This is a genomic window from Pseudoalteromonas sp. SW0106-04 (assembly GCF_001293805.1).
Classification (GTDB): Bacteria; Pseudomonadota; Gammaproteobacteria; order Enterobacterales; family Alteromonadaceae; genus Pseudoalteromonas; species Pseudoalteromonas ruthenica.
In genome coordinates, this window is record NZ_BCAI01000022.1 from 1 (window position 1) to 44,514 (window position 44,514).

The following is a 44,514-nucleotide window of genomic DNA, read 5'->3' on the forward strand; positions in this document are numbered from 1 at the left end:
GATGCAAGCACCTCTTCGTTTCCGCTCGACTTGCATGTGTTAGGCCTGCCGCCAGCGTTCAATCTGAGCCATGATCAAACTCTTCAATTAAAAGTTTTTTGAAGCCGAAGCTTCAGCTCAATGAATACTGATTTTGATTTCCCATCTATAAGAGATGAGATATCGAATTGACTGTGCTGCAACAAGTAAACTTGTTGCTGTTGGTCACTCAGCTTCTCTTTTGAGAAAACACATTGAGACTCTAAATTTGTTTGCGTCATCTAGCGAACTAGAATCGGCTGTTAGAACTCAATCTGTACGAGTGCCCACACAGATGATTGCTTCATATTTTTAAAGAACGTTTTAGGCTTTCGCCTCGGAAGCTTTGCTCCCGTTCAGGGCTGCGCATTCTACGCTTTCCTGATTTTGTGTCAACACTTAATTTTAAGTTTTTTAATTCGCTTTAAACTAAGTTTTATTTGACTCACCTGACTCATTGAAGTGCTTGTTTGTAAGCAGTCCGCCGTATCGGTGGATGCGCATTATAGGGGGATCGAAAATGAGATCAACACTTTTTTTAAAGATCTTTTCTGATCGCTCAATTTAGCAACAAAAATGTGTTTTTTGCTCATTTTTAATACATCTATACTGAGCTTGAGCAATAAAACCCGAAGTTTCCCGCTTTACTTGTTGCTATGTGTTGTAATGTCGTTAAGATAACACACTGCATTTTGTTAATTTTATGTTTATTCTATGTATATTTGGTAGATCACAATGACGTCACCTAATTTAAAAGCAATTATAATCTCAGTTTCTATCGCTGTTCTGGGTTTTCTTATACTGCAATTTGCAGTTCCTCAGCTGCAGCTTTCACCAGCCGTTACATTTGCGCTAGGCGCTATATTGGCGGGTTTCGCTCCCTTAGCTTTCAGCCAGTCACCGCAGCATGATGCGGTAGATGCCGATGTAACCGATACGAAAACACTCTATGTTGGTAACTTACCCTACCGTGCAAACGAGCATATGGTTAAGGAGTTATTTGAGCAACATGGCACTGTTTTCAGTGTTCGATTACTCAAAGATAAACACACAGGCAAGCGCCGAGGTTTTGGTTTTGTCGAAGTCGCATTGAAAGATGCGGATAAGATAATTGATAAACTGAATGACAATGAGTACCAAGAACGGACTCTGAAAGTTAGAGAAGCGAAGCAGAAGCAAGAAGGCAACGCATAAAATAAGAGGGCTTAAGCCCTCTTTTTTTATATTCCATCACCATCTATATGCAAACCACATTCTCGATTAAGGCCAAAGAAGCGCGTCTCCTCTTCGCTCATACCCGGCTCGAGTTTACGAGTAGTATGCACATCCCCCATCGAAACATAGCCTTGCTCCCACAAAGGGTGATACGGCAGAGCATGTTTAGTTAGATACTGGTATACATCACGGTTCGTCCACTCCAATATAGGATAAACCTTGACCGTACCGCGACTAATTTCAACCACATTTTTGTCCTGGCGAGTGCTCGACTGCTGACGACGTAAGCCACTGAACCAAGTACCGACTTCCAGCTCGTTCAATGCTCTGGTCATGGGCTCAACTTTGTTGATTTGGTTATAAAGCTTAATGCCAGCCTCTCCCTGCTCCCACAACTTACCATACTTAGCTTCTTGCCATGCGGGACTGATAGCTGCTTTATAGACTTTTAGATTAAGCTGTAAGCGCTCAGTCATCTGCTCTATAAACTGGTAGGTTTCTGGAAATAAGTACCCTGTATCAGTCAGCACTACGGGAATGTCGCGCTTTTGCGCCGTTAGCATATGCAGCATCACCGCCGCTTGAATACCAAAGCTGGAGGACAGCATGGGTGTGCTTGGCAAGTTATCCAGCGCCCATACAACACGTTGCTCTGGGGTTTTGTCCGCAAGTATTCCGTTGATATCGGCTAGCAAGCTTCGTTGCTGTTCTTTTTTAAGCGTTAAAATGTGCTTAAAATAACTCATGACTTGTCCTCATTCCCGCACTTAGTTATGCGTGGAAGTCTGTCTTTGATACTTTGACTTCAGTAACGATGCCTTGGCGAATAACAAAATCCCCAAACCCTTCGTCTTGCTCGCGTTCATTGGCCCAACGACCGATTAGCTCGTCTAGTGCTCCTAAGTAAGTCTCTTCGCCGACATTTTCGAGATACAACTTAGGAATACGTGTTCCTTCTCGGTTGCCCCCGAGATAGAAGTTATACTTACCCGGCCCTTTACCCACTAAACCAGCCTCGGCGAGCATGGCTCGACCACAACCATTGGGGCAACCAACCACGCGCAAAATAATGTGCTCATCGGCAACATTGTGCTTGGCTAGTAAGGCTTCCGTTTTTTCGATTAAACTCGGTAAATAACGTTCAGCTTCTGCCATCGCCAACGGACATGTGGGCAATGACACACAGGCCATAGACGCTTTGCGCTGCTCGCTATCAGCGTCGTCTATAAGGCCATGCTCACGCGCCAACTGTTCTATTGTGGCCTTTTGCTGTGCAGGTACACCGGCGATGATAAGGTTCTGGTTTGCAGTCATGCGGAAATCACCTTGGTGGATTTCTGCAATTTTTCGGCATCCTGTTTTTAAAGGCTTACCTGGAAAATCTAGGATACGGCCATTTTGAATAAACAAAGTAAGATGGTGTTTACCATCGATGCCCTCAACCCAACCAAAACGGTCACCACGATGAGTAAACTCATAGTCACGACTTGGTTCAAACTTGACGCCAGCGCGCTTTTCAACTTCCGCTTTAAAGGCATCGCTACCAAAGGTGTCTAAGGTGTATTTCGTTTTCGCGTTTTTACGATTTACGCGGTTACCCCAGTCACGCTGCACTGATACCACATGCTCTGCAATCGCTAAGGTGTGTTCTAAAGGCACAAAACCAAAGTCGTCTGCTTTACGCGGATAGGTATTCACGTCACCATGAGTCATGGCTAAGCCACCGCCCACAAGTACGTTGAAACCAATAAGCTTGCCATTTTCAGCAATCGCCACAAAGTTCAAATCATTGGCATGTACATCCACTTCATTATTTGGCGGAATAGTGACCGTAGTCTTAAACTTACGCGGCAGATAAGTAGACCCCAAAATAGGCTCTTCATCTGTGCTCTCTGACTTTTCACCATTAAGCCAAATTTCCGCGTATGCTCGGGTCTTTGGCAACAAATGCTCAGAGATCTTCGCTGCCCACTGATAAGCCTCTTGATGTAGCTCAGACTCAACAGGGTTTGTGGTGCACAACACGTTACGATTCACATCACCCGCAGTAGCGATAGAATCGATACCGACACTGTTGAGCATCTGGTGCATATCTTTGATGTTAGGTTTGAGCACGCCATGAAACTGGAAAGTTTGTCGCGTCGTCAAACGGATACTGCCGTACATGGTTTTTTCATCAGCAAATTTGTCGATGGCCAACCACTGTTGTGGCTTGATAATACCGCCTGGCATCCGCGCCCGCAGCATTACATTGTGCAGAGGCTCTAGCTTTTGTTTTGCCCGCTCTGGGCGAATATCGCGATCATCCTGCTGATACATGCCGTGAAAACGGATCAGCTGGAAGTTGTCAGCGTTAAAACCACCGGTGATCTGATCCTTAAGATCAGTTTCAATGGTGCCACGCAAAAAGTTACTTTGCGTTTTAAGACGCTCGTTGTCAGCAAACTTCGCCTCGGGGTCATGCTTGCTATTTGGCTTGTAGTCGCTCATATCAATTCCTACATTATTTGCGCTGACGGAGTGCGCTTAATAAACATCTTTTTGGTAACGGTTGGCGCTGCGTAAATCTTTAATGTACTGCTCAGCACTTTCGTCGTCTCTGTTGCCATGAGTTTTCACGACATCAATTAAAGCTTGATGAACATCTTTGGCCATACGGTTCGCATCACCACACACATACAAGTGAGCTCCTTGCTCTAGCCATGCGAAGAGTTGTTCACCCTGCTCACGCAGACGATCTTGGACATACACTTTTTCAGCCTGATCGCGACTCCAGGCAACATCAATGTTAGTGAGTAAACCCGATTTTAAATAACCCTGAATTTCGGTTTGATACAGAAAGTCTTGCGTAAAGTGTGGGTTACCAAAGAACAACCAGTTTTTACCTTGTGCGTCACGGGCTTCACGCTCTTGTAAAAACGCTCTAAATGGCGCAATGCCGGTGCCTGGACCAATCATAATGACTGGCGTGTTATCATCGCTTGGCAAACGGAAATTATCGTTATGCTCAGTGAATACGCGAACTTCACTGCCTTCTTCTGCAACACGACATAAGTAACCCGAGCAGCCGCCTAGGTGGTTCTCACCAAAGGCATCAAACTCAACGACACCAACGGTAAGGTGTACTTCGTCCTCAACCTCGCTTTGACTCGAGGCAATGGAATACAAACGCGGCTGCACCTTGCGCAAGCAATCAACCAACTCTTGAGCACCAATTTGTGCCGGATGCTGGAAAATCACATCAAAAGTTTGTCGCGCTTCAATGTATTCACGCATCGCCGCTTTATCTTCGATAAGGGCTAATAGCTCTGGTGTGTTTGTAGCTAAGGCATACTTTTCCACAAACCCTGGGTAAGACTGAGTGAGTTCTAACTTCTCTATTAACGCATCACGTAGGCTGAGACTCTCATCACCGAGCGTTATTTGCGTAGCACCATCCAGCTGCAAGAGTGACAATACTTTGTCGACCTTACTTTGCTCATTTAAGAAGTACACACCTAATGAATCACCTGGTGTGTAAGTAATATCCGACCCCTCTAAGGAGATCTCGATATGACGAACATCTTTGCTCGAGTCACGGCCGGTAATTTTCTGCACCGTCAGTAGTTCAGCTGCAAAGGGGTTTTTCTTATTGTACTGACTTGCCGCTGGGCTCGCAGCGCCAAATGGCATGCTCACCACATTTGCCTCACCGCCTTGTTGCGCTTTCAGCTCAGGCTCAAATGCATCTAGGGCTCCAGTAATCCAGCTCTCGCTTTGATCTTCATAGTCAACATCCAGATCAGCGCGTTGGTAAATGCTTTGCGCACCGAGCTTAACTAAGCGCTCTTCAAAATCTTTCGCCGTTTGACAGAAGAACTCATAGCTCGAGTCGCCTAACCCAAGCACCGCAATTTTAACGTCATCGAGCTTTGGCGCTTTTTTGGTGGTTAAAAATTCATGTAAGGCCTCAGCATCTTCTGGCGGCTCGCCTTCACCATAAGTAGAAACCACAATGCTAATAAATTTTTCTTTCTTTAATGCTGTAGGCTTGTAGTCCGCCATACTAACTAGTTTCGCGGCTAACCCTCTGCTTTGGGCTTGCTCTTTAAGTTGTGTGGCCACCGCTTTCGCGTTACCCGTTTGCGACCCGTAAAGGATCGTTAAAGCAGCAGCCTCAGTGGTAGCGGGCGCACTCACAGCTCCACCAGCCATGGCTGCAGTATTTGCGTTGGCAGCGAGATAACCACTGACCCACGCCTGCTGAATTGGATTAAGTTCAGCCACCAAACCTTGGAGCTTCTGCACCTGTTCAGGTGTAAGCGGGCTTGCAGCCGCATGCAGCTGGTTTAACAACATTTTAATTCCTCTGACCCATGAAAAACGCCACCATGTAAGTTTGCGGTGGCTGATTAAATTCGTACTACGTTGGCAACCCAAGTCACTTTTTTGGGTTTTTGTTAGCGTGAAGCATACCTATGAGCGACGCTTGGAAAAAAGAATAGAATCTGCTTTGTTATTCCATTTGGTTATGAAATTAGAATTTATCCAACAAAAACAATTTAACGGATCAACGACTATAGTTACCCTGTGTCACTTTGGGGTAATACTCCTTCGGCACAATTTATAACCAAAAGAATCAACAGGTATAACAATGAGAAATTTTTCACACAACATCGTGGCGCTCACGCTACTGTCAACGGCTAGTTTCGCTGTTCAAGCTCAGGTATTGGACAATGGTGGGTTTGAGGCTTGGAACGCAAATGTTCCTTCAGGGTGGAGCACGATCGATACTGGTATTGAAGTGAGTCAAGAGTCTGCCAATATATATGCTGGCAGCTATGGCGCCAAGGTGCGCGTAACCACTGGCTCACAAAGCAGTACAGACCTACGACAAAGTATTGATGTAAGTGCCGGCCAGCAATATCAATTTGCCGTTTGGGTTAAACATACCGAAGGCAACGTGCGTGCACGGCTATACGTTGATGGCTATCAAAACTACTCTAACCCAGCACAAACAAATCAATGGCAACAATTAAGCTATACCTATACTGCCACTAGCAGTGGTCAAATAGAGGTTGGCTTACGCTTTTATGATGTCAGTGGCTTTGATGGTAGTGAAGTGGTCTATATCGACGAATTTATTCCGAGCAACGGCCACAGTGAGCCACCAACAGGCTCTTGCAGTGAGCACTCTGTCACCTTAACTCTGCACACCGATAACTATGGCAGTGAAACGAGCTGGGAGCTGAGCCAACAAGGGGGCAACGTCGCCAATGGCAGTGGCTACCAATCTAACCAAGAATACAGTGAAGACATGTGCTTGGCCGATGGCGAATATACCTTCACCATTTTTGATAGCTATGGCGATGGGATATGTTGTGGACAAGGTTCTGGCTCTTATGAATTAAGCAATGGCAGCACCGTGCTAGCCAGTGGCGGGCAATTCACCTATTCGCAAGCCACATCTTTTACCCTCGGCGACAGCGACCCGGTAGATCCCCCTCCAGTCGACGGTTACTATAGCTCAGCTTCAGGGTTAAGCGGATATGCCTTAAAAACCGAACTACATAACCTCATCAGTAACCATGCCAATCAGGGTTATGGTGCCATTTGGGGTTTCTATGATCAGTACGCTCGAGACAGCTACTATGAGAATGACAACAGTATTCTCGATCGCTACTCAGAGCGTCCTTTAAGCACTGACTCACATAGCTTCATTAGCATCAACGACCAATGTGGCAGCTACAGTCGAGAGGGTGATTGCTACAATCGCGAGCATAGCTTTCCAAAGAGCTGGTTCGGTGGCAAGGTTGAGCCCATGAACTCAGACGTACACCATATTTTCGCATCTGACGGCTATGTAAATGCCAAACGTGGAAGTTATCCTTTTGGCGAGGTCGGCAGTGCTAGCTACACTTCCAGCAATGGTTCAAAATTAGGCGTCGCACGCAGTGGCCTAGGTTACAGTGGCACGGTGTTTGAGCCAATTGATGAATTCAAGGGCGACTTTGCACGTGCCCATTTTTACATGGCAACACGCTATCAAGACCGTATTGCCGGCTGGAAGAACAATTCGACCTATGGCAGTGCCGTGCTTGATGGCAGCAGCAATCAAGTATTCAGCTCATGGGCACTGACGATGTTATTGCAGTGGCATCAACAAGACCCAGTCTCTCAAGCGGAAATAGACCGCAATAACGGCGCTTACAACCATCAAGGCAATCGGAACCCTTATATCGATCATCCCGAGTTTGCAGCCCTGATTTGGCAATAGTCGTTCACAACTAAAAAGGCGCCAATTGGCGCCTTTTTACACTTTAAATGACTTTAATCTTGTTCTAAGCCGTACAGCGTAATCTCAATACCTGCACCAATAGCAGAAATACGAAGTAAAGTATCGGCGCTAATGGCTTCATTAAAACATTTAGGCGAGTGACCAGAGCTAAAGCCCAAATCAAACGTACGACGCGAGCAGCTCAGCCATTGTTTAAGTCCGGCTTTAGAACATGACTCAATCAGCTCGCACAATTCATTGATGGCTTTATCTGGGCTCGGGCTATCGACGTTAGCCTCAATGCGCGCGAGCTGGCGTGTTTCGTCTTTGTCATAGTGCAAAACAATGGCGCTTTTGTCTAAATCAGCGACTAGCGCGCTAATATCATGTTGTGACTCCAGCTCAAGATCCACATTAAGAAATTGAATATCTGCCATGCACCGTTCCTATTATCCACGCACTAGTTATTAACTGCGTCATTGTGTCACATTGACCGCCAATAACAAGAGCGTAAACTGAGTTACACCTGCCACAAAGACAACAACAATATGAATAAACGTCTTTTCAAGCACAGCCGAACATTACACAAATGGGCTGGATACGCACTTGTGTTGCAATTATTTGCTTGGCTCATGGGTGGCCTTGTAATGAGCGCACTGCCGCTCGACAAGGTACATGGTAAGCATTTGGCAAAACGCACGCTAGGGAACCCCTTTTCCAGTAGCGACTATACCGCCTCCTTGGATAACATTCGCATGCAGATGCCCTCATTGAGGCAGCTACAATTTACTCACCGCCTCAACCAAGCGATCATTATCGCGGTAGATGACAAACAAAAGCGTGTCTTTAATGCCCAAACAGGCCAGCTATCTGAAGCTCTAAACCAGGCTCAGGCTAAACGCATCGCCCATGAACACTACCTTGGCGAGGGTGAGGTTAGCCACGCGAAGCACCTCGCCACTGGGCCACAGGAGATTGGCTACTGTCAAAATGTGTGGCGTATTGAGTTCGATGACTGGTGTGCAACAACGCTATATTTAGACGCGCACAGTGGCCAGTTTATTACTGTTCGCTCAACTATTTGGCGCATTTTCGATTTCTTCTGGATGCTGCACATTATGGATTACCAAGAGCGCAAAGATTTCAACAACCCGCTGCTGATAAGCTTTGCAGCTGCCTCTGTGTTATTTGCTATCACAGGAGGTGTGTTGTTGCTGCAAAACCCACCTTGGCGACGGCGGAAAAAGCGCAGCTAATGTCTAAAGGGCGATGCCTCAAAGGTGAGCACACCGCCAGTGCTATTTACGAAAGTGTTGCTTCAATAATTGCGCGAAGGCTTGGACCTTAGCACTGCGATGCACTTGATGGTGAGTCACCAACCAAATATCACTGTGCCAGCTTAACTCACTGCCAAGCACAGGCTTTAGCTGTGGGTATAAAACTGCCACTTCTCTTTGCATCCCGCCAATCCCTAGGCCGCTGGCAATCGCCCGATTGGCATCAGATGTTTCTGACACCCGCAAGGTGATCTGCTCACCCGGTATATGCTCATCCACCCAAGCAAAATAAGGGACTCGACTATTGAACCCGGCCACACCAGATATGAAATGATGCTGTTGCAACTGGGCCATGGACTGTGGTTCACCGGTGCGAGCCAAATAACGTTCGTGAGCGTACAACCCTGCCTCGATAGTACTGAGGTGTTGGGCAATATAATCGCCCTCATCCGGGCGCGGACCAGCACGCACAGCAATGTGGGCTTGGCCATGATCGAGGCGCAAGCGCTTTTGATCCAACAGCACTTCTAATTGCACCTGGGGGTGCAGTGTTTGAAACTGCTCACATACCGGTGCCAACACATCGATAAAGCCGCTTACTGTTGTTAGCAGTAACGAGCCAGACAAAGTCGTGTCTGCAGCCATAATATCGTTGTGTAATAACTCTAACTGCTCGTTGATTTGCTCTGCACTTGCAAACAGTTTGGCACCGGTTTCTGTCATGGAGTAACCTCGAGCATGGCGGTGAAACAATCGCGCATTCAAACTTTGCTCGAGATGATTAATGCGTCTTAGCACTGTGCTATGGTGCACACCTAAGGCTTCGGCCGCTGAGGTAAGAGTCCCTCTTCTGGCAACTTCAAATGCTACTTTGATATCCTGCCAGTCGTTAAATTCTATCGCCATGGTTGCATTCTCTGTGTATATACGCACATAAGCTTTGCGTTTTTTGCGCTTTTTTGCAAGTCTGATTTTGGCTAAAGTACGTACTAACACAGACCAACTTACAGCATTAGGATATTCACTATGGCAACAGCAAAAATTATCGCCCTCGCAGGCAGCCTTCGTAAAAATAGTTTCAATCAGGCAGTGATCAATCATGCCGCACAATTGGCGCAACAGCAGGGCAGCGAAGTCGAAGTAATTTCTTTGGCGGAGTTAAACTTGCCCATGTTTGATGAGGACATTGAAGCGCAAGGTGTACCAAGCAGTGCGCAACAACTAAAAGATAAATTGCGTTCAGCGGATGCTATTTTACTTGCTAGCCCGGAATACAATGGCTCAATCACAGCGGTATTAAAAAACGCCATAGACTGGGCATCACGTACTGAAGCCGGTGCGACGCCCGCATTTCGTAACAAGGTGGTAGCGTTATTCGCAGCGTCTCCTGGCGGACTCGGTGGCCTACGCGGCTTAAATCACGTGCGTGACATCCTCAGTGGCATTGGCGCATTAGTGCTTGGTGACCAGCTCGCTATTGCTGGTATCCACGGCTTTGTCAACGACCAAGGAGAGCTGACCGACAGCGCCACCAGCGAGAAAATAGCCGGGCTTACGTCACAACTTATCGACGTAACGTCTAAGTTGAAAAGCTAAAAAGCTGCCGGCGATAGCGATATAACGCAACGACGTTGCTGCTTACAAACAAGCCCTCAAGTAACGCAGCCATAGGGGAGCCTGCAGCAACGCCATACGCTAGCCAACAACCACTACCCAAGAGCATCAGTAAACGCATCGTCAATTGCCGGCGCTGAAATGCAGCGCAGGTTTGTATACAACTTCCCGCCAAAGCCCACAGCGAAATAGGCGACTGCCATACAAATAAAGTTGCCAGTATCGACAGAGCTATAAATATCACCATTAGCCGCCGCTGTTGATAATGAATACTGAGCGCAAAGCGCAAAGACGCCAGCAGCATCAGGATGGCGCCGCTGTACTGAGTTAATAAAACATAATGGCCACTGGTCAGAGCCGTAGATAGCACCAGGCATATTAGGACACTACGCCTTTGTGGTAATTGAAACGATACTAAATCGCAGACAATAGCGATAGCAACCAGTAGCTGAGATAACCAAAACCAATCCATACTCCCTCCACTGCCGGAGTATGCCGAGTATAGGCTGGGGCCGCCTTAACCTTTGTTAATTCAATCCTAAACGAGCGCGTATCCGCGACAGACTCACGGCACTAATCCCTAAATATTTGGCCACTTGCGTAAGCGATAATTGCGCCAACCAGTGTGGTCGGTGGGTTAATAAAAACTGGTAACGCTGCTGTGGACTTTGCAGCAACAGGAAGGCTTCTTTAGACTCTTTAAATAATACTTGTTGCTGTAGCAAAGCCATAGTTAATGAGTGCCACCGAGGCTGTGCCAGCTCTGCCAGGGGCACACGCAACAAGCGGCTGGGTTTGAGTACCTCTAAGCTGTAGTTTGCAGGCTGTTGAGTGATCCAGGCGCTGTACATAAAGGCCAATTCACCCTGAAAATAGAACTCTTTATAATGTTGTTGTCCTTGCTCATCGAGATACGCGGCAACTAACACCCCGGATTGTACAAAGTATGCGTAACGCTGCTGTTGTTGCTGTTCGAGCAATACATCATGAGTGTTCATCTCTAAACTTTTGATAGCATTACTGTGAGCGAGTAACTGTTGCAGTTGCTCACTCACAACTTGACTGGCCTGCCCTAATTGCTGATAAGCCAAGGCACAAGCCTCTGCAACTGGTTAACTTTGCACATTTGTCGCTGCCAACTTTGCTTGAATAAAATCATTGTGAGTTACATAGAGTAAATCAGCTACACGGCGAATAACATGCTCTTCATGCTTATCTAATTGACCATCTGCATAGGCCAATCGCCATAACAACTCGATAATCTCAATACGCTCTTGTGCATTGGTATTGTCATTTATCTGCTTAGAAAAACGGAAGTAATCAATGGCTTCATCAAGGTCTTGACTGGCCGCTGTGATTAAGTTGTTTACTTCTTCCTCGCCTAAATCAAAGTATTTCTGTAACAGCACGACCATGGCTTTGCGCTCATCTTCTTGTAGTTCGTTATCGGCACGCATAACCTCAACCAGTAGCGCTGCGACTGAGGTTTTAAAATCAGGCGAGTCATCTTGCTGTGGCTGTGACTGTAAAGAATTAAAGAACCGTTTTAAATTATTGAGCATGGCACGCCTCCCGCTTGGTGTTACACTCACTGTAAAGGATACTCCCAGTACACACAACAAGGGTTGTTTATGTCGTCATATCGCTATGCTTTTCTGCTTTTCATGGTCGCAATGAACTGGGGATGTAGCTACACTCCTGCGCCTATTGGTGAGCAAGAAAAGTTCTATGACTTTGATAATAAAGTGCATTACTACCAAACTAGGTTAAGTAAAAAGCGCTATCGTCTGGAAGTGGTTGAGGATGGCTACCAACAGTTCACCAACCAGAGTGTGTTTTTATTACGTCACAGCGCTCAGTTGTGTAATGATTCCACCTTCTCTTTGCGCATCACCCAAGGTGTGCAAGACTATGAACGCTTCCCTACTCACCCGCGAGGTTATGAGCCCAACTTGGTTGCTGAGCTCATTTGTGAGTAGCCCTGCGCAATTAGTCTTTATACCCCCAAGGGGCCTTTGGCGGGGTAATGGGCTGGGTCAAATCAAAATCAACGCGAAACTCTCGTCCCTGGCGCACTAGCCGATAAGTAAACTGCTCTGGGTAAATATACATTTGCCAAGTATTACCCACTGACTGTGGGATCCCTTGCTGTACAAATAACTCTTTGGAGTACTGATCGGCCGGGAATGACTGCATGGTGGCATAACCGGCATCCACGGTATGGCCGCCGTACATAGTCGAGACGTCATCGCTGCCATCCTTATGGCGATGGTCATGCTTTAAGCTTAAGCCACTGCCCGTTTTAGTAATAATCCAGGTGCGCGAGGCATCATCACCGACATGAAACGGCACTTGTAACTCGCGCTCTGTACAACGGCGTACGTGCATGACCAGCTTTGCCTCGCTGAAGCTACTTGGTCCAGCGTTATCAACCGTCACCTTTCCTTGATAGGCTTTACCACAATGGGCTTTGATATTATTAAAAAAGGCATCGTGGGAAGGGATTGAGACCAAAGGCGCAGGGCGCGCTTGCGCACCAGTGGCAACAGCGCCTATCACAGATAACGCCGCACACGTAATCGCTAATTTCATGCTGAGTTCCAAGTAAAGTAAAAGCGCCAATATAGCGCTTTCACTGTTGCTTTCCTACTTTTTACGTTGAAGTACTAGCGGCCATTCACTGCCAGGGGCGCTGCGCCTTTAGCTGCTGCTCAAAGGCTTCAATTTGGGCATTATATTGCTCAGTCACACCGATAAAATCCAGGCCACTTAACAACCGCTCTTTAACGTCTGCCCGCACCGAGAAAGTAATCGGCGCAAAGCGCGAGCTGCGCAGTTGCTGATTCGCCAAGTCCACCTCAATATGCAGTGCTTGCTCAGACTCACACAGTGCAAATAAGGCATCCAGCTGCGCGCTCGCCAAGGCGATGGTCAACATTTGGTTATTAGCACAGTTATTAAAGAAGATATCAGCAAAGCTCTCGGCAATGATCACCGAAAACCCATATTGCTTCAGTGCCCAGGGGGCGTGCTCCCGTGACGAACCACAACCAAAATTATCACGGCTAAGAAGAATACTGGCCCCTTGGTATTGCGGGTAATTAAGCACAAACTCTGGATCGGGTTGGCCATCGCCAAGGTAACGCCAATCGTAAAACAGCGCTTTATCGAACCCATCTCGACTGGTGGAGGTTAAAAATTGCTTGGGGATAATTTGGTCGGTGTCGACATTATTCTTATCCAACGGGGCCACTAGCCCCTGATGAAAACAGCTCATTGTGCCTCTCCTTGAATATCAGTAAAGCGCCCAGTTATTGCGGCAGCAGCGGCCATCGCCGGACTCACCAAGTGGGTGCGCCCGCCCCGCCCTTGGCGTCCTTCAAAATTACGGTTGGAGGTCGACGCACAACGCTTGCCCGGAGCAAGTCGGTCATCATTCATAGCTAAACACATGGAACATCCAGGCTCTCGCCATTCAAAGCCTGCGGCTTTGAAAATATCCGCTAAGCCTTCTTCCTCAGCCTGCTGTTTTACCAGTCCTGAACCGGGCACAATTAACGCTTCTATGTCTTTGGCTACCTGCTGACCGGCGACCACCGCAGCGGCCGCACGCAAGTCCTCGATGCGGCTGTTGGTACATGAGCCAATAAACACCGTATCGACACAGATATCACTGATCTTTTGCCCAGGTCGCAAATCCATATACTTTAAGGCACTGCGAATAGCATCAGCCTTTATCAAATCTGTTTCTTTATCCGGATCGGGAATAACCTCATCCACACCCAGCACTTGCTCTGGACTGGTACCCCAGGTGACTTGTGGCTGCACCTGCTGAGCATCAATGTCGATGATCTTATCGAAGTGCGCATCAGCATCCGAGTGCAATGTGCGCCAATAGGCAACGGCCTTGTCAAAGTCTTCACCTTGCGGGGCAAAAGGCCGCCCCTTAATATACTCATAGGTGGTTTCATCGGGGGCTATAAGTCCTGCTTTGGCCCCCATTTCAATGCTCATATTGCACAGCGTCATACGCGATTCCATCGACAAAGCGCTAATTGCCTCGCCACAGAACTCGGCAACGTAACCGGTGCCACCCGCCGTTCCTAAGCGGCCGATTATGGCCATAATTAAGTCTTTCGCTGTTGCCGTGCTTCGCAGTTTGCCATGAACATGAATTTTTAAAGACTTCGCCTTTTTTTGCTGCAATGTCTGGGTGGCAAGCACATGCTCAACCTCGGACGTGCCAATACCGTGAGCCAACGCCCCAAACGCACCATGCGTGGAGGTATGGCTATCACCACAAACAATGGTGGTCCCGGGCAGCGTGATCCCCTGCTCGGGACCCATCACATGTACAATGCCCTGGTTAATGGAGTTGAGGTCGTACAATCTAATGCCGAATTCATCACAATTTGCCTGCAATGCCAGTAACTGGTTACGCGAGACAGTACTTGCAGCATCCAAAGAGCGAGATTTGGTCGAGACGTTGTGATCCATGGTTGCGAAGGTTTTCTCTGGACAACGTACGGTGCGATTTTTCTCGCGCAATCCGGCAAAGGCTTGAGGTGAGGTGACCTCATGCACAAGATGACGGTCTATGTACAGTAAGTCGGTTTGTTCATTTAGGCTGGCGACGCAATGAGCCTGCCAAATTTTATCGTATAACGTGTATGCCACTTGCTACATCCTTTTACTTGTTAAATGCGCTCGACGATGGCTGCCGCTACATCGCGCGTGGTATAGCCCGCACCGGGAAAGATATCTGGCGTGCCAACCCCTGCAGCTACGGCTTCGGCTACGGCTTTCTCAATACGCCGTGCGGCCTCGTCTTGCGCCAATGAGTAGCGCAACATCAATGCCGCACTGAGTATTTGCGCAATGGGATTAGCGACCCCTTTACCGGCAATATCTGGCGCCGAGCCGCCGGCAGGTTCATATAAACCGAAGCCGGATTGATTAAGACTAGCCGAGGGCAACAGCCCCATAGAGCCGGTGATCATGGCGCACTCATCGGACAAAATATCGCCAAACAAATTGTCACACAGCAGCACGTCAAACTGGCTCGGCTGCTTCACGAGTTGCATCGCGGCATTATCAATATAGATGTGATCAAGCGTGACATCTGGGTAATCCTTACTTACGTCATTCACTACCTCTCGCCACAACACACTGGTAGCCAAGACATTGGCCTTATCCACCGAGGTAACATGATTATGGCGCAACCGCGCCGCTTCAAAAGCAAACCGAGCAATGCGCTCAATTTCACTACGAGCATAGGTTTGCGTATCAAACGCAGCTTCGTGCTGCCCTTCACCACTGCGTCCTTTCTCTCCGAAATAAATTCCGCCTGTTAACTCGCGTACACAGAGTATATCGAAACCATGAGCGCTAATATCTTGGCGTAGCGGAGAGGAGGTGCTCAGTGCAGGTAATAATTGCGCCGGGCGTAAATTACAAAATAACCCAAAGTGTTTGCGTAGCGGCAATAATGACGCCCGCTCCGGCTGTTGCTCCGGGGGGAGGTTTTCCCATTTTGGTCCCCCTACGGCGCCAAACAGTATCGCGTCAGCGGTTTCACATGCCGCCAGCGTTTGCTCCGGCAGCGCAACACCAAACTCATCAATGGCGCCGCCGCCAACGGCGTGATGATGCAGGTTAAGGCTAAAGCCAAATTCGCGACTGCATGCCGCTAGTACCATTTCTGCTGCGGCCATCACTTCTGGACCAATGCCATCGCCGGGTAATACGGCGATACTGTAACTGTTTTGACTCATCCTGCTTTCCTTTGTTGCTGCTTTAAGCTCGACACTTGCTGTGCTCGATGAATAATGTTGTAAACGCGGATCATGGCACGTACCGACGCTTCGACGATGTCGGCGGCAAGCCCCGCGCCGTGGTAAGTACGCCCCTGATATTGGGCAATAATGTCAACCTGACCCAAGGAGCTAGCTCCTTGCCCGGTGGCATCTAAGTTGTATTCAATCACCTCCACCGCCATGCCGGTTAGTCGGGCTATGGCAGCAAAAGACGCTTCTACCGGGCCGTTGCCCGTGGCCGCTTCTTGACGCTGTTCACCGGCAATGCTCAAGCCGATGGTCGAACTGGCGACTGATTGTGAGTTCGACGCGGAATTAACAAACTGCAACTGGTAATAATCGTCTTTATCGGTGATTTGATTGAAATAAATAATGGCTTCAAGGTCGTAGTCGTATACCGTGCCTTTTTGATCGGCTAGCTCCAAAAAGCTGGCGTATAAGCTATCCATATCGTAGTCACCGCCTTGATAACCTAGTTCACTCAAGCGATGTTCAATAACATGACGGCCCGAGCGCGAGGTCATATTCAGTTGATTATTGGGCACTCCAACACTCTCTGGCGACATGATTTCATAAGTATTCTGCGCCTTGAGTACACCGTCTTGGTGAATACCTGAGCTGTGGGCAAAGGCATTTTCGCCGACAATGGCCTTGTTCGGCTGCACTGGCATATTGCAGATCTTAGCGACCTGACGCGACGCCCGATATATCTCTTCACTGCGAATATCGCTGTGCACTTGCAAATGGTCTTGGCGCATTTTCATGATCATCGCCACTTCCTCTAACGAGCAATTTCCAGCGCGCTCACCAATGCCATTAATGGTGCATTCGATTTGTCGTGCTCCCGCTTGCACAGCGGCAATAGAGTTGGCTACCGCTAAGCCTAAATCATTATGGCAATGCACACTTAAGCGTGCTTGATCAATATTGCTGACATGCGTTTTGAGATAACGGATCATGGCAGCGTATTCATCTGGAGTAACATAGCCGACCGTGTCAGGCAGATTGATAGTGCTGGCGCCTGCGGCAATAGCGCGCTCGACGACATAACATAAATCATCATGGGGTGTGCGCCCGGCATCTTCGCAGGAAAACTCAACGTCATCAGTGTATTGACGGGCTTGGCTAATTGCCTGCACCGCCATGTCGGTGGCCTCGGCGAGCGTCATGCGTAACTTATGTTCTAGGTGCAGTGGACTGGTGGCGATGAAGGTATGTATGCGGGCTCGCTGCGCGCCCTTCAGCGCCTCCCCGCATGCTTCAATGTCTTTGCTCACTGCTCGTGCTAAGCCACAAATAATGGGCCCTTGCACCTCATTAGCAATACGCTGGACGGCACGGAAATCAGCGGGGCTGGACACCGGGAAACCAACTTCCATCACATCCACGTTAAGGCGACTGATTGCATGAGCCAGTTGCAGTTTGTCGTCTTCCGTCAAACTTGCTTTCAATGCTTGCTCACCATCGCGAAGGGTGGTGTCAAATATCCATACCTTGTCTTGCATACTCAGTCCTCTAAAAGATTACCGCCAGAAATAAAAAACCCCGCTCGGGAGGGCGGGGTTGTGTTCGCTTCGTATTACTAACAATCAATACATCACGCCCCGCTATAGCTCACAAGGAGTAGCAGGTTTAGGAGCAATGTAATGAATTGATTGGTGCGCATAATTGAGCATCGCTGTTAGTAAGATGGCTATTTTTTAACACTAAGAGAACAACGGGGCAAGCATAAAAATTCCAAAAATCGCTGCACAAACCCGCAGATAAAGGAATTAAAATTCAATAAATAGAGATAAAGCGAATTAAAGTAGCCAATTAGATACTAAGAGGACAAAGAAGGCGCTCAAAAAACAGAAATGGCGCCAAGGTTATTTTATTTTCCAAAAGCGTTTATTTGTTCGCTTTTTGTGCATAGTGGTTGCCGCCATGAGAAATATAACGCAGCTGCCAAATCAACCGCTCTATTAACTCCTCACGCGACTGCCCTTCTAGGTCAAGCGCTTCAGCGCCAGATGTGAACACTATGGTGACCATGGCTTCGGCTTGCATGTGGGCGTGCGAGGCATCACAGCGCGTCTCGCTTTCCAAATAATGCGCTAATTCGAGGATAAAATGCTTAATTTCTCGGGCCACGGCGGCACGAAACGCTTTTGAGGTGCCTGAGCGCTCGCGCAATAGCAGTCGAAACTGATTCGGTTGATTATCGATAAACTCCAAAAAGGTCAGTACCGATGTGGAAATGACGCTGCCACCACTGGCTATTCGTCGCCGAGCTTGGCGCATAAGCTGACGCAAAGTCAGGCCTGCCTCGTCGACCATAGTTAAGCCCAGCTCATTCATATCTTTAAAGTGGCGGTAGAAAGAAGTGGGAGCAATCCCCGCCTCGCGCGCGACTTCACGCAAGCTCAAGTTGGAAAAGCTATGTTCAGCACTGAGCTGATTGAATGCTGCTTCTATCAGAGCTTGACGAGTTTTTAGTTTTTGCTGGGCGCGAACTCCGGCCATCTTTGCCACCTAAGCAGTTAAAAACTTAAGTCTAATACTTGACGCTAAAGGATTGAACCTCTATTTTAGCGTACAGTTGTACGCTGAGATTATTTATAGAATAGTTATAGAATGAAAAAACCACCTATTTTGTGGGTCAATGTGCTGTTTTTTAGCCTGTCATTTTTGGCCGCCATTACGTTAGTTCCTTGGTATGGAATCACCTACGGATACACAAGCGCGCACTGGATTGCCTTTATTGCCTGTATGTTTTATGCCGGGCTGTCAATCACGGCTGGATATCATCGCTTATGGGCGCACAAAGCCTATGAGGCACACCCTGTTATCGAAGTGATTTTCGCACTCGGCGGGGCCTTCGCACTACAAAACAGTGCGTTGCATTGGAGTAGCGATCACCGCGTACACCACGGCCAAGTCGACGATCCTATAAAAGATCCCTACGCCGCCACGCGCGGATTCTGGTACAGCCATATCGGCTGGATGCTCAGAGACTATCAGGGTGAACAATACAGTAACTACAACAACGCCCGTGACTTACAGCGTAATAAAATAGTGATGTGGCAGCATCGCCATTATATGAAGTTGGTATGGGCGATGAACCTCGGCCTACCACTGCTATTAGGGCTGATCTTTGGTAACGTGCTAGGCATGATGTTACTTGCGGGCTTACTGCGCCTGGTACTATCACAACACTTTACGTTTTTTATTAATTCTTTGGCGCATATTTGGGGTTCACGCCCGTACACCGAAAAAAACACCGCCCGTGATAATGGTTTCTTGGCGCTGTTAACTTATGGTGAGGGCTATCATAATTTTCACCATATTTTCGCCAGCGACTATCGCAATGGCATTCGTTGGTGGCATTATGACCCGACCAAGTGGCTGATCCGCGCCTGCTCATGGGTCGGCTTAGCGAAAAAGCTAAAGCGCACACCGGTAGAGCGCATTGAGCGCGCAAAAGCACAAACCTTAATGAGCCGTACCCAAGGTAAACTGGCAGCCATTGAAAGTGCTCAGGAAAAACTGGTTTTGCTTCAAAGCGAGTATGATGTACTGTTGAAGAAACTTCAGCATTTTTGCCAAGTGCAAAAACAAGTACTTGAAGCAAAGCGCGATTCAGTGCTGCAACAATGCGAAAAATCCGCTTTAATGAAGCAATACCATGAATTAGAAGATGCCTGGCAAGCGCAAAAACAAGCTTGGTTAGCCCTCAACGCCCGCTTGCTTAAGGCTCATTGTTAATGCCCTAAGGAGTCACCGTGGCAAAGCAAACAGCAAGCAAAAAACAGCAACCTAAAGCAGAGGCATCGTATCAGTACGATGCCATTATCATTGGCACCGGTCCTGGCGGTGAAGGAACCGCCATGAATCTTGCGAAAAGCCATAAGAAGGTTGCTGTCATTGAACGTCAGCAAGCCGTAGGCGGTGGCTGTGTGCACTGGGGAACTATTCCTTCAAAGGCCTTGCGACACTCAGTGAGTCGCTATATTGAGTACAAAGCAAATCCGCTATTCAATATCACCGAGCGCCCTGGGCGTATTACCTTTGCCGACATCTTGAATCATACCAGTTCAGTGATCTCTAAACAGTCAAGTTTACGCAGCAGCTTTTACGAGCGTAACCGCATTGACTTGTTTCAAGGGGAAGCCAGTTTCGTTGATAAAACAACGGTGAACGTGCAGCATCAAGATGGTTCGTTTGAACGCTTGAGCGCGCCTATTATTGTAATCGCCACGGGCTCGCGCCCTTACCGCCCTAAAGAAATTGATTTTAACCATCCTCGGGTATTCGACAGCGATACCATTTTAAGCCTCAAAGATGATCCTCAGCGCATTCTTATTTATGGTGCCGGCGTGATTGGCTGTGAGTACGCATCTATTTTTAAAGGTTTGGGCATGAAGGTGGACTTGGTCAACACTCGCGACCGTTTGCTAGCCTTTATGGATGATGAAATATCCGACGCTCTAAGTTATCACTTTTGGAACAGTGGCATCTTCATTCGCCATAATGAGGAATTCGACCACGTCGAGACCAAAGACGATGGCATTATCATGCATATGAAATCAGGCAAACGCGTCAAAGCCGACTGCTTATTATTTGCCAACGGCCGTACCGGTAATACCGATACCCTAAACTTGCAAGCCATTGGCCTTAAAGCCGACGGTCGTGGTCAGCTGAAAGTCAACGAGAGCTACCAAACCGAAGTCGATAATGTTTACGCCGTTGGTGATGTGATTGGTTACCCAAGCCTAGCCAGTGCGGCTTTTGATCAAGGCCGTATTTGCGCCGATGCCATTGTTCAAGGTGAGTGCAAAGAAAAGCTAATTATTGATATTCCTGCCGGGATTTATACCATCCCAGAGATGAGTTCAGTGGGTAAAACAGAGCAACAACTTACCGCCGCAAAAATTCCTTACGAGGTAGGTCGCGCCCAATTTAAACACCTAGCTCGAGCGCAAATCGCTGGCACCGACGTCGGTAGTTTAAAAATTCTTTTCCATAGTGAGACTAAAGAGGTACTGGGTGTGCATTGCTTCGGCGAACGCGCCTCAGAAATTGTCCACATCGGCCAAGCCATTATGGAGCAAAAAGGTAGTGGCAATAATGTCGAATACTTTGTTAACACCACTTTCAACTATCCTACGATGGCCGAGGCCTACCGAGTTGCAGCCCTGAACGGGCTAAACCGTTTGGTTTGATACACATCATATATAACTGAAAAAATGGGCATTGTGCCCATTTTTTCTATAAGAGCTCTTGTTCGCCTGTAAAATTATTGTAAACTCTTAAACATATAAGAAAAAAAAGACAGGTAATGAGGGAATGGGTATACGTGCATTAGGGCTTTGTGCCGCGCTTGGTCTTGCTAGCTTCACCGCTTTCGCTGACTACTCCAGTGCAACAAAAGATCTCAAAAATGAAGATTACACTGCTGCGTTTAACGAATTTAAACAGCTAGCACAACAAGGCCACGCTAAGGCAATGTACGAGCTGGCACGTATGTATGAACTTGGGCTTGGTACCGAGGAAGATATTTACAGTGCATTCTCGTGGTACATGATTGCTTTGGACTTTGGCAACGATGATGCCAAAGATCGCTACCGTAAGATCCGTCGTTTGGTCCCTTCGCGCAAAGAAGGCAAAGATCACTACAAAGCGCTCGCCCGTGATTTTGGTTTTGATGTTCACCAGCGCGCCTTGGCTCCAGTAAAAGATAAATCTGGACATGATGCCCGCTATATCACCGTTAAAAGCAAAGTTGAGCCGGAGTATGGAAGTAGCTTATCTGAAGTACAAAGTGCTTGGGCTACCGTCGGCTTTGACGTTAATCAACAAGGCCAGGTTGTTAACCACCGTATTATTGCTTCATTCCCTAAAGATGTCATCGATGATGCCGCCCTAGAGGCCATTAGCCAATGGCAATATAAGGTGCCCAACGACTATAGTGGTGAACCGCAAGCCGTTTATGACCTAACCCATACCTTTAAATTAGAAGCTTCTAAAAAGAGCCATCGTCGCGAGTATGAATCCCAGTTAGCTGAGTATGCACAAAAGCTAAAAGCACTGGCCGAAGATGGCAATAACTATGCCCAGGCTCGCTATGCCATGATGCTAGAGAGCGATCTGATTGAACAGTCAAACGATCACTACCTAGATTGGTATTACCGTGCTGCCCGCAATGGTAACTATGACGCGCAATTGTGGATGGTACGCTGTTTTGAGTACGGCACCGCGTGTAAAGCCGATAAAGATAAAGCCTTTTCATGGTTAGAGCTTGCGAGTAACAGTGGTAATGAGCGGGCACAGTATCAACTAGCAACTAAGCTACTTGATTATGAAACCATTCATTATGACTTAGATAGAGCTGCAGATATCCTCAGAAAAGCGACTCATAACCAGTACTTACCGGCCATGATCGCATACGCAAAGTTGCTCGCTTTCGCAGACAAAGAGTCAATTCGTAATTACGAAGAAGCAGTAAAATATGCCGAGCTGGCGCGCTCAGATGCGCCTGACAACCCAGTGTTACTGTCAGTGCTGGGCGTGGCTTATAGCGAGCTGGGTCGCATGCAACAGGGCGAAAAGTACCTGCGTCAAGCCTATGACGAAGCTAAACGTCGTAATTGGCCAACACAAAACTACTTAGAGCTGATGGAAGGCCGCGCATCCATGATGGCCAATGGCACCAGCTTAATATATTAACGCCTGATATAACCCCTTCACTACAAATACAAAAAAGCCCGCGAAAGCGGGCTTTTTATTGCTTAGTAAATCGTTACTTGTGGTATTTACGGCTTAACTCACCTACGGCATTAATAAACGCACCAGCGTGCTCAGGGTCAACATCCGGAGTAATACCGTGGCCTAGGTTAAAGACATGTCCTGTGCCCTCGCCAAAGCCTGCAAGGATAGTTTCAACCTCTGAACGAATGCGCTCAGGCGAAGCATGAAGCATAGACGGGTCCATATTCCCTTGCAGAGCTACTTGGTCTCCCACTCGGCGCTTAGCATCGGCAATATCAATGGTCCAATCCAGACCGATTGCATCACAACCAGTAGCCGCGATTTTTTCAATCCATTGGCCGCCATTTTTAGTAAATAAGGTGACAGGCACTTTACGACCATCATGCTCCCTGATTAAACCATCAACGATCTTTTGCATGTAACGCAAAGAAAACTCTTCGTAATCACGCGGGCTTAACACTCCACCCCAAGAATCGAATACCATGAGTGATTGCGCACCGGCCTTTACTTGCGCATTCAAATAGCTAGTAACCGAGTCTGCGAGCTTATCCAATAACAAGTGTAAAGTTTTAGGCTCAGCAAATGCCATTTTCTTAATTTTGCCGAACGTCTTACTGCTACCGCCTTCAACCATATAAGTAGCAAGTGTCCAAGGCGAGCCAGAAAAGCCTATCAGTGGCACCTCACCTTTTAATTCACGGCGAATAGTACGCACTGCATTCATCACATAGCCAAGCTCGTCTTCAGGGTCAGGAATAGCAAGATTGGCAACTTCTTGATAGCTACTTAATGGGCGCTCAAACTTAGGCCCTTCTCCGGTTTCGAAGTAAAGCCCAAGACCCATCGCGTCAGGAATAGTAAGAATATCACTGAAGAGTATGGCGGCATCTAAAGGGTACCGGCGCAGTGGTTGCAGAGTCACTTCACAGGCCAGTTCCGCGTTCTTACATAAGCTCATAAAGTCACCCGCTTGAGCTCGTGTAGCGCGATACTCAGGAAGGTAACGTCCAGCTTGACGCATCATCCAGACCGGAGTTTGGTCCACTGGCTGTTTTGCTAGGGCGCGAAGATAACGATCATTTTTCAATTCGCTCATGGCGTGACTCTTTTTTACTGAAAATAAACTGCGATTATTCTAACACAACCGCACTGTGGCACTATGAATTAGATCATTGAATCAGACAAAATCTTGCGCTTTTAAAAAGATTCACTGTTCAGCTTTTAGTGATTTTTGATAAAAAAAAGTAAATTTTTCTGTTAAAGAACTTGCAACACACATACGACCTTGGTATAACTATATCCGTTGCTAGAGAACAATAATAAAAAGCTAGAAACACATTAAATAAAAAGAAGCTCGATTAACGAGACTGCTAAAGAAATTCGGCCACCCTTGCGGTGGCTTTTTCTTTTCTAACGCCTTCCCCCGCAATACGCCTTGTATAGCCAAGTTTTATGCTGATTCCATACACTTATAGATCGATTAATTCGCAAAAATAGGTTGACCTTTGACGCAGATTTCCTTTTTATAGGGGTATGACCAACGCAGGTTAGGAGAGCAACGATGTTATCGCGGTTGGAAAAAGCACAACAGAAATGGGGCGGCAGCCACACAGTTATTGATAAATGGTTAGCAGAGCGCCAGGAGCTGCTTGTGCAGTACTGCAATATGGCAGGCAATTCGCACAACGCGAAGCATGATAAAGCATTGCCCGAGCCGGCGACTATCCAACAATTTTGTCAGTTGTTAATGGATTACTTATCTGCCGGACACTTTGAAATCTATGATGACATCGTTAAGCAATGTGAAAGTCGTGGACCAGAGAGCTTAGAGCTGGCTCAGTCCCTTTACCCTCAAATTTCTGCAACTACAGATGTGGCTTTAGACTTTAACGACAGCTACGCCGAGGTTAAAGGTGATGACCTGATGGAAAACTTCGACAACGACTTGTCAGCATTAGGGGAAGCACTTAGCACCCGCTTTGAATTAGAGGATGAACTAATTCACAACCTCTACACCAATCATACATAGAAAAATAAAGCCTCTGCGAAAAGGAGGCTTTATTTTTAGTGCTTTACAGGCACAAAAAAAGAGAGCCTAAGCTCTCTTTTTTATCTAGCTACTTATTCTGCTGCAGCTTCTTCTTTAGGCTTAACAATCTCTAGCAACTCAACTTCAAATACTAGAGTAGAGTTAGCTGGGATCTTACCAAGATCACGCTCACCGTAAGCAAGTTCTGATGGGATGGTAAACTTATATTTTGCACCCACAGGCATTAGTTGCAGACCTTCGGTCCAACCAGGAATCACACGATTAAGTGGGAAAGTAGTCGGTTCGTTACGTGAGTATGAGCTGTCGAACTCAGTGCCATCAAGTAAAGTACCTTTATAGTGTACTTTTACCGTATCTGTTTCAGCTGGTTTTTCGCCATCGCCTTGCTCAAGTACTTCGTACTGCAGGCCTGACTCAGTAACTTCTACGCCTTCTTTTTTAGCATTCTCAGCAAGGTACTTCTCGCCTTCTGCTAGGTTTTCTTGTGCTGCCGCTTTCGCCTGCTCTTGTTGCTTAGCGCGAACAGACTCGTCTAGTGCAGTCAGTACTTCACGGATTTTTTCTTCTTCGATTTTTGCATCACCTGCAAGTGCATCTTTAAAACCACGTAACATAAGCTCTTGATCAAGCGCGATACCCAGTTCTTTTTTATCCGCTAAATCTTTGTTTAAGAAGTTACCAACAGACGCACCAATGCCATAAGATTGCTGCTGAGCTTCGGTTTCTAGTTTTACTTCTTTTACCTCTGGCTTAGCCGCTTCTTGATTACACGCCGTAAGTGCTAGTACAGACGCTGCAACGAGCGATAGCTTAATTGTTTTTTTCATACATAGTCTCCAGCAACTTGGTGTTGCCATTTTAAGGTTACAAAACTAAATTTTGATTAGAGTTAGCATAAAGCTAGCTCTGGCTTTCAACTCCAGCATGAGGCTGTTTTTCTAATTACTTTAATGAAATAATTAGGAAAACAACCTAGAGTTGTGACTTCTAGTCTAACTGCTTGCGACAGCAGAGTTAAGGGACGCTGGTAAATTTATGTTAATAATTCGCTCACTCTCCATTGTTATCTGCTTAGCGCTCTTAATTGCTTGCCAGCCACAACATTCGGATGCCATAAAACAGTATCAACACGCCAGCGCAGGGGCTTTTGATGCCGCCATTTCTGCCGATGGCCAATACAGCTTGGTCTCCACCATAGAACATGGTGTCGCAGTCTGGGACAATCAAGCCAATGCGTTAAAATTTCAATGGTACCTTAAAGAAGATGAACAGAATCTTGTTATCGCACTAGCTATTGCCGACGACAATAGCACCGCTGTCACGGCAACTAAAACAGAGTTTGCAGTGTGGGATATGCAAAGCGGTGAGAACCTCGGCTTTTACAGCATCAAAGCGTCTCACATTCGTGACATCGCCATAGCAAATCAAGGCCGTTATGTGCTTTATGGCCGTGCTGATGGGGTCGCTGTGCATGTAGATTTACAAACCGGGCGGCGCATTGAGTTTTTAGGCCACCAAGAGAAAATTAACGCCGTCGCCTTATCACCTAACGGCCGCTACGCGCTAAGCGGTGCCAATGACTACGCAGCTTATCTGTGGGATACGCGAAGTGGCCAAGTGGTCTATCGCTTTAACCATGCTAGTCGTGTCACCCAAGTTGCACTCGATCCTCAAGGGCGCTTCGCTTTTAGTGCTGGGAGCAAACGCCAAGCGAGTATTTGGGATTTGCGCACAGGTGCACAACACAGTCAATTGCAGTATATTGCGCGACAAAAGATTTTCAGCGCGGTGCGCTTTTCAAATGATGGTCAGTGGCTGGCTACAGGTTCGCCTAGCCGTGAGCTAGCGCTATGGGAGACTCACTCGGGTAAGCGAGTATTGGACTACCAAGTGGCAGCCAGAGCAAATAGTCAGCCAAAATCTGCGGTGGTGTTTGCCGTCGCCTTTACCAACAACAATCAATTACTCACGGAGAGCTCCAGCGGCTTGAGTGAATATTTCAATATAAAGGGCATGCCATGAACCAATTAGAAACACGTATAGAGAACCTTGAAGCCAAGGTAGCGTTTCAAGACGAAACGATTGATGTGCTCAATGATGAAATCAAGGCCCACCAGCAACAACTCGCTAAAATGCGCCGACAAATGGAATTGCTGGGTGAAAAGCTAAGAGAAGTGCAAAGTAACTCCGGTGGCACGCAAGAACTTGAGCCACCACCGCCGCATTATTAATTATTCCGGCTTGAAAACGCCAATCACTTGTTCAAACTGACGCGTGGACGCCTGCACGGCGTTTTCGGGCTGGGTCATAATATGGCCACATTGCACGCACTGCACTTTTTCTACGTCGTGCTCTTTATATAGCATCATGGTGTCCATTTGCTGACATTCAGGGCAGCTAGCCCCTGCGATAAAGCGCTTTTTCTGTTTCATTATCATTACCTCTTTGGCCATCGCCGCATGTGGCTCGGTGCAGCAACTGCCGCTAGTGTATCACAAAAACTTTCCCGCTTGAGTGTGCTGGCCGTGTTATCATTCGCACATTACTAATTAGCGTGCAGTAACTATGATTCAGATTACCGATATCGAGCTTTTACGCGGCCCTAAATGCTTGTTAAAAAATGCCAATGCCACCTTGTTCCCGCAGCATAAAGTGGGCCTAGTGGGCAGCAACGGGTGCGGTAAATCAAGCCTGTTTGCCCTACTCAAAGGTGAGCTACAACTCGATGCAGGCAACGCTAAGGTGCCAAAAGAGTGGTCTATAGCCTCGGTAAAGCAGGAAACGCCTGCATTGGCGATCACTGCCTTGGAATACGTGCTACAAGGTAATCCGGATTACTACGCGTTGCGTTGTCAGCTTAAACAAGCGGAGCAACAAGGCGATGGCGAGACACAAGCTCAAGTGCACCAACAGCTTGAGCTGATGAAGGGCTATAGTATTGAGGCCAAAGCTGGCGAATTGCTGCATGGCCTCGGCTTTTCCAATACCCAAATAGACTATGCGGTCAGTGACTTCTCTGGTGGGTGGCGTATGCGCTTGAATTTGGCGCAAGCGTTGATCCGTGATGCCGATTTATTGTTGCTGGATGAACCTACTAACCACCTAGACTTAGACGCTGTATATTGGCTCGAACGATTTTTACGCAGTTATGCCGGGACCTTGGTTCTGATTTCTCACGACCGGGAATTCTTAGATGCAGTAGTCGGTGAGATTTGGCATATCGATCAGCAACAAATTAATGTTTATAAAGGTAACTACTCTCAATTTGAGCGACAAAAAGCCGAGCGTTTAGCGCAACAACAAGCGCAATTCGACAAGCAACAAGAGCAAATTGCTCACCTAGAAAAGTTTATCACCCGCTTTAAAGCGAAAGCCAGCAAGGCCAAACAGGCGCAAAGTCGCGTGAAAGCACTGGAGCGCATGGAAAAACTGGCGCCTGCACACGTCGACTCACCGTTTGATTTTAGCTTCGCAGAACCGGATGCCTTGCCTAACCCATTGATTGCTCTTGATGGCGCTCAGGCAGGCTATGGTGACACCACCATTTTACACAGTATTAAGTTAAACCTAGTCCCGGGTAGTCGCATTGCCCTACTCGGGCGCAATGGCGCAGGTAAATCGACATTAATTAAGCTGCTAGCCCAAGAGTTGGCCCCGCAAGCGGGTGATGTATTTTTCCACCAAGGCCTCAAAGTCGGTTACTTTGCCCAGCACCAGCTTGAAGCGCTTGATTTACAAGCAAGTCCGGTAACCCATTTACAGCGCCTAAACCCGCAGGCCAGCGAGCAATCGCTACGCGACTTTTTGGGTGGCTTTGCCTTTATCGGCGATAAAGCTTTGGACCCTGTAGCACCGTTTTCAGGCGGTGAAAAAGCACGTTTGGTATTGGCCATGTTAGTGTATCAAAAGCCCAATTTACTGCTGCTGGATGAGCCCACTAACCACCTTGACTTAGAGATGCGCCATGCCCTCGTGATGGCGCTACAAAGCTTTGACGGCGCCATGGTCACCGTGTCCCACGATCGCCACCTACTGAAAAATACCGCCGATGAGTTTTACTTGGTTGATAGTGGCGAAGTTCGCCAGTTTGGCTATGACTTAGATGCTTACTACCAGTGGCTAACGAAGGCTAACCAAGAGCAAAAGCAGACTCAGGTTGAGCCCGATAAAGCCAACTCCAGCGCCAACAGAAAAGAGCAAAAGCGCAAAGAAGCAGAGTTCCGAAAACATGTGCAACCGCTAAAAAAGGCCATCGACAAGCTAGAAAAACAGCTCGATACACTCGCGCCCAAGCTGGCCGATATTGAAACTCAGCTCAGCGACAATAGTGTTTACGAGGAGCAGCATAAAGAGAGACTAAAACAATTATTGGCTCAGCAGAGCGATTATGCTCAGCAACAGGAGGTTGCCGAAGAACAATTGCTCGAGCATATGGATGAACTTGAGCAACAGGAGCAGGCCTTTTATGAAAGCAATTGATGCCGCCGATTTTTGGCAATTCAGCCTAAGTGTGTATGACAATGAGCAAGTACAAAAAACCTTGCTTAATTGGCAAAATGATTATGGTCTGAACGTCAATCTGTGTTTATTCTTGGCTTACCTAGATTATCAACATGTGGCACTTCAAGCAGAGCAATTAGACTCCTTGATAGCCAGTATTGGCGACTTTAATGAGCATGCACTGCAACCACTGCGTGATATTCGCGGTTACCTCAAGCGTAATCAGAGCAGTGTTGTGAACTACAATAATATTCGCACACAGATACTGGACTTAGAGCTGGCCATGGAAAAGCTGCAGCAACATCAACTTGTGAGCGCCTGCAACACCTTAACTCTGCGCCATAATACCCAGGCTTTTAACCTCGCGTTGTATTTACCTAATGCGTTATTGCCATTAAAAGCTGATCTGGATCAAGCTCTACACCAAAGCCCTACGTAGGGCCAACACGATATTGATCTAGGTCATATCTCATCCCCCTGGCGTCCCCTACACTTAACACATCAAAGGAACAGGAGACGCCACCATGCAAGTATTTTTTCGCGACTTTTTCTCAGACCCAGTATTGTTTTTGTCGTTCGGCTTCCTCGCTGTAGTGATCCTACTTTGCTTGTTTTATGTGGGCTTTTTTATCAAGAAAGTAATGGACGCTGAGGTTCCTGAAGGACAGTAACAACCAATTACCTCCTCGCTATGCGAGGTGATAACCAACCAAATTAAGCACGACGCACAAAGCCTCCTCTAATCTCGGTATTAGCGGGGGCTTTATTTTTGTGTCTATAGCCAGCAGTGAAAGTTTGATACTATTAGGCTCTGGATATTCTTGGTTAACATGTTGTGAGCACACATTTTACTCCTGCTTGGTGGATGCCAGGCCGTCACTTACAAACTATCTTACCGCGCTATTTTCGTCCCGGTTTTAAAGTGGCTTATCACCGCGAGGTGATCACCACCGAAGACGATGACTTCCTCGACCTTGCTTGGGCACAGCCCGCACAACCCGATAAGCCGTTGGTGATTATTTTGCATGGCTTGGAAGGCAATATAGATAGTTTTTATGCTAAAGGCATGATGAAGGCATTGCAGCAATCAGGACTTGATGCCGTATTAATGCATTTTCGTAATTGCTCTGGCGAAGTGAACCGCCAACCTCGCGCTTATCATAGTGGTGAAACCGAGGATCTGGGATTTTTAATTCGCACTTTGCAGCAACGCTTTGGCCAACGCCCCTTAGCGGCCGTGGGCTTTTCGTTAGGGGGAAATGTACTGGCCAAATACCTGGGTGAGCAAGGTGAAAAAAGTGGTCTCAGCGCTGCGGCAGTGGTCAGCGCTCCCCATGACTTATCCAGTTCATGTCAGGTGATCCGCAAGAGCCTAGGAAAGATTTATCAGCACTACCTACTCAGAAGAATGAAAAAGTCCATGGCGCGTAAACTTCCCCAACTGCAAGACACGCTGGCACTCAATGAACAACAGTTACGCAATATTAATGACCTATGGGATTTTGATAATCAAGTGACGGCGCCGCTGCATGGCTTTACCGATGCTGAGGACTATTACCTAAAGAGCAGTGCCAAGCCCTATTTAAAACGCATAGCCACCCCCACATTAATAATTCATGCCGAGGATGATCCGATGCTGGCACCCGAAGCCGTGCCACGCCCTGAGGATGTGTCACATGCCGTCGACTTACGCGTATCCAAGCGCGGAGGGCATGTTGGCTTTATTAGCAATAAAGGCCTATTTGGGGTGGAGTTTTGGCTCGAGAAAGCCGTCCCTGAGTTTTTTGCCAAACACCTAGGACAATCATGATTATTCCCTATCAAGAACTAAGTAAAGAAGCACTTACAAACCTTATAGAGCAGTTTATCCTGCGTGAAGGAACCGACTATGGTGAAACCGAAGTGGGCAACCACACTAAAATTGAGCAGGTTCTTACACAACTGAAAAAAGGCGAAGCACTGATTGTGTACTCTGAGCTTCATGAAGAAGTGAACATTATGAGCGCACAGCAGTTTAAGCAAATGCAGGCCGAAGAAGGTGATTACCAAATCGATCGCGATGAGTTTTAACTCATCGCCCCGGAGGATACAAACTCAATAAGGTACTAACGCCTGCGAATCCAGCAACGCTTTGCAAAACACCTCTCATACATGTCGCTTAAGCACTTTCCAAAGGCTCGCTGATCCGCATCGGCTAAATAAAAAGCGCTCAGTTATTCATAAACTCTTGGATAAAAGCCTCACTAGCGACGTTTAAACATTGTGTAGTGATACTGGCATCCATCAACTGCCTGCGACCAAACCGACTACCTGTACACCGCCCTATTTTGCCACCCCACTCAGTCGCTTGTGCACGCGATGTAATTGCATTTGGCACCTGCGGAGCAATAGACGCCATGCACTCTAAAAGGTGGGTTTGAGTATGCTGCACACATTGATTGAAATTATAAGTGAAACAAACACGGGCAAATTGCTCGGGCTGACAAAACATCTCCGGAAACTGTTGTTCAAACATATCGAGGAAATGATCCGATGCTAGCTCTTTTTGCGCCAAAGAACTCAGGGGAAGAAGCGAGATAAACGCAATTATCGCCTTTTTCATTATATGTTCTCAACAGGATAAGTTTGATTCGCGGTACCGGTTGAACTGTTGTATAAGATGGCATTTTCAGGTGGCATTGCGTACTCCTTGCTAAAACGAACTTCCTTGCTGTCTACATTATATGCACGGCTGTTCGCTTGACAACCACCGCGCTGCACTTGAGTTACCGGCTAATTCTAGCGACAATAGCTCACTCACTACGATAACAATAAAGAGCGGCAGATATGAAACTTTCCACCCTAGGCGCAGCGCTAGCAATCGCACTAGGCAGCACAAGTGTTGCAGCACAGGATGACTACCAGGCATCAGAAAAAGCAATTCAACTGGCAAAAGACAATATTCTTATCGATACCCATATCGATGTACCCTATCGCATTCACAATAAATGGGATGATGTCAGTAAAGCGACCGAACGCGGTGACTTTGATTACCCGCGTGCTATCGAAGGTGGCCTTAACGCGCCGTTTATGTCTATTTACATCCCCGCCCACTTAGAGTTCGAAGGTAAGGGGAAAAGCTACGAGTTAGCAAACCAACTTATTGATATGATGGAGGCGCTCGCGTACCGTGCCCCAGACAAATTTGCCATTGCTGATTCAGTGGCCGATGTTGAGCAGCAGTTTAAAAATGGCGTTATGTCGCTGGCAATGGGGATGGAAAATGGCTCACCCATTGAGGGCGAGCTGAAAAATCTGCACCACTTCTATGAGCGTGGTGTGCGCTATATCACTCTTGCGCACTCGCAAAGTAACCATATTTCTGACTCAAGCTATGATATTCGCCGCAAATGGAAAGGGTTGAGCCCATTTGGCAAAGAGTTAGTACAGGAAATGAATAACGTCGGCATGCTTATTGATGTTTCGCATATTTCCGACGATGCATTTTATCAAGTCATGGATATTTCCAACGTACCGGTTATTGCCTCGCACTCATCGCTGCGTAAATACACGCCCGGCTTTGAGCGCAATATGGACGATGACATGCTACTCGCGCTGAAGAAAAATGGCGGAGTGATCCAAATAAACTTTGGCTCTAGCTTTGTGACTAACCAAGCCAACACTTGGTACGACCGCCGTGATGAAGCGCAGCAGCAAGCCAAGCAGTCTGGTAAGGACACCACCGACTTTAAAGCCGCATTCCGTAAAAAGAACCCTTTCCCTTATGCCAGTTTAGAGCAAGTGCTGGATCACATTGATCACGTAGTGGAGCTTATTGGCATCGAACACGTCGGTATTGGCTCTGATTACGACGGTGTTGGCGATTCATTGCCAGTGGGCTTAAAAGACGTGTCGACTTACCCAAACCTAGTACAAGGGCTATTAGATCGTGGCTACAGCGACGCCGACATTAAAAAGATTTTAGGCGAGAATCTACTGCGAGTATGGCGCCAAGCCGAAAGCTACGCCAAAGCCCATTAACTCATAAAGCCCGGTTCATGCCGGGCTTTTTACCGAACGCAGGCGTTTTAAGTGCCGCAGAAAGTTTGATACTGCTCATCACTCGTAGCGGGCGGGTGCTGTAGATAGTGATGTTGTGCTTGCACTTGATAAGGGTCTTTTAAAGCCGCCAGCAAGGGCGCAAGCTTGTCACTGTGGCCTTGCTGTTCAAAGTCCGCAATCACCGCTTCGACTTGATGATTACGGGGGATCACCTGGGGATTTGCCTTACTCATCAAGGTCGCACTTTGGCGTAAGTGTTGGTTCACCACACTCTGCCATTGCTCTAACCACGGGCCCAAATCCGCTTCGAGTTGAGCCAAGCCCGTTTGTTTACCTTGGCAATAGTCAGTGAGTTGCGCAAAGGTATTGGTAAAATCCAATTGCTGTTGCTGCATGCTCATCAACAGCTCATTAATTAATGGCTCTTGCTCACCGTCCGTTGCCAGTAATCCCAGCTTGCTCATCCACATCTGTTTTAATGCCAAATTAAATTTGTCACCAAATTGGTTTAGCGCATTTGTCAGCGCTTCCACCGCCTGTTCTCGCGACGCCGCAAACAGGTCAATTAAGGTCTCAGCAAAGCGCGCTAAGTTCCAGTTGGCCATCTGTGGCTGATTACCATATGCATAGCGGCCTTGGCGATCTATCGAGCTAAAGGCACGATTAAAATCAAATTGATTGATCATCGCACACGGACCGTAGTCTATGGTTTCACCACTCACCAGGGTATTGTCGGTATTCATAACGCCATGAATAAAGCCAACCCGCATCCACTGTACCACCAGCTCAATTTGCTTCGCCATCACCGCATTAAACAAAGCCAGTAAACGCGCGTCCCCCGTTTCACCTGCCAACTCCGGGTAGTGACGAGCAATAGTTAGCTCCACCAGCTGTTGCAAGGCTTGCGTTTCTTGCTGCGCCGCCAAAAACTGAAAGCTGCCGACGCGGATGTGGCTACTAGCAAGACGGCTGACGATGGCACCGGCACTTGGCTGCTGGCGCATAAGGGTCTCGCCGGTTAAGGCCACGCCTAAACAACGGCTGGTAGGCACACCCAACCCTGCCAGCGCTTCACTCATAATAAACTCACGAATTGCGGGCCCTATGGCACAGAGGCCATCGCCGCCACGAGAAAATTGTGTAGCTCCCGAGCCTTTCAGTTGAATATCCCAGCTTAAACCTTGCTCATCCACTAACGCGCCAAGCAAATGTGCCCGCCCATCTCCCAATAACGGCACATAATTGCCAAACTGATGTCCAGCATAAGCCAAGGCCGTGGTTTTCTTCACTCCTTGACCCAGCAGCATGCGCTTTTGCTCATCGTCGCCTAGGCCAAATTGCTCAGCCAGTGGGGCGTTCCATAGCAACACTTGGGCTTGCTCGAAGTGCTTAACTTCGGCCTGATGACTCAGGGCTGGAATATGTTGATATGGGTTGTGAAGCTTCATAATTGTCCTTAGCTGGCGATGCCAACACGGTTGTCACCAACACTGTAGGCGATAAGTAAGCTGAGCTCTTGTAAAGAGCGGCCACTTTGTTGTTGCAAGTCGTTAAACATAGCTTGAATAGCCGTGAGTGAGCGTTTGCTATGCAAACCACCGTCGATCACTTCGTGGGCGCGGCAATAGGCTTCCACATCCCGCGATAACACAAAGGTGTCTTTGCCCATACTGCGCAGCGCGTAAGCCCCAGTGTTACCACCTAGACGCGCTCCCTGCTTTTTTAAATACTGCCACAGACCAATAATGTCGGTGCTTGGCCACTGCGCTACGAAGTTGCTAAAACTGCCGTGCTGCTGCGCTGTTTCATAGATCATATAGCAATTTTCGGGCACCGTTTGTACCTTTTTAAAATTGCGCACGATGCGCTCATCGGCGGCCTTTTGCTCGAGCATTTCTGGCGACATCATCAGCAGCTTATCGATATTGAAGTCCCAAAAAACCTCACGAAACCCTGACCATTTGGCATTAATAACCGACCAATAAAAGCCACTTTGAAATATCTTACGAGTAAATTCTTCTAACCAGGCATCATCGCTAAGGCGCTGCAGTTGTGCGGTGCTCAGGGGTTGACTCAATAAGGCTTCTAGCTGCGCTGACGAGCCTTTTCGCTCAAGCGCACGCTCGTATATAGCGCGATAGGTTTCCATAACGTACTTACCAATAGACTCTATAGCCGCTATTTAAACATGCGAGCAGCATCAGGAGAAGGCTCTATAAGCCCATAAAAGTGCCGTTGTTTTGTCGCGCCACTTCGCGCATTAACGTGGAGAACTTGATCATATCCCGCGAGGCCCCGCTATGGCGTTTAAAGGCGATACCATGAATCCGAGCAATGGGTTGATTGCCATGGTTTCGATTGAGGCGATTAATTTGTGCCAATGCTGCATCATAGCTAGTGCCGGTATAATCATCACCAAACACATACAGGGCTAAATCACCTTGGTAACGGGCATAAGCCTTTAAGCTGGCGGCAATCCCCTCAACCGGTGAACTGTTTGAGCTGCCACTCCAATGCTGCAATCCCCGTAATACCCCGGCTCGTTGCGCTTTACTGTCGCTACGCCATGAACCGAGTTGACTGCCACCTAACACATCACCGTTATCGGATAATACCTGAAAGCCGGTAACTTGAGGGTGGTTGTTAAGTACCTCATCCAGCGTTGTTAACACACGCGGCCAAATTGTCTTCATTGACCCTGAGGTGTCGATAATAAACACCACATAATTACTATCTACCGGAATGCCGCCTACTTCATCATCACGAGCTGGGGCCTGAGCGGCACTAATGGCTGCTCGTTGGCGTTCAATTAAGCTTTGTTCGAGGCCAGAGGCGGCATCGCTCAGTTGCTGCACGTTATTTTTGGCACGGGCCACTTGCGCTTCCAGTGCGCGTTGCTGGGTGGCATTACTGGCACCTTGTGCTTGCGCCTGCGCCAATGCTTGCTCACTTTGCTTAAGCGCTTGCTGTAATTGCTGTAGTTGCTGCTCGGCGCCATCAAGGGCAATCACTAGATTGGCAACTTGACCGGCGTCGTTATACTCGCCCTGATCGGCATTTTTTGCTAATAAAATAAGCATAACAACCGCCCCAAAGGCACAGGAGATAATATCCAAAAACGACAGGCTGAATATCTCTATGGGCTCGCGTCTTTTCATGGCCAACTCCCTGCCGGGCTTATCATTAAGCCACCGGTGGCATTCGCCCAGTTCCAATAAAGAGCCGGAGCTAAAGGGTCGCCCTCAAGCGGTAACAACACAATATGGGTGGGCACCTTTGGGGCCGCCTCGGCAACACTAAACTGGTGAATACGCGCACGGCAGTCACCATCGATTGTTTTCATATTACCGCTCAGGGGTTTGCAGTTTTTAGTTTCCCGAAACCCGGGGGCACCGGCCATCATGGTGGGTAAGCCATCGGTAATGATATACAGGGCATCAAGGTTTTCCAAGGTACTGCGCATCGTCTTTAAAGCGGTATATAAGTCTGTACCATGCTCTGGCACCAAGGCATCAATATCGGCAACGATGGCTTGCATGCTGGACTCGACCTTGGCCGAGTTGATAGCGCGTAGACCCAGTACTTGGGAGCTGGAGTTAAAGCTTATGACACTGACTTGAGCATTGTTAGGAAGGCGCGCTAACAGCCATTTTGCTACGCGCTTAGTGCGCAGCCATTTGGGCCCTTGCTGTTTTTGCTGCACCGAGCCGATTTTTCGCCGGATCACCTGAATCAACTGCTCATCGGTCATTGACGCACTGGTATCAATCAAGATACCAATGCGCTGGCCCTCGACCTTAAGGCCCAACAAGTACTGCTCTTCACCACTCCCACTCAAGGCGACAGGATCATCGGCCTTGGCCGGCCCCGCTGCGGCAATTGACTGCTGTAACTGAGCGACGACCGCTTGTTGCTGCGCTAAGGCCTGCTGCGCCGCTTGTTGAATCACTTGCAATGCCTCCACCCGCGCCTTACTGATCTGCCCATCCGCCTGCGCTTGCTTAACTTGCGCGCTCATATCGTCCAGCTGTGCTTGTGCTGTCTGAACACGCTGCTCTGCAGCCGCCAACTGCTGCTGTAAGCGCTCTATTTCGGTGCTGGGCACTGCTGTATAAGCTTGAAACTTAATGACAATTAAGATCAGCAATACCGCGCCAAGGCCACATGCCATGACGTCTAAAAAAGATAGGTTAACCCCCTGCTCAGCGCGGCGTTTAAACATCAGCAGTTACTTATGCAAATGCGTCAACAGATGGGTTTCACAGTTGTTTTTGGTCTTCAACACCATTTCATCTTGGCGGTTATTTAAGTGAAACAACACATACATCAAGACAATGGACAGCAGCAGTGACACTAAGGTTGAATTAAAGGCCACGCCAAGCTTATCGACCATGCCGGCAATATCCCCAGCGACGGCCTCTTCGGCCTTGGCCAGCGCCGAGCCGATACCACGCACTGTGCCGACAAAGCCGATACTGGGAATGGCCCAAATGAAAAAGCGGATCATGGCGTTACCTGCCTCTAACTGCGCGGCAAGAGACTCGACGCTATCACGAATCGCATCGGCAGCGTGCTGCACGTTTTGCGTGTATTTATAACGACGTAAGCAGTTGATCCACGTTGCAACTGAGCTGTTTTTCGCACTTTCGCCTTGTTCCAGATAAGCCAGAGCCTCATCCACAACTAAAGGTTTATCCTTGGCAAAGGTTTGCAAATAATCGAAGGTAAACACCGGCTCCTCTTTACTGACAATGCGGTAATATTTGTACGCCATCAGAATCAAGCAGAATATAGCCAAAGTGATACAAGCCTGTTGCTCGGCATCTTTGAGTATTACCCACACATTCGCTGTGGCTCCGGCCCCATGAGCGGCAATAGCAGCCTCAGCGGCGGGACGGATAAGGCCCTGATACAAGAGGTGCACAACAACGACGGTAAGCACAAACACACTCACCGACACCCAAAGTGGTAAATTCATGCGCGTATTATCACTACTCATAGTGCATCCTTAAATATCAACGGGGAAAGTGGCCGGCGAGTCGAGGCTAATTTTTGCAGCCACCGCCACTCCCCCTACCGTGCATGCCAGTATGACACTGACTAAGCCGACAATAAGTTTACGTTTCATTTTTACCTCTCATAACGCGCTATGCGAAAGCCAATAGTGGCGCTTGGCCCGTCGCTGATGATCTTTACGGCGCCGCGCAGCGATTGCATGCGCCCAGATAAATAATTACCCCCTTTAGCAATGGGGTTCCCAGTAGAGCGCGGCCCGGTGTAGTCGATATGCACCTTACTCAGATCTGGGGTAACATAAGAGCTGCTATCAAACACCCACTCACTGACATTGCCTGCCAAATCATACAGCCCCGCTTTATCAGCGCGAAAGCTACCGACTGGGGCTTTGTTAGCAAAGCCATCTTGATAGTTGGCAAAGTAGAAAGGCTGCTGACCTTTTAAACTGCTATCAGCAAAGTTTCCTGCATCACGAGGAATACGCTCACTATCACCCCATACATATTTAGTGGCGCGGGCGCGTTTTGCTTTTTTCGCCAACCATTCCCACTCCGCCTCCGTTAATAACCGATAACCTCGTGCTTGTGAGTTGATACCAAGCAATTGGTTATTGGCGATGCGATAGTAGGGTGTCAGCGCCTCTTGCTCACTCAACCAATTACAGTATTGCAGCGCGCGTAGCCAAGAGATATTGCTCACGGGTAAAGAGGATGGAGCGACATCGTTGGCGAAGGCACTGAATTGCGCTTCGCTGATCTCATGCGCCGACACCCACACTGTTCGTGAAAAATCGACCTTTACCGGAAACTCATTGCGTTTACGGCCTATTTCATTTTGCGGCGAGCCCATGGTAAAGGCATCCATAGAGAAACGCTTCATGTCTATACCTAAGGTTGATACAAACAAAGGCCGCCCCTCCCTACGCCGAGCGTCAAACTCGGTTAATAGCTCAACATGCATAGTGGTTGGGTGCTCAGCGCTCGGTGTAAGCTTTTTGTGTACCGCGCGATAGCCCGGTTTTGCCACCTTCACATCATGGGCCAACGCTGGCAACGTGGTGGTCAATGGGGTAGCAGCCACAGGTTGCTCATCAATATACACCTGAGCTTGGACATTACTGGTAATAGTCACCTTGCCTTGCTCAGGCTTAAGAGTAATAGGATACGCCTTATGGGCCTGCGGCGGTAAAATCACCTTGCTATTAAAGCTGTAAAATCCCGGTTTGACATAACGAACGCTGTGCATGGTATTGGCATCAACCGAGAGCTCTGTCTCGCTGATCAACTGACCGTTAACAAATAAGCTGCCGCCGCTGGGCTGCAAGGTAAAAGCGAGGGTTGCTTGTTGCGCCTTGAGTTGATAGTTACGCTCCACACTGGGAAACTGCTCGGTTACCTCGAGCTCTTCGGTACTGTCTCTGTAGCCCTGCTTTTGCACGGTGAGTTGATAAATACCCCCACTAACGGAGAGGGAGAATGGCGTTTGCCCTTGAAGCTGGTCATTGACATAGACATCCGCCCCGCTGGGGACGGAAGCAACGTTCAAGGCGCCCTTAATGGGCTTAAGTAAAGGCTCTAGGGTTAATGTTTGTGCACGCTCTAGTTCAATGCGCTTTTGCCAGCGCTGGTAGTAAGGATTCTCTATGCTTAACTGGTATTGCCCTTGCTCAAGGGGCTCACTGATGGCCGCGCCATTGCCCAGTAATTGCCCATCCACGACCCACAAGGTATGCTCGGCGAAGGGCACGGATACTTTTGCTGCCAGCGTGCCCGGCTTTGGCTTCAGCTCCACCTCAACCACACTGGCTGTGGTAGCTGTAATTTGCTGTGCATGGTCATAGTAAGTTGGTGATGAAACTTGCACGCTCACATCACTGGCTAAGCGATATAGTACATTGTCAGACAACCACCCCATGCCTGAGGTGACCTTAAACTGCGCCTGTTGCGCAGCAGGCTCAGGTGAGACCTTAATGGTGTGGCCTTTAACTACAAATAGATAGACAACAACCGTAAGTGCTAACAACAGCGCTAGCAAAGCACCAATAAGCATTGGCAACAAAGTGCTTTTTTGTCGCTGCTTGAGTTGTGCGTCTAAATCAGACATAGATCTTAAATCCTTTTAGTACAGGCTATGGTGAGCGATACGCTGTGGCTGTCACTGTTCACGATGAGTTTCTCTTTTACCGTGACATAGCCAGAGCGCCGCCCCTCGATGGTATAGCTGCCGGGCAACAACGGAAGCGTTTTTTCAGTAAACTCACCAAGGCGCTCAACACCAAAAATTCGTACCTGGGTCTCGCCATCTGATAGCAAAGTGATCTGCACAGGCGTGCTCACCTCTTTTAGGTGCGCACGTAAGGTATCAATACCACGAGCTAAATCCCGGGAGTAAGGTTTGAGTGGTTGAGCGCGGGTGAGCGCTTGTTCGGCTTGAGCACGCACGCTGCTATCGCTTAAGCGCTGTGGCCGCGTTAAATACACATTAAGTTTTTGCTTGGCGGCTAACACCTCGCGTCCTCGTGCGGCTAGCGCAGTAATAGTGCTATCTCCTGGCGCCTGCTGTAGATATTGCTCGGCTAACCGAATAACCTGTTGCCACTGTTGCTGCTCGCTGGCTTGTAGGAGTAAAGCACGCGTTTGCTCGGTGCTCAATTGCCTTTGCTGTTTAGCTAACTGAGCCTTTAGCAGCGCCAGAGTATTCTTATCACCTTGCAATTGTGCAATACGCGATATCGCTTGCTTAGCCTGTTGCAGCTGCTGTTGTTGTAACGCCTGCTGAGCCTGCTCTACGGCTGCACTCAATTGGTTTTGTCGCAATGACTCTTGAGCCGCTGCTAATTTTTGTTTTAACTCATCTCGGTTGGGTTGCACTTGAACGAGCTGTTGCAATGCAGTGACTTGCTTAGGTACATCTCGCTCCGCTAACGCTCCTTGATACACGCGCCACCAGTGCTGTTGCTGCGCAAAACCATCAATGCGCTGTTGCAATTCCTTGATGCGCGTATCTTGGTCATTAACCGCCGTTAACTTTTGCACATATAACTGTGCTTCCTGCGGGCGCTGCTGAGTCAATGCCTGCTCAGCTTGTTGATACCAGCTATCAGCTGCCTCAAGCCAGCGCTTCTGTAACTTTTCAGCCATGGCTATCGAATGCTTAAGGTGCGTTTCAACCTCGCGGAATTGGCTTTGGGCAAAGGCTTGCAAGGCCAGTTCATAGGCCTGTGTTGCTTGTTGGTGCTTAGCTGGGGCAAAGGATTGAATCTGACTTCGGGCTAATAGTGGTTGATATTGCTGCTCATAAGCAAGTATCGCCTGCTGCGCTTGCTCATGGTGTTGTTCATTTGCCTCAACAGCGCTGACTGCCACCTCTGTCGGCGTGCTGACTTGCTGCTGTACCTCCAAGGTGGTGAAGTAATAAGCCGCAATGCCAGTAGCTACCAACAATACGCTAGCCAGGGCAATCGCCACATAAGTACCCACTTGCGATTGGCGAACCTGAGTCTGCTTTTTTAACTGCTCATCAAGTGAGCTTTGTTCTGGTTGCACAACAATGGCCTTAGGTTACTGCATTAGTTTGCACTACTTTCCAACTGGTACATTTTGCGCAAGTGTGCTTTCCATTGCTCATATTGTTCCGCCGCAGTGCCTGTCAGCTCCACTTCTTGTTCATTGAACTCCATCACCTGAGGGCTTAGGGTGAGGTCTAAGCCTTGACCCATTTCGTCAATAACCGCCGACGCTACTCGCAAATTTTCATTGGCCTGATATGCATCTTTCAATAGCCATGCGCTACCCAACGCTCCAGCGGTTTTTGCTACCGCTGTGGATGTGGAAGTGGAGTTATTACCCAAGGCGAGGGCGGCAATAAAACCTAACGCCCCAATAACCGCTTTAGTATTGCGCTCGGACCGCGCTTCGCGCGCCCGTACGGCTTCCGGTAAGGTCTCTCTTTGCCACTTACGATAAGGGCCATTAGTTGTTTGCTGAAATACAGCAAACTGATCCTGTAGACGGTCGACAAAAAGCATGTCTTGATTACGCAATACCTCAATGCGCTGCAGCATAGGGTCGTTTGCTGCTGGCATGGCGTTCAGCTCGTACTTGTAGAACTGCGTCCCTCTTTTACTTTCTAACTGTTGCGATAAATACCCATCGAAAGCATCAGGGGCATAGTAGTGGGCATAACGCACTAGAGTGGTGTTTTTAAGTTGCTGCTTTTGCTGCTCTGACATATCCGTTAACAGCTCATAGACATAATCGGCTACCTCAACAAACACCGGCTCGTAGGGGTCTTTATCTTGGTTCATTGCATCGCGAAAGAAGCTTTCCGATACTTGGTGTTCAAAGTCTTCAGTATCAATGGGTTCACCGCTACTATCGACCACGGTGACTTCTAAACGAATAAATTCTGAATCTGAATGTAAGACAGTACCTAGCACGTATAAATCGGCACTGGTGTTAGCATTGGGCACCACGGATACGGAACCGAATGCTTTGGTCTTGGCTAAAGCCTGCTTGGTTTCTACGGCAAAACGCTTGGCCTCAGCACGGCGTAGTTGTGGCCATATATCTAACTCATCAAGCTCTTGATAATCAACGTGGCCGGTATCATCGTCGATAGGGAAGCCGGGGTTGAAAACAGGAATAGCCACATCTAAATAAATATCGCTGTTATACGTATAGCGCTTCGGCTCAGGAGACGGGCTTTGTGATTGCGTGACGCCCGGCCCCACAGCTATAGGTCCAGTCCGTGTAGTAGTAGACTTGCAACCACTCACCAATAAGAGTGATATCAATAATGCACTCATTAGGTGTATTTGAACTAAATATTTCATGTCACTGCCCATCCTTACTGAGTACAACGATAGTCTTCATACTGCTGCAGTAAAGCACTGCGTGTTGCCTCATTGGTTTCCTTCTGAATCTCTTCGTATAGCATAGTGCAAATTATCGAGTCGTTGTCTTTTGGCGCGACCACTTGCTGCTCTCGACCAGGGCCAGCCTTACGCTCTTTATCATCCACCTCAGTGTTATTTTGTGCTTGCTGTTGTAGCATTTCGTTCTGCCCCTGAGCTTGGTCTTGTGTTTGCTGTGTTGCTTGGGCATTGTTATGTCCTGTACCTTCACCCGCCTGCTGTGCCGCCATGCTTTGTTGCACTTGGTCCATGCAAGTACTGTATCGGTTAACTGAATCAAGTAACGCATTTTCCATTAGGCTGATACGCTCTTCCTTGGTTAATGTTGCCGGGTCGACCTCTTCAATCTCTACCGCCGTGCAATCATAGGCGCGATAAGGAGGTTGCTCAGCACTCACTGATAAACTGCTCAATAGTATTAATAGTACAAAACAAGTACGCATATACCTCCTCGGCAGAGTTCAACTGCTTTATAAAGACAACAGATAGACTATATGTATCGTTTTTTAAGCCATAAAAGCAATCATTAGTTTGTAGGATTTTGTTAGCTGGAGATCTCAACAATGGCATTAATGGTAGCTTTTGCAAGGCTAAAGCCTTGCCTACAGGTGTGGTTTTTTTAGTTGTTTGGTTGTGTTGTGGGTCAGGATTTATTCTGACTAGGGTGATGCAAGGCTCAAGCCTTGCCTACAGATGCGATAACCGGTGTTTCGCTCTGTTGTAGTTCAGGGTTTATCCTGACTAGGTGATGCAAGGCTAAAAGCCTTGCCTACGGGTGCGGGGTTTTCTGGTGTTTAGTTATGTTGTAGGTCAGGATTTATCCTGACTAGATGTTGCAAGGCTGAAGCCTATCCTACAGGTGTGGTGACAGGTGATGCTGTGTTGTGGGTCAGGATTTATCCCGACTAGATGATGCAAGGCTAAAAGCCTTGCCTACAGATATAGATATGGTGACGGGTGTAGGTCTCTGCTGTTGTTTGGTTTTGTTTGGATCAGGGTTTACCCTGACTAGGATGATGCAAGGCTAAAGCCTGGCCTACAGGCAT

Annotated in this window: 44 protein-coding genes and 1 rRNA gene; 17 read left to right on the forward strand and 28 right to left on the reverse strand. The window is 48.0% G+C overall.

Annotated elements, in window-relative coordinates:
• Positions 1 to 90 (reverse strand): 16S ribosomal RNA (locus tag W04_RS17700); the annotation flags it as partial.
• A 663-nt stretch (positions 91 to 753) separates the two neighbouring features.
• Between W04_RS17700 and W04_RS17705 the strand changes: the two genes are divergently transcribed.
• The gene (locus tag W04_RS17705; protein WP_022946134.1) at positions 754 to 1,212 is read left to right on the forward strand and encodes an RNA-binding protein; all 459 of its coding nucleotides are present in this window, start codon (positions 754 to 756) and stop codon (positions 1,210 to 1,212) included.
• Between the two features lie 26 nt (positions 1,213 to 1,238).
• Here the strand turns inward: W04_RS17705 and W04_RS17710 are convergent, their stop codons facing one another.
• From W04_RS17710 to W04_RS17720, 3 genes are read right to left on the reverse strand one after another with little or no spacing between them, the layout of a single operon-like run.
• Entirely contained in the window at positions 1,239 to 1,979 is a 741-nt protein-coding gene (locus W04_RS17710) for a phosphoadenylyl-sulfate reductase (protein WP_053911806.1), read from the reverse strand.
• 25 nt (positions 1,980 to 2,004) lie between these two features.
• A complete protein-coding gene (gene cysI, locus W04_RS17715; RefSeq protein ID WP_053911807.1) occupies positions 2,005 to 3,723 on the reverse strand; it encodes an assimilatory sulfite reductase (NADPH) hemoprotein subunit in 1,719 nt (572 codons plus the stop codon).
• 36 nt (positions 3,724 to 3,759) lie between these two features.
• Positions 3,760 to 5,571 carry an assimilatory sulfite reductase (NADPH) flavoprotein subunit gene (locus W04_RS17720; RefSeq protein WP_053911808.1) on the reverse strand — a complete coding sequence of 604 codons (1,812 nt, stop codon included), beginning with the start codon at positions 5,569 to 5,571 and terminating at the stop codon, positions 3,760 to 3,762.
• A gap of 295 nt (positions 5,572 to 5,866) precedes the next feature.
• On the opposite strand from W04_RS17720, the gene W04_RS17725 reads away from it, so the two are divergent.
• Positions 5,867 to 7,489 carry an endonuclease gene (locus W04_RS17725; RefSeq protein ID WP_053911809.1) on the forward strand — a complete coding sequence of 541 codons (1,623 nt, stop codon included), beginning with the start codon at positions 5,867 to 5,869 and terminating at the stop codon, positions 7,487 to 7,489.
• A gap of 53 nt (positions 7,490 to 7,542) precedes the next feature.
• Here W04_RS17725 and W04_RS17730 read toward each other — a convergent pair whose 3' ends face one another.
• Positions 7,543 to 7,926, reverse strand: coding sequence for a hypothetical protein (locus W04_RS17730; protein WP_022946129.1), 384 nt, complete (start codon positions 7,924 to 7,926; stop codon positions 7,543 to 7,545).
• A gap of 111 nt (positions 7,927 to 8,037) precedes the next feature.
• On the opposite strand from W04_RS17730, the gene W04_RS17735 reads away from it, so the two are divergent.
• Positions 8,038 to 8,745: a hypothetical protein gene (locus W04_RS17735; protein WP_053911810.1), complete on the forward strand. Its 708-nt coding sequence runs from the start codon at positions 8,038 to 8,040 to the stop codon at positions 8,743 to 8,745.
• Between the two features lie 42 nt (positions 8,746 to 8,787).
• Here the strand turns inward: W04_RS17735 and W04_RS17740 are convergent, their stop codons facing one another.
• Entirely contained in the window at positions 8,788 to 9,672 is an 885-nt protein-coding gene (locus W04_RS17740) for a LysR family transcriptional regulator (protein WP_053911839.1), read from the reverse strand.
• Positions 9,673 to 9,792: 120 nt separating this feature from the next.
• Between W04_RS17740 and W04_RS17745 the strand changes: the two genes are divergently transcribed.
• On the forward strand, positions 9,793 to 10,362 hold the full coding sequence (locus W04_RS17745; protein WP_053911811.1) for an NADPH-dependent FMN reductase: 570 nt from the start codon (positions 9,793 to 9,795) through the stop codon (positions 10,360 to 10,362).
• Here W04_RS17745 and W04_RS17750 read toward each other — a convergent pair.
• From W04_RS17750 to W04_RS17760, 3 genes are read right to left on the reverse strand one after another with little or no spacing between them, the layout of a single operon-like run.
• Complete coding sequence (locus W04_RS17750) at positions 10,346 to 10,852, reverse strand: YgjV family protein (protein ID WP_053911812.1); 507 nt, start codon at positions 10,850 to 10,852, stop codon at positions 10,346 to 10,348. The genes W04_RS17745 and W04_RS17750 overlap by 17 nt on opposite strands.
• Positions 10,853 to 10,907: 55 nt before the next feature.
• Positions 10,908 to 11,471: a Crp/Fnr family transcriptional regulator gene (locus W04_RS17755; protein ID WP_053911813.1), complete on the reverse strand. Its 564-nt coding sequence runs from the start codon at positions 11,469 to 11,471 to the stop codon at positions 10,908 to 10,910.
• A 21-nt stretch (positions 11,472 to 11,492) separates the two neighbouring features.
• Positions 11,493 to 11,942, reverse strand: a complete 450-nt coding sequence (locus W04_RS17760; protein ID WP_053911814.1) for a TerB family tellurite resistance protein — start codon at positions 11,940 to 11,942, stop codon at positions 11,493 to 11,495.
• A 69-nt stretch (positions 11,943 to 12,011) separates the two neighbouring features.
• On the opposite strand from W04_RS17760, the gene W04_RS17765 reads away from it, so the two are divergent.
• On the forward strand, positions 12,012 to 12,359 hold the full coding sequence (locus W04_RS17765; protein ID WP_052698221.1) for a hypothetical protein: 348 nt from the start codon (positions 12,012 to 12,014) through the stop codon (positions 12,357 to 12,359).
• 10 nt (positions 12,360 to 12,369) lie between these two features.
• On the opposite strand, the gene W04_RS17770 is transcribed toward W04_RS17765, so the two are convergent.
• The 6 genes from W04_RS17770 to fabR form a co-directional block, all read right to left on the reverse strand.
• Positions 12,370 to 12,972 (reverse strand): hypothetical protein, encoded by a 603-nt coding sequence (locus W04_RS17770; RefSeq protein ID WP_022946121.1) that lies wholly within the window; start codon positions 12,970 to 12,972, stop codon positions 12,370 to 12,372.
• A gap of 85 nt (positions 12,973 to 13,057) precedes the next feature.
• Positions 13,058 to 13,657, reverse strand: coding sequence for a 3-isopropylmalate dehydratase small subunit (leuD, locus tag W04_RS17775; RefSeq protein ID WP_053911815.1), 600 nt, complete (start codon positions 13,655 to 13,657; stop codon positions 13,058 to 13,060).
• A complete protein-coding gene (gene leuC / locus W04_RS17780) occupies positions 13,654 to 15,057 on the reverse strand; it encodes a 3-isopropylmalate dehydratase large subunit (RefSeq protein WP_053911816.1) in 1,404 nt (467 codons plus the stop codon). The genes leuD and leuC overlap by 4 nt, the downstream gene beginning before the upstream one ends.
• 20 nt (positions 15,058 to 15,077) lie before the next feature.
• Positions 15,078 to 16,154: a 3-isopropylmalate dehydrogenase gene (gene leuB / locus W04_RS17785; RefSeq protein WP_053911817.1), complete on the reverse strand. Its 1,077-nt coding sequence runs from the start codon at positions 16,152 to 16,154 to the stop codon at positions 15,078 to 15,080.
• The gene (gene leuA / locus W04_RS17790) at positions 16,151 to 17,701 is read right to left on the reverse strand and encodes a 2-isopropylmalate synthase (RefSeq protein ID WP_053911818.1); all 1,551 of its coding nucleotides are present in this window, start codon (positions 17,699 to 17,701) and stop codon (positions 16,151 to 16,153) included. The genes leuB and leuA overlap by 4 nt, the downstream gene beginning before the upstream one ends.
• A gap of 385 nt (positions 17,702 to 18,086) precedes the next feature.
• On the reverse strand, positions 18,087 to 18,701 hold the full coding sequence (gene fabR, locus W04_RS17795) for an HTH-type transcriptional repressor FabR (protein WP_053911819.1): 615 nt from the start codon (positions 18,699 to 18,701) through the stop codon (positions 18,087 to 18,089).
• 111 nt (positions 18,702 to 18,812) lie between these two features.
• Here fabR and W04_RS17800 point away from each other — a divergent pair, with 111 nt between their 5' ends.
• The 3 genes from W04_RS17800 to W04_RS17810 all read left to right on the forward strand — a co-directional run bounded on the left by W04_RS17800 (position 18,813) and on the right by W04_RS17810 (position 22,904).
• On the forward strand, positions 18,813 to 19,943 hold the full coding sequence (locus tag W04_RS17800) for a fatty acid desaturase (RefSeq protein ID WP_053911820.1): 1,131 nt from the start codon (positions 18,813 to 18,815) through the stop codon (positions 19,941 to 19,943).
• Between the two features lie 17 nt (positions 19,944 to 19,960).
• Positions 19,961 to 21,400, forward strand: coding sequence for a Si-specific NAD(P)(+) transhydrogenase (gene sthA, locus W04_RS17805; protein ID WP_053911821.1), 1,440 nt, complete (start codon positions 19,961 to 19,963; stop codon positions 21,398 to 21,400).
• Between the two features lie 124 nt (positions 21,401 to 21,524).
• Positions 21,525 to 22,904 (forward strand): TonB family protein, encoded by a 1,380-nt coding sequence (locus W04_RS17810; RefSeq protein ID WP_053911822.1) that lies wholly within the window; start codon positions 21,525 to 21,527, stop codon positions 22,902 to 22,904.
• Positions 22,905 to 22,977: 73 nt separating this feature from the next.
• On the opposite strand, the gene hemE is transcribed toward W04_RS17810, so the two are convergent.
• On the reverse strand, positions 22,978 to 24,042 hold the full coding sequence (hemE, locus tag W04_RS17815; RefSeq protein ID WP_053911823.1) for a uroporphyrinogen decarboxylase: 1,065 nt from the start codon (positions 24,040 to 24,042) through the stop codon (positions 22,978 to 22,980).
• Positions 24,043 to 24,507: 465 nt separating this feature from the next.
• Here hemE and W04_RS17820 point away from each other — a divergent pair, with 465 nt between their 5' ends.
• Entirely contained in the window at positions 24,508 to 24,975 is a 468-nt protein-coding gene (locus tag W04_RS17820; RefSeq protein WP_022945934.1) for an Rsd/AlgQ family anti-sigma factor, read from the forward strand.
• A 92-nt stretch (positions 24,976 to 25,067) separates the two neighbouring features.
• Here W04_RS17820 and fkpA read toward each other — a convergent pair whose 3' ends face one another.
• Complete coding sequence (gene fkpA, locus W04_RS17825) at positions 25,068 to 25,823, reverse strand: FKBP-type peptidyl-prolyl cis-trans isomerase (RefSeq protein ID WP_053911824.1); 756 nt, start codon at positions 25,821 to 25,823, stop codon at positions 25,068 to 25,070.
• A gap of 208 nt (positions 25,824 to 26,031) precedes the next feature.
• On the opposite strand from fkpA, the gene W04_RS17830 reads away from it, so the two are divergent.
• Positions 26,032 to 27,018 carry a WD40 repeat domain-containing protein gene (locus W04_RS17830; RefSeq protein WP_053911825.1) on the forward strand — a complete coding sequence of 329 codons (987 nt, stop codon included), beginning with the start codon at positions 26,032 to 26,034 and terminating at the stop codon, positions 27,016 to 27,018.
• Positions 27,015 to 27,227 carry a SlyX family protein gene (locus W04_RS17835; RefSeq protein WP_022945931.1) on the forward strand — a complete coding sequence of 71 codons (213 nt, stop codon included), beginning with the start codon at positions 27,015 to 27,017 and terminating at the stop codon, positions 27,225 to 27,227. Before W04_RS17830 ends, W04_RS17835 begins: the two co-directional genes overlap by 4 nt.
• Here W04_RS17835 and W04_RS17840 read toward each other — a convergent pair whose 3' ends face one another.
• Positions 27,228 to 27,428: a YheV family putative zinc ribbon protein gene (locus tag W04_RS17840; RefSeq protein ID WP_022945930.1), complete on the reverse strand. Its 201-nt coding sequence runs from the start codon at positions 27,426 to 27,428 to the stop codon at positions 27,228 to 27,230.
• A 133-nt stretch (positions 27,429 to 27,561) separates the two neighbouring features.
• Between W04_RS17840 and W04_RS17845 the strand changes: the two genes are divergently transcribed.
• The 5 genes from W04_RS17845 to W04_RS17860 all read left to right on the forward strand — a co-directional run bounded on the left by W04_RS17845 (position 27,562) and on the right by W04_RS17860 (position 31,566).
• Complete coding sequence (locus W04_RS17845) at positions 27,562 to 29,475, forward strand: ATP-binding cassette domain-containing protein (RefSeq protein ID WP_053911826.1); 1,914 nt, start codon at positions 27,562 to 27,564, stop codon at positions 29,473 to 29,475.
• Positions 29,462 to 29,935: a TIGR02444 family protein gene (locus tag W04_RS17850; protein ID WP_053911827.1), complete on the forward strand. Its 474-nt coding sequence runs from the start codon at positions 29,462 to 29,464 to the stop codon at positions 29,933 to 29,935. The genes W04_RS17845 and W04_RS17850 overlap by 14 nt, the downstream gene beginning before the upstream one ends.
• A gap of 85 nt (positions 29,936 to 30,020) precedes the next feature.
• Positions 30,021 to 30,167 carry a hypothetical protein gene (locus W04_RS19010; RefSeq protein ID WP_022945927.1) on the forward strand — a complete coding sequence of 49 codons (147 nt, stop codon included), beginning with the start codon at positions 30,021 to 30,023 and terminating at the stop codon, positions 30,165 to 30,167.
• A gap of 164 nt (positions 30,168 to 30,331) precedes the next feature.
• Positions 30,332 to 31,306, forward strand: a complete 975-nt coding sequence (locus W04_RS17855; protein ID WP_082342285.1) for a hydrolase — start codon at positions 30,332 to 30,334, stop codon at positions 31,304 to 31,306.
• Positions 31,303 to 31,566 carry a YheU family protein gene (locus W04_RS17860; RefSeq protein WP_053911829.1) on the forward strand — a complete coding sequence of 88 codons (264 nt, stop codon included), beginning with the start codon at positions 31,303 to 31,305 and terminating at the stop codon, positions 31,564 to 31,566. Before W04_RS17855 ends, W04_RS17860 begins: the two co-directional genes overlap by 4 nt.
• A gap of 139 nt (positions 31,567 to 31,705) precedes the next feature.
• On the opposite strand, the gene W04_RS17865 is transcribed toward W04_RS17860, so the two are convergent.
• A complete protein-coding gene (locus W04_RS17865; protein ID WP_053911830.1) occupies positions 31,706 to 32,098 on the reverse strand; it encodes a hypothetical protein in 393 nt (130 codons plus the stop codon).
• Positions 32,099 to 32,322: 224 nt separating this feature from the next.
• Here W04_RS17865 and W04_RS17870 point away from each other — a divergent pair, with 224 nt between their 5' ends.
• Positions 32,323 to 33,516 carry a dipeptidase gene (locus W04_RS17870; protein WP_022945922.1) on the forward strand — a complete coding sequence of 398 codons (1,194 nt, stop codon included), beginning with the start codon at positions 32,323 to 32,325 and terminating at the stop codon, positions 33,514 to 33,516.
• Positions 33,517 to 33,563: 47 nt separating this feature from the next.
• Here the strand turns inward: W04_RS17870 and W04_RS17875 are convergent, their stop codons facing one another.
• The 9 genes from W04_RS17875 to W04_RS17915 all read right to left on the reverse strand — a co-directional run bounded on the left by W04_RS17875 (position 33,564) and on the right by W04_RS17915 (position 43,911).
• Positions 33,564 to 34,985, reverse strand: a complete 1,422-nt coding sequence (locus W04_RS17875; protein ID WP_053911831.1) for a YdiU family protein — start codon at positions 34,983 to 34,985, stop codon at positions 33,564 to 33,566.
• An 8-nt stretch (positions 34,986 to 34,993) separates the two neighbouring features.
• On the reverse strand, positions 34,994 to 35,686 hold the full coding sequence (locus W04_RS17880) for a DNA-3-methyladenine glycosylase I (RefSeq protein ID WP_045979530.1): 693 nt from the start codon (positions 35,684 to 35,686) through the stop codon (positions 34,994 to 34,996).
• 64 nt (positions 35,687 to 35,750) lie between these two features.
• Positions 35,751 to 36,695 (reverse strand): VWA domain-containing protein, encoded by a 945-nt coding sequence (locus tag W04_RS17885; RefSeq protein ID WP_053911832.1) that lies wholly within the window; start codon positions 36,693 to 36,695, stop codon positions 35,751 to 35,753.
• Positions 36,692 to 37,759, reverse strand: coding sequence for a VWA domain-containing protein (locus W04_RS17890; protein WP_053911833.1), 1,068 nt, complete (start codon positions 37,757 to 37,759; stop codon positions 36,692 to 36,694). The genes W04_RS17885 and W04_RS17890 overlap by 4 nt, the downstream gene beginning before the upstream one ends.
• A 6-nt stretch (positions 37,760 to 37,765) precedes the next feature.
• Positions 37,766 to 38,536: a MotA/TolQ/ExbB proton channel family protein gene (locus W04_RS17895; RefSeq protein ID WP_053911834.1), complete on the reverse strand. Its 771-nt coding sequence runs from the start codon at positions 38,534 to 38,536 to the stop codon at positions 37,766 to 37,768.
• A gap of 131 nt (positions 38,537 to 38,667) precedes the next feature.
• Positions 38,668 to 40,656 carry a PEGA domain-containing protein gene (locus W04_RS17900; RefSeq protein ID WP_053911835.1) on the reverse strand — a complete coding sequence of 663 codons (1,989 nt, stop codon included), beginning with the start codon at positions 40,654 to 40,656 and terminating at the stop codon, positions 38,668 to 38,670.
• 5 nt (positions 40,657 to 40,661) lie between these two features.
• Positions 40,662 to 42,098, reverse strand: coding sequence for a lipopolysaccharide assembly protein LapB (locus W04_RS17905; protein WP_053911836.1), 1,437 nt, complete (start codon positions 42,096 to 42,098; stop codon positions 40,662 to 40,664).
• A gap of 23 nt (positions 42,099 to 42,121) precedes the next feature.
• On the reverse strand, positions 42,122 to 43,387 hold the full coding sequence (locus W04_RS17910) for a hypothetical protein (protein WP_231658202.1): 1,266 nt from the start codon (positions 43,385 to 43,387) through the stop codon (positions 42,122 to 42,124).
• 14 nt (positions 43,388 to 43,401) lie between these two features.
• Entirely contained in the window at positions 43,402 to 43,911 is a 510-nt protein-coding gene (locus tag W04_RS17915) for a hypothetical protein (protein ID WP_053911838.1), read from the reverse strand.
• Between the last annotated feature and the right edge of the window lie 603 nt (positions 43,912 to 44,514).

Coding starts and splice junctions, on each gene's coding strand:
- W04_RS17705 (WP_022946134.1), top strand. CDS start 754: ATGACGTCACCTAATTTAAAAGCAATTATAATCTCAGTTTCTATCGCT.
- W04_RS17710 (WP_053911806.1), bottom strand. CDS start 1,979: ATGAGTTATTTTAAGCACATTTTAACGCTTAAAAAAGAACAGCAACGA.
- cysI (WP_053911807.1), bottom strand. CDS start 3,723: ATGAGCGACTACAAGCCAAATAGCAAGCATGACCCCGAGGCGAAGTTT.
- W04_RS17720 (WP_053911808.1), bottom strand. CDS start 5,571: ATGTTGTTAAACCAGCTGCATGCGGCTGCAAGCCCGCTTACACCTGAA.
- W04_RS17725 (WP_053911809.1), top strand. CDS start 5,867: ATGAGAAATTTTTCACACAACATCGTGGCGCTCACGCTACTGTCAACG.
- W04_RS17730 (WP_022946129.1), bottom strand. CDS start 7,926: ATGGCAGATATTCAATTTCTTAATGTGGATCTTGAGCTGGAGTCACAA.
- W04_RS17735 (WP_053911810.1), top strand. CDS start 8,038: ATGAATAAACGTCTTTTCAAGCACAGCCGAACATTACACAAATGGGCT.
- W04_RS17740 (WP_053911839.1), bottom strand. CDS start 9,672: ATGGCGATAGAATTTAACGACTGGCAGGATATCAAAGTAGCATTTGAA.
- W04_RS17745 (WP_053911811.1), top strand. CDS start 9,793: ATGGCAACAGCAAAAATTATCGCCCTCGCAGGCAGCCTTCGTAAAAAT.
- W04_RS17750 (WP_053911812.1), bottom strand. CDS start 10,852: ATGGATTGGTTTTGGTTATCTCAGCTACTGGTTGCTATCGCTATTGTC.
- W04_RS17760 (WP_053911814.1), bottom strand. CDS start 11,942: ATGCTCAATAATTTAAAACGGTTCTTTAATTCTTTACAGTCACAGCCA.
- W04_RS17765 (WP_052698221.1), top strand. CDS start 12,012: ATGTCGTCATATCGCTATGCTTTTCTGCTTTTCATGGTCGCAATGAAC.
- W04_RS17770 (WP_022946121.1), bottom strand. CDS start 12,972: ATGAAATTAGCGATTACGTGTGCGGCGTTATCTGTGATAGGCGCTGTT.
- leuD (WP_053911815.1), bottom strand. CDS start 13,657: ATGAGCTGTTTTCATCAGGGGCTAGTGGCCCCGTTGGATAAGAATAAT.
- leuB (WP_053911817.1), bottom strand. CDS start 16,154: ATGAGTCAAAACAGTTACAGTATCGCCGTATTACCCGGCGATGGCATT.
- leuA (WP_053911818.1), bottom strand. CDS start 17,701: ATGCAAGACAAGGTATGGATATTTGACACCACCCTTCGCGATGGTGAG.
- fabR (WP_053911819.1), bottom strand. CDS start 18,701: ATGGCCGGAGTTCGCGCCCAGCAAAAACTAAAAACTCGTCAAGCTCTG.
- W04_RS17800 (WP_053911820.1), top strand. CDS start 18,813: ATGAAAAAACCACCTATTTTGTGGGTCAATGTGCTGTTTTTTAGCCTG.
- W04_RS17810 (WP_053911822.1), top strand. CDS start 21,525: ATGGGTATACGTGCATTAGGGCTTTGTGCCGCGCTTGGTCTTGCTAGC.
- hemE (WP_053911823.1), bottom strand. CDS start 24,042: ATGAGCGAATTGAAAAATGATCGTTATCTTCGCGCCCTAGCAAAACAG.
- W04_RS17820 (WP_022945934.1), top strand. CDS start 24,508: ATGTTATCGCGGTTGGAAAAAGCACAACAGAAATGGGGCGGCAGCCAC.
- fkpA (WP_053911824.1), bottom strand. CDS start 25,823: ATGAAAAAAACAATTAAGCTATCGCTCGTTGCAGCGTCTGTACTAGCA.
- W04_RS17830 (WP_053911825.1), top strand. CDS start 26,032: ATGTTAATAATTCGCTCACTCTCCATTGTTATCTGCTTAGCGCTCTTA.
- W04_RS17835 (WP_022945931.1), top strand. CDS start 27,015: ATGAACCAATTAGAAACACGTATAGAGAACCTTGAAGCCAAGGTAGCG.
- W04_RS17840 (WP_022945930.1), bottom strand. CDS start 27,428: ATGAAACAGAAAAAGCGCTTTATCGCAGGGGCTAGCTGCCCTGAATGT.
- W04_RS17845 (WP_053911826.1), top strand. CDS start 27,562: ATGATTCAGATTACCGATATCGAGCTTTTACGCGGCCCTAAATGCTTG.
- W04_RS17850 (WP_053911827.1), top strand. CDS start 29,462: ATGAAAGCAATTGATGCCGCCGATTTTTGGCAATTCAGCCTAAGTGTG.
- W04_RS19010 (WP_022945927.1), top strand. CDS start 30,021: ATGCAAGTATTTTTTCGCGACTTTTTCTCAGACCCAGTATTGTTTTTG.
- W04_RS17860 (WP_053911829.1), top strand. CDS start 31,303: ATGATTATTCCCTATCAAGAACTAAGTAAAGAAGCACTTACAAACCTT.
- W04_RS17865 (WP_053911830.1), bottom strand. CDS start 32,098: ATGAAAAAGGCGATAATTGCGTTTATCTCGCTTCTTCCCCTGAGTTCT.
- W04_RS17870 (WP_022945922.1), top strand. CDS start 32,323: ATGAAACTTTCCACCCTAGGCGCAGCGCTAGCAATCGCACTAGGCAGC.
- W04_RS17875 (WP_053911831.1), bottom strand. CDS start 34,985: ATGAAGCTTCACAACCCATATCAACATATTCCAGCCCTGAGTCATCAG.
- W04_RS17880 (WP_045979530.1), bottom strand. CDS start 35,686: ATGGAAACCTATCGCGCTATATACGAGCGTGCGCTTGAGCGAAAAGGC.
- W04_RS17885 (WP_053911832.1), bottom strand. CDS start 36,695: ATGAAAAGACGCGAGCCCATAGAGATATTCAGCCTGTCGTTTTTGGAT.
- W04_RS17890 (WP_053911833.1), bottom strand. CDS start 37,759: ATGTTTAAACGCCGCGCTGAGCAGGGGGTTAACCTATCTTTTTTAGAC.
- W04_RS17895 (WP_053911834.1), bottom strand. CDS start 38,536: ATGAGTAGTGATAATACGCGCATGAATTTACCACTTTGGGTGTCGGTG.
- W04_RS17900 (WP_053911835.1), bottom strand. CDS start 40,656: ATGTCTGATTTAGACGCACAACTCAAGCAGCGACAAAAAAGCACTTTG.
- W04_RS17910 (WP_231658202.1), bottom strand. CDS start 43,387: ATGAAATATTTAGTTCAAATACACCTAATGAGTGCATTATTGATATCA.
- W04_RS17915 (WP_053911838.1), bottom strand. CDS start 43,911: ATGCGTACTTGTTTTGTACTATTAATACTATTGAGCAGTTTATCAGTG.